The organism is Pseudomonas sp. ME-P-057 (assembly GCF_030208975.1).
Lineage (GTDB): Bacteria > Pseudomonadota > Gammaproteobacteria > Pseudomonadales > Pseudomonadaceae > Aquipseudomonas > Aquipseudomonas lutea.
This window is the reverse complement of record NZ_JARVSX010000040.1, coordinates 56,755-113,514: the sequence shown is the minus strand read 5'-3', so window position 1 is coordinate 113,514 and position 56,760 is coordinate 56,755. Positions and strand designations below refer to the sequence as shown.

52 protein-coding genes and 1 pseudogene are annotated in these 56,760 nt (G+C 59.3%); 33 read left to right on the top strand and 20 right to left on the bottom strand.

Annotated elements, in window-relative coordinates:
- Positions 1-211 precede the first annotated feature (211 nt).
- Positions 212-2,299 (top strand): glycosyl hydrolase family 28-related protein, encoded by a 2,088-nt coding sequence (locus QRN48_RS22060; RefSeq protein WP_285353283.1) that lies wholly within the window; start codon positions 212-214, stop codon positions 2,297-2,299.
- A gap of 1,055 nt (positions 2,300-3,354) precedes the next feature.
- Here the strand turns inward: QRN48_RS22060 and QRN48_RS22055 are convergent.
- Positions 3,355-3,738, bottom strand: coding sequence for a hypothetical protein (locus tag QRN48_RS22055; protein ID WP_285353281.1), 384 nt, complete (start codon positions 3,736-3,738; stop codon positions 3,355-3,357).
- Between the two features lie 1,166 nt (positions 3,739-4,904).
- On the opposite strand from QRN48_RS22055, the gene eprS reads away from it, so the two are divergent.
- The 3 genes from eprS (at position 4,905) to QRN48_RS22040 (ending at position 11,875) form a co-directional block, all read left to right on the top strand.
- Complete coding sequence (gene eprS / locus QRN48_RS22050; RefSeq protein WP_285353279.1) at positions 4,905-7,913, top strand: autotransporter serine peptidase EprS; 3,009 nt, start codon at positions 4,905-4,907, stop codon at positions 7,911-7,913.
- Positions 7,914-8,064: 151 nt separating this feature from the next.
- Positions 8,065-11,175 carry an autotransporter domain-containing protein gene (locus QRN48_RS22045; protein WP_285353277.1) on the top strand — a complete coding sequence of 1,037 codons (3,111 nt, stop codon included), beginning with the start codon at positions 8,065-8,067 and terminating at the stop codon, positions 11,173-11,175.
- 316 nt (positions 11,176-11,491) lie between these two features.
- Positions 11,492-11,875, top strand: a complete 384-nt coding sequence (locus QRN48_RS22040; protein WP_160176702.1) for a response regulator — start codon at positions 11,492-11,494, stop codon at positions 11,873-11,875.
- 237 nt (positions 11,876-12,112) lie between these two features.
- Here QRN48_RS22040 and QRN48_RS22035 read toward each other — a convergent pair whose 3' ends face one another.
- On the bottom strand, positions 12,113-13,117 hold the full coding sequence (locus QRN48_RS22035; RefSeq protein WP_285353275.1) for an NAD(P)-dependent oxidoreductase: 1,005 nt from the start codon (positions 13,115-13,117) through the stop codon (positions 12,113-12,115).
- Between the two features lie 103 nt (positions 13,118-13,220).
- Between QRN48_RS22035 and QRN48_RS22030 the strand changes: the two genes are divergently transcribed.
- Complete coding sequence (locus QRN48_RS22030) at positions 13,221-13,829, top strand: TetR/AcrR family transcriptional regulator (RefSeq protein ID WP_285353273.1); 609 nt, start codon at positions 13,221-13,223, stop codon at positions 13,827-13,829.
- A 51-nt stretch (positions 13,830-13,880) separates the two neighbouring features.
- Here the strand turns inward: QRN48_RS22030 and QRN48_RS22025 are convergent, their stop codons facing one another.
- Complete coding sequence (locus QRN48_RS22025; RefSeq protein ID WP_285353271.1) at positions 13,881-14,243, bottom strand: MerR family transcriptional regulator; 363 nt, start codon at positions 14,241-14,243, stop codon at positions 13,881-13,883.
- A 73-nt stretch (positions 14,244-14,316) separates the two neighbouring features.
- Here QRN48_RS22025 and QRN48_RS22020 point away from each other — a divergent pair, with 73 nt between their 5' ends.
- Positions 14,317-14,766 carry a hypothetical protein gene (locus QRN48_RS22020; protein WP_285353269.1) on the top strand — a complete coding sequence of 150 codons (450 nt, stop codon included), beginning with the start codon at positions 14,317-14,319 and terminating at the stop codon, positions 14,764-14,766.
- Positions 14,767-14,868: 102 nt separating this feature from the next.
- On the opposite strand, the gene QRN48_RS22015 is transcribed toward QRN48_RS22020, so the two are convergent.
- Complete coding sequence (locus QRN48_RS22015) at positions 14,869-15,243, bottom strand: hypothetical protein (RefSeq protein WP_285353267.1); 375 nt, start codon at positions 15,241-15,243, stop codon at positions 14,869-14,871.
- 376 nt (positions 15,244-15,619) lie between these two features.
- Here QRN48_RS22015 and QRN48_RS22010 point away from each other — a divergent pair, with 376 nt between their 5' ends.
- The 3 genes from QRN48_RS22010 (at position 15,620) to QRN48_RS22000 (ending at position 18,865) form a co-directional block, all read left to right on the top strand.
- Positions 15,620-16,612: an AraC family transcriptional regulator gene (locus tag QRN48_RS22010; RefSeq protein WP_285353265.1), complete on the top strand. Its 993-nt coding sequence runs from the start codon at positions 15,620-15,622 to the stop codon at positions 16,610-16,612.
- A 130-nt stretch (positions 16,613-16,742) separates the two neighbouring features.
- The gene (locus tag QRN48_RS22005) at positions 16,743-17,777 is read left to right on the top strand and encodes a histone deacetylase family protein (RefSeq protein ID WP_037009004.1); all 1,035 of its coding nucleotides are present in this window, start codon (positions 16,743-16,745) and stop codon (positions 17,775-17,777) included.
- Positions 17,774-18,865 (top strand): polyamine ABC transporter substrate-binding protein, encoded by a 1,092-nt coding sequence (locus QRN48_RS22000; RefSeq protein ID WP_285353263.1) that lies wholly within the window; start codon positions 17,774-17,776, stop codon positions 18,863-18,865. Before QRN48_RS22005 ends, QRN48_RS22000 begins: the two co-directional genes overlap by 4 nt.
- Positions 18,866-19,034: 169 nt before the next feature.
- Here QRN48_RS22000 and QRN48_RS21995 read toward each other — a convergent pair whose 3' ends face one another.
- Positions 19,035-20,129: a Gfo/Idh/MocA family protein gene (locus QRN48_RS21995; protein WP_285353261.1), complete on the bottom strand. Its 1,095-nt coding sequence runs from the start codon at positions 20,127-20,129 to the stop codon at positions 19,035-19,037.
- Between the two features lie 229 nt (positions 20,130-20,358).
- Here QRN48_RS21995 and QRN48_RS21990 point away from each other — a divergent pair, with 229 nt between their 5' ends.
- Positions 20,359-21,579 carry an MFS transporter gene (locus QRN48_RS21990; RefSeq protein WP_285353259.1) on the top strand — a complete coding sequence of 407 codons (1,221 nt, stop codon included), beginning with the start codon at positions 20,359-20,361 and terminating at the stop codon, positions 21,577-21,579.
- 2 nt (positions 21,580-21,581) lie between these two features.
- Here QRN48_RS21990 and QRN48_RS21985 read toward each other — a convergent pair whose 3' ends face one another.
- Positions 21,582-22,469, bottom strand: coding sequence for a LysR family transcriptional regulator (locus QRN48_RS21985; RefSeq protein WP_191945218.1), 888 nt, complete (start codon positions 22,467-22,469; stop codon positions 21,582-21,584).
- Between the two features lie 381 nt (positions 22,470-22,850).
- Between QRN48_RS21985 and QRN48_RS21980 the strand changes: the two genes are divergently transcribed.
- Positions 22,851-23,957 carry an alkene reductase gene (locus QRN48_RS21980; protein WP_285353257.1) on the top strand — a complete coding sequence of 369 codons (1,107 nt, stop codon included), beginning with the start codon at positions 22,851-22,853 and terminating at the stop codon, positions 23,955-23,957.
- A gap of 151 nt (positions 23,958-24,108) precedes the next feature.
- Entirely contained in the window at positions 24,109-25,041 is a 933-nt protein-coding gene (locus QRN48_RS21975; RefSeq protein WP_285353255.1) for a S66 peptidase family protein, read from the top strand.
- A gap of 340 nt (positions 25,042-25,381) precedes the next feature.
- On the opposite strand, the gene QRN48_RS21970 is transcribed toward QRN48_RS21975, so the two are convergent.
- Complete coding sequence (locus QRN48_RS21970; RefSeq protein ID WP_285353252.1) at positions 25,382-26,569, bottom strand: benzoate/H(+) symporter BenE family transporter; 1,188 nt, start codon at positions 26,567-26,569, stop codon at positions 25,382-25,384.
- 128 nt (positions 26,570-26,697) lie between these two features.
- Positions 26,698-27,141, bottom strand: a complete 444-nt coding sequence (locus QRN48_RS21965; RefSeq protein ID WP_037009020.1) for a MarR family transcriptional regulator — start codon at positions 27,139-27,141, stop codon at positions 26,698-26,700.
- Positions 27,142-27,222: 81 nt separating this feature from the next.
- On the opposite strand from QRN48_RS21965, the gene QRN48_RS21960 reads away from it, so the two are divergent.
- Genes QRN48_RS21960 through QRN48_RS21950 form a run of 3 tightly spaced genes read left to right on the top strand, consistent with a single transcriptional unit; the run spans position 27,223 to position 29,469 of the window.
- Entirely contained in the window at positions 27,223-28,389 is a 1,167-nt protein-coding gene (locus QRN48_RS21960; RefSeq protein ID WP_285353250.1) for an aminotransferase-like domain-containing protein, read from the top strand.
- A 60-nt stretch (positions 28,390-28,449) separates the two neighbouring features.
- Entirely contained in the window at positions 28,450-29,052 is a 603-nt protein-coding gene (locus QRN48_RS21955; RefSeq protein ID WP_191945083.1) for a glutathione S-transferase family protein, read from the top strand.
- 30 nt (positions 29,053-29,082) lie between these two features.
- Positions 29,083-29,469 (top strand): lysozyme inhibitor LprI family protein, encoded by a 387-nt coding sequence (locus QRN48_RS21950; RefSeq protein WP_285353247.1) that lies wholly within the window; start codon positions 29,083-29,085, stop codon positions 29,467-29,469.
- Between the two features lie 114 nt (positions 29,470-29,583).
- Here the strand turns inward: QRN48_RS21950 and QRN48_RS21945 are convergent, their stop codons facing one another.
- The 5 genes from QRN48_RS21945 to QRN48_RS21920 all read right to left on the bottom strand — a co-directional run bounded on the left by QRN48_RS21945 (position 29,584) and on the right by QRN48_RS21920 (position 33,416).
- Positions 29,584-29,949, bottom strand: coding sequence for a glutathione S-transferase N-terminal domain-containing protein (locus QRN48_RS21945; RefSeq protein WP_285353346.1), 366 nt, complete (start codon positions 29,947-29,949; stop codon positions 29,584-29,586).
- A gap of 79 nt (positions 29,950-30,028) precedes the next feature.
- A complete protein-coding gene (folE, locus tag QRN48_RS21940) occupies positions 30,029-30,574 on the bottom strand; it encodes a GTP cyclohydrolase I FolE (RefSeq protein WP_037009028.1) in 546 nt (181 codons plus the stop codon).
- A gap of 991 nt (positions 30,575-31,565) precedes the next feature.
- Positions 31,566-32,126, bottom strand: coding sequence for a Smr/MutS family protein (locus QRN48_RS21930; RefSeq protein WP_037009029.1), 561 nt, complete (start codon positions 32,124-32,126; stop codon positions 31,566-31,568).
- A gap of 88 nt (positions 32,127-32,214) precedes the next feature.
- Positions 32,215-32,535 (bottom strand): hypothetical protein, encoded by a 321-nt coding sequence (locus QRN48_RS21925; protein ID WP_285353244.1) that lies wholly within the window; start codon positions 32,533-32,535, stop codon positions 32,215-32,217.
- Between the two features lie 257 nt (positions 32,536-32,792).
- Positions 32,793-33,416, bottom strand: a complete 624-nt coding sequence (locus tag QRN48_RS21920) for a cysteine hydrolase family protein (protein ID WP_285353242.1) — start codon at positions 33,414-33,416, stop codon at positions 32,793-32,795.
- A 254-nt stretch (positions 33,417-33,670) separates the two neighbouring features.
- Here QRN48_RS21920 and prmB point away from each other — a divergent pair, with 254 nt between their 5' ends.
- Positions 33,671-34,579, top strand: coding sequence for a 50S ribosomal protein L3 N(5)-glutamine methyltransferase (gene prmB, locus QRN48_RS21915; protein ID WP_285353240.1), 909 nt, complete (start codon positions 33,671-33,673; stop codon positions 34,577-34,579).
- Positions 34,580-34,988: 409 nt separating this feature from the next.
- Here prmB and QRN48_RS21910 read toward each other — a convergent pair whose 3' ends face one another.
- Both QRN48_RS21910 and QRN48_RS21905 read right to left on the bottom strand, forming a co-directional pair.
- Complete coding sequence (locus tag QRN48_RS21910) at positions 34,989-35,789, bottom strand: hypothetical protein (protein WP_285353238.1); 801 nt, start codon at positions 35,787-35,789, stop codon at positions 34,989-34,991.
- Positions 35,790-35,891: 102 nt separating this feature from the next.
- Positions 35,892-36,887, bottom strand: coding sequence for an alpha/beta hydrolase (locus tag QRN48_RS21905; protein ID WP_037009041.1), 996 nt, complete (start codon positions 36,885-36,887; stop codon positions 35,892-35,894).
- A 127-nt stretch (positions 36,888-37,014) separates the two neighbouring features.
- Between QRN48_RS21905 and aroC the strand changes: the two genes are divergently transcribed.
- The 6 genes from aroC to QRN48_RS21875 all read left to right on the top strand — a co-directional run bounded on the left by aroC (position 37,015) and on the right by QRN48_RS21875 (position 42,325).
- On the top strand, positions 37,015-38,106 hold the full coding sequence (gene aroC, locus QRN48_RS21900) for a chorismate synthase (protein WP_285353235.1): 1,092 nt from the start codon (positions 37,015-37,017) through the stop codon (positions 38,104-38,106).
- A 31-nt stretch (positions 38,107-38,137) separates the two neighbouring features.
- Complete coding sequence (locus QRN48_RS21895) at positions 38,138-39,292, top strand: MFS transporter (RefSeq protein ID WP_285353233.1); 1,155 nt, start codon at positions 38,138-38,140, stop codon at positions 39,290-39,292.
- Positions 39,289-39,903: a methylthioribulose 1-phosphate dehydratase gene (locus tag QRN48_RS21890; protein WP_285353231.1), complete on the top strand. Its 615-nt coding sequence runs from the start codon at positions 39,289-39,291 to the stop codon at positions 39,901-39,903. Before QRN48_RS21895 ends, QRN48_RS21890 begins: the two co-directional genes overlap by 4 nt.
- A 147-nt stretch (positions 39,904-40,050) precedes the next feature.
- Complete coding sequence (locus QRN48_RS21885; protein ID WP_285353229.1) at positions 40,051-40,596, top strand: 1,2-dihydroxy-3-keto-5-methylthiopentene dioxygenase; 546 nt, start codon at positions 40,051-40,053, stop codon at positions 40,594-40,596.
- A 6-nt stretch (positions 40,597-40,602) separates the two neighbouring features.
- Entirely contained in the window at positions 40,603-41,286 is a 684-nt protein-coding gene (mtnC, locus tag QRN48_RS21880; protein ID WP_285353227.1) for an acireductone synthase, read from the top strand.
- Positions 41,287-41,608: 322 nt separating this feature from the next.
- Positions 41,609-42,325, top strand: a complete 717-nt coding sequence (locus tag QRN48_RS21875; protein WP_037009054.1) for a helix-turn-helix transcriptional regulator — start codon at positions 41,609-41,611, stop codon at positions 42,323-42,325.
- 151 nt (positions 42,326-42,476) lie between these two features.
- Here QRN48_RS21875 and QRN48_RS21870 read toward each other — a convergent pair whose 3' ends face one another.
- Positions 42,477-42,755, bottom strand: coding sequence for a DUF3509 domain-containing protein (locus tag QRN48_RS21870; RefSeq protein WP_037009057.1), 279 nt, complete (start codon positions 42,753-42,755; stop codon positions 42,477-42,479).
- A gap of 464 nt (positions 42,756-43,219) precedes the next feature.
- Here QRN48_RS21870 and QRN48_RS21865 point away from each other — a divergent pair, with 464 nt between their 5' ends.
- The 4 genes and pseudogenes from QRN48_RS21865 to QRN48_RS25460 all read left to right on the top strand — a co-directional run bounded on the left by QRN48_RS21865 (position 43,220) and on the right by QRN48_RS25460 (position 46,108).
- On the top strand, positions 43,220-43,756 hold the full coding sequence (locus QRN48_RS21865) for an ankyrin repeat domain-containing protein (RefSeq protein ID WP_037009060.1): 537 nt from the start codon (positions 43,220-43,222) through the stop codon (positions 43,754-43,756).
- Positions 43,757-43,823: 67 nt separating this feature from the next.
- The gene (locus tag QRN48_RS21860; protein WP_285353224.1) at positions 43,824-44,333 is read left to right on the top strand and encodes a hypothetical protein; all 510 of its coding nucleotides are present in this window, start codon (positions 43,824-43,826) and stop codon (positions 44,331-44,333) included.
- Between the two features lie 161 nt (positions 44,334-44,494).
- Positions 44,495-45,250 (top strand): annotated as a pseudogene (locus tag QRN48_RS25465) (MCP four helix bundle domain-containing protein); the annotation flags it as partial.
- The gene (locus QRN48_RS25460) at positions 45,245-46,108 is read left to right on the top strand and encodes a methyl-accepting chemotaxis protein (RefSeq protein WP_502944661.1); all 864 of its coding nucleotides are present in this window, start codon (positions 45,245-45,247) and stop codon (positions 46,106-46,108) included. The pseudogene QRN48_RS25465 and the gene QRN48_RS25460, both read left to right, overlap by 6 nt.
- A 68-nt stretch (positions 46,109-46,176) precedes the next feature.
- Here the strand turns inward: QRN48_RS25460 and QRN48_RS21850 are convergent, their stop codons facing one another.
- From QRN48_RS21850 to QRN48_RS21835, 4 genes are all read right to left on the bottom strand, one after another.
- The gene (locus QRN48_RS21850; RefSeq protein ID WP_285353220.1) at positions 46,177-46,911 is read right to left on the bottom strand and encodes an NADPH-dependent F420 reductase; all 735 of its coding nucleotides are present in this window, start codon (positions 46,909-46,911) and stop codon (positions 46,177-46,179) included.
- A 155-nt stretch (positions 46,912-47,066) separates the two neighbouring features.
- Complete coding sequence (locus QRN48_RS21845) at positions 47,067-47,498, bottom strand: MarR family winged helix-turn-helix transcriptional regulator (RefSeq protein ID WP_037012702.1); 432 nt, start codon at positions 47,496-47,498, stop codon at positions 47,067-47,069.
- 238 nt (positions 47,499-47,736) lie between these two features.
- On the bottom strand, positions 47,737-49,044 hold the full coding sequence (gene dctA / locus QRN48_RS21840; protein ID WP_285353218.1) for a C4-dicarboxylate transporter DctA: 1,308 nt from the start codon (positions 49,042-49,044) through the stop codon (positions 47,737-47,739).
- Positions 49,045-49,146: 102 nt separating this feature from the next.
- The gene (locus QRN48_RS21835; protein WP_285353216.1) at positions 49,147-50,316 is read right to left on the bottom strand and encodes a mandelate racemase/muconate lactonizing enzyme family protein; all 1,170 of its coding nucleotides are present in this window, start codon (positions 50,314-50,316) and stop codon (positions 49,147-49,149) included.
- Between the two features lie 222 nt (positions 50,317-50,538).
- Here QRN48_RS21835 and QRN48_RS21830 point away from each other — a divergent pair, with 222 nt between their 5' ends.
- From QRN48_RS21830 to QRN48_RS21800, 7 genes are all read left to right on the top strand, one after another.
- Complete coding sequence (locus QRN48_RS21830; RefSeq protein ID WP_037009073.1) at positions 50,539-50,730, top strand: PLDc N-terminal domain-containing protein; 192 nt, start codon at positions 50,539-50,541, stop codon at positions 50,728-50,730.
- Between the two features lie 222 nt (positions 50,731-50,952).
- Positions 50,953-51,813, top strand: a complete 861-nt coding sequence (gene speE, locus QRN48_RS21825) for a polyamine aminopropyltransferase (RefSeq protein WP_037009076.1) — start codon at positions 50,953-50,955, stop codon at positions 51,811-51,813.
- A gap of 127 nt (positions 51,814-51,940) precedes the next feature.
- Positions 51,941-52,192, top strand: coding sequence for a helix-turn-helix domain-containing protein (locus tag QRN48_RS21820; protein WP_037009078.1), 252 nt, complete (start codon positions 51,941-51,943; stop codon positions 52,190-52,192).
- Positions 52,189-53,400 (top strand): type II toxin-antitoxin system HipA family toxin, encoded by a 1,212-nt coding sequence (locus QRN48_RS21815; RefSeq protein WP_285353210.1) that lies wholly within the window; start codon positions 52,189-52,191, stop codon positions 53,398-53,400. The genes QRN48_RS21820 and QRN48_RS21815 overlap by 4 nt, the downstream gene beginning before the upstream one ends.
- A gap of 268 nt (positions 53,401-53,668) precedes the next feature.
- A complete protein-coding gene (locus tag QRN48_RS21810) occupies positions 53,669-55,741 on the top strand; it encodes an LTA synthase family protein (protein WP_285353208.1) in 2,073 nt (690 codons plus the stop codon).
- A 169-nt stretch (positions 55,742-55,910) separates the two neighbouring features.
- Positions 55,911-56,147, top strand: a complete 237-nt coding sequence (locus tag QRN48_RS21805; RefSeq protein ID WP_037009083.1) for a hypothetical protein — start codon at positions 55,911-55,913, stop codon at positions 56,145-56,147.
- Positions 56,148-56,398: 251 nt separating this feature from the next.
- Positions 56,399-56,737 (top strand): ribonuclease E inhibitor RraB, encoded by a 339-nt coding sequence (locus tag QRN48_RS21800; protein ID WP_285353207.1) that lies wholly within the window; start codon positions 56,399-56,401, stop codon positions 56,735-56,737.
- Positions 56,738-56,760: the final 23 nt, after the last annotated feature.

The window sequence follows — 56,760 nt, the reverse complement described above, 5'->3', positions numbered from 1 at the left end:
CCCGACCCATGTGCGCTACACCTTCATACCATTTTTTCGCTTTGATCCCAATTTCGATAGACGGCGGTGAGCGCGCTGGTAAACGCTTGGATTTCAACCACACTGTTGCGCAGTCCAACCCTCATGCAGTCTGTTCGTTGTCCGGGATCGCACCGCCTCATTGGCTCCCTGGTGGATAAGGAGACTCTTCAATCCCCAGCAGAGAGTCATCATGGCAAAATTCAACGTTAAAGATTTCGGCGCGAAGGGTAATGGCAGCAGTGACGATACGCTCGCCATCCAAAAAGCCATCGATGCCGCCGCTGCGGCGGGCGGCGGACAGGTGTACTTGCCCGAGGGCACTTACATGGTCAGCGCAACGACTGGCAGTTGCCTCGCCCTGAAGAGCAATGTTTCACTGGTCGGCCAAGGCATGGGCGTCTCGACACTCAAGCTGGCGAACGACCTGCCTTCCGCTGTCACTGGCATCCTGACGGCCAACGGCACACACGATGTGGGGGCCAGCAAGCTGACGCTTGATGGCAACCTTCAGCACAACACGGGGTATTTTTCAGGCTGGCTGAATGGCAGCGGGACTAATGTCAGGATCGATAGCGTAGAAGCCAAGAACGCAGCCGGCAACGGTTTCGATTTGCAGGGCACCGATGGTTTGGTGCAGGTAGAGCTGAGCAACAGCGTCGCCCATGACAATGACTACGGTGTGCGCGCCTATGCAATGACTGCCAGCCTGTTGCATGACAATGTCGCCTACGCAAACCGGACTGGTTTCAATGTCGGCGGCGATGTTCAGGTAGTGGACAACGACGCTTATAGCAATACCGACTTCGGAATATTCGTGCAAAGCACCGGCACTACCGTCAAGGGCGGCGAAGTCTACGGCAATGGCGATGACGGAATCCACACCGCGTTCGCCCGTCAGTTCAAGATCACGGGCGTTGATATTCATGACAACAAGGGCAGCGGGATATACATCGCAAGCAGCGTAAACGGCGACGTCTTTTCAAACACAATCCACAATAATTCTCTAGGCAGCCCGGCGGCCGAAATTCAGGTATACGGCGTGACCAAGGTCAGTACCTCCAGCGAATCCCACGACATCCGGGTCACCGGGAATATCATCACTGGCAGCGAACAGTCCACTTACGGCATTCGCGAAAGCAATGCCGTGTTTGACAATTCGTACACGCACAACGTCATCAGTCACATCCAAACAGGCGCCATTGCCGCGCTCGCCAGCAGCGAAGTTTCGGACAATACCGACTCTCTCTACACCTACGGTACCCGCTCAAACGACAAGCTCAACGGTGACATCACTCAAGATGTGGTCTACGGCGGCGCAGGCAATGACACCCTCAACGGCAAGGGCAACAACGACACCCTGATCGGTGGCACTGGCGTAGACAAGCTCACCGGTGGCGAGGGGAATGATATTTTCCGCTTCGATATGGTCAGTGAAAGCTATCGCACCGCGACCAAGTCATATGCGGATGTGATCACCGATTTCGACGTGGCCCATGACAAGATCGACGTTGCAGGTGCCGGTATCGGCTTCACCGGGCTGGGGAATGGCCACAACCACACACTCTTGCTGGCTTACAACGAGGCCAAGAACGTCACTTATCTGAAGAATCTGGACGCGGACGTGCTGGGGCAACGGTTCGAGTTGGCCTTGAACGGCAACTTCCTGCATACCTTCACCAATGCCAATCTGCAATCCGTGATCCAGGGCACCGACGGCAGTGACAAGCTCATGGGAACCAGCGCTGCGGAAACCTTACTGGGCGGTGCAGGCAGGGACACGCTTAATGGGGGCGCCGGCGATGATCGACTCGACGGCGGGGCTGGCGGCGATACCCTGACGGGCGGCGCGGGCGCCGATACCTTCGTGTACGGCAACTTTCGAAACAGCCAGCGTTACGACAATGACGGCACCGCACAGCGGGACACGATCACTGACTTCAACGGGAACGAAAACGACGTCATCGATGTGTCTGCTACGGGTTTCCTTGGCTTGGGCAATGGGCACAACGGTACGCTCAAGGTGGTCGTGAACGCCGCCGGCACCCTGACCGCGCTCAAATCACTGGACGCCAGTGACCGGGACGGGGCGCACTTCGAGTTGCTGCTACAGGGCAACCACGTCGCGGATCTGACCCCGGCTCATCTGATATTCAAGGACTTTGACGGGAGTAAAGTTGTGTCCTCCTCGCCGCTACTGAGCACCGTAGACAGCCATACCGACGCGACGGCCATCAGCCTTATCGGCGTGGCAGAGCATGGGGGCGAGCATCTGGGCTGATCGGCAGGCAGATTGGGTTCGCCTCTCTACGGTATTGGTAAGAAAGGCTCATCTGTCTTTGTATAGATGGGCCTTGGCGAATTCAGTCAGCAGGCAAGTGGTGAGCGCAGGAGCTGCCGATCGAAACCTGGATTTGCCAGGTAGAGTTCATCGACGACGGCTGTCTGTGCCTTCAGGGCTGAGCAGCCCCAACTGCAGCGCCTGCGGCACAACATCAATAAACGCGCGCACCTTTGAATTCAACGCAGAGCGCTCGGTTGCGCACGCGTAGATTTCCAACGGCTCTGACTCCACCCTGGCATCAGCGCAGTCGCCCCATTTTGCCAACGGCACCAGGAGACGGCGCTTTACGAGCGCAAGCACGGCCTGTCTGATGTTGGCCGATTGCGAAGGTCGTTACCGTTAGCTGTGGGTCGGAATTCCGTCCTCATGAAAGGCAGCTATCGACCCAAAGCGGTCGCTTGCGCCGCGCATATGCCAGCTTCGCTTGGTGCTAAACTATCGTGATCTGACACCCTATGGAAATCATGTGTGCCAAGTCATACAGCATGGAATCGAATACTAGCGCTGGCAATTGTTAGTGCAATGGCAACTACCATTCTCGGCTTCTACATAAGTTCATATTTAGAAGACCGCGCGAGTCACGCCTTCGAGCAAGTAAATATTGGCGCTACACAGCAGCAAATCGTGGCTCTTCTCGGGGTGCCAGATGCTGTTCGAGCTTGCGGCGATAGTCTTTGGTGGGGAGACGATACAAAACATCGCGGAGAAAATGACGGGCGTTGTGTCACAGAGGCGCGCTACGACAACTTTTTGAGCACTTGGGCCGTAGGGTATTCTCAGGACAGATACGTCGTTTCTAAATACCATTATTCTTCTGATTGACTGCCAGTATGGTTCATCCCTATACCCGCCTTTTGGGGCACTGCACGCTCTGGGGGTCAATGTGCGCTTCGGGTCGAAACCGGCCAGCCACGACCGGCTGCTTTCGGCCAAAAGCGGTATTCGATACCCTGCCGTCCAGCACAAAAGCCAAGCCTCTCCATCTGTGAAAGCTAGCCTCTAAGGGTGCGCATTATTTCCTCGACCACCGGCTTCGTGTATTTATCGCCGGGGTCAGTCTCCGGCGGGTCGTTACTGCGGAACCATTCACCTTGATCGAATGCTTGGCAAAGCGAGAACGCGGGCTGGGGCATGTCGTTAGTCATACCGACTTCAACAACAGCAGTTATTATCCCGTTCATAACCCCGTCGCAGAAATCATAGAGCAGATATCCTTGTAAATAGGCTTCCGCAACCGCAATGGACAGCTCGTTCAGTACATCATGCGGTGCAACGCCGAAGCGTTCGCAGATGGGAATAAGATCACCCAACGTCAAGCCGTACGCTTCCGCTTTCACGGACAGTTCCCTGAGTTCGATTTTCGGTAACACCATCATCCTAAGCTTCTCCGGTCAGGTGTGAAGGTAGCACTTACAGATGGGCTGCACAGCGCTACCACGGGAAGAACTGTCTGAAGGCTTATGTCTATGAGGTTTGGAGAGCGATAGCAGAGGGCAAGGGTGTGCCATCCTCGTAGCGAACCAATTCTTCTCAGGCGTTCAGCACTAGATTTCCGACCGTACGAATGGCAGATCCTCAGCGAATAGCGAAACTTTCAATGTGTTATCAGAATGCCGGCTCAAAACCTCGGCGCATATTTGATGGTGGCGTTAATAAGCTCTAGTCGCGGATCACGTCCGAAGCAATCAGAATCCGATGTTCCATGTCTCATTCTCGTGTTCGAACGTAACCGGCCAGCTAAACGCCGATACGGGTATCGTGCATCTTCTTGCATACCCGATGCAATTACTCGGGATGAGCACATGGGTTGTAGGGCGAGTACAGGTGGAGAGCTCATGCCTCCGACGACCTAAGCCAAGATAGTTCTGTTGGCCTCCGAGGACAAGCTGGTCGCTGCGTTGCCGCAGGGGCTCGCCCGCCAGCCGCAAGTCCAGCGATTATCGACAGCGCTACGGAAAGTTGCGCGAACATAATAACTTCGCCAGCTGATCCTTTAGCGTCCGTGCGTTTAACGCCCATAACCGCTGATAACGTAAGTAGGGGGCATAGCGATACAAGGACGATAGCCCATACAGCAATAATGATCACTCAAAGCACCCCATCGTTTTAGGGGGCCGACATACCTTCCCAAGTACCACGACTGCGCCGTCAGGCTTACTCAGCGCTTCACACTGGCCAAAAATGGTGCTATGGCATGGCTAAGTAGTGGCTCGGCCAGAGTTTCATAATTCATTACCTGAATATCTCCCTGACATGCGTTTCGCTTGGATTGGTAACTGTCTCCGCTGGGCAGGACTCCTGCGCAGGCCAACTACGTCGTTTTTGACGAAGTAACTAAAAGGCCACTATTCCGCAATGCGCTTTAGTTGTGCCGGAAACGTTAGAGATGCCTCACAACAGTGCCCTTTTCCCTGAGATGCCCGGTTTTTGCTGCAGTAAGCTTTGTATCAGTTTTGAAACAAATTAGTTGCCATCCCGTTCCGGGCAGACTATTTTCTTACGGCGCTCAATAGGGAGCTATCAAATAAAAAGGTGTGCAGGGATGCGAAGGTTCAAGCCGTCCAGTGCTGTCCGTTATTCCGTTAAACCCGTAACCACGACCGCACTTTGCGCGTTGTCTTTTACCTTTGGCTGCTCGGCTTACGCCGACTACGCAGAACAGGGGAAGTTGGGCGATGCGGCCAGTTGGCGCTCGCCAGAATTTCAGAGCGACTGGGGATTGGGCCGTATCCAGGCTGAACAGGCATATGCTGCCGGTATCACCGGCAACGGCGTAAAAATCGGCGCAATGGATTCGGGATTCGACCCCTCTCATCCCGAAGCCAGCCCATCCCGCTACCATGCGGTAACGGCCAATGGCACCTATGTGGATGGTTCGCCCTTTAGCGTCACGGGTGCCATCAACCCTAATAACGACACCCACGGCACGCACGTGACCGGGACCATGGGCGCGGCCCGTGATGGCGTTGGCATGCATGGCGTGGCATACAACGCGCAAATCTATGTGGCCAACACTAACCAGAGCGATAGCTTCCTGTTTGGCCCGAGCCCGGACCCCAAGTACTTCAAGGCAGCCTATGGCGCATTGGCTGATGCCGGCGTGCGGGCGATCAACAACAGTTGGGGTAGCCAGCCGCCGGATGTGACCTACGCGACTTTGGGCGGGGTGCAGGCCGCCTACGCCCAGCATTACAACCGGGGCACTTGGCTGGATGAAGCGGCTAACGTGTCACGCAACGGTGTGATCAATGTCTTCAGTGCTGGCAATACCGGCTATGCCAACGCCAGTGTGCGGTCTGCATTGCCGTATTTCGAGCCAGACCTGGAAGGCCACTGGCTGGCAGTCTCTGGGCTGGATAGCGCCAATGCCCAACGCTATAACCAATGCGGCCTTGCCAAATACTGGTGCATCACCACACCGGGAAGGCTGATCAACAGCACCGTGCCTGGCGGCGGTTATGCGCTCAAGTCCGGTACGTCCATGGCTGCGCCGCACGCCACGGGCGCGTTGGCGCTGGTGATGGAGCGCTACCCTTACATGAACAACGAGCAGGCCTTGCAGGTGCTGCTCACCACCGCGACCCAACTCGATGGTTCGGTCACCCAGGCCCCCAATGGCGCTGTGGGCTGGGGTGTCGTCAACCTGGAGCGGGCGATGCGCGGCCCCGGCCAGTTGCTGGGGACCTTCGACGCCACCCTGGGCGCCGGCCAAACCGATGTCTGGAGCAACGATATTTCTGATCGGGCGTTGATTCAGCGTCAGGCCGAGGACACCGCTGAACAGGCTACCTGGCAGCAAACCGTTGTCAGCAGAGGTTGGCAGAACGGCGTGGCCAGCACCGCCAGCCAACAGGACCAAACCGACTACGCCGTGGGCACCGCCCGTGCTGCTGCGGCGGCTCAGCGCCAGTACCAGGGAAGCCTGATCAAGTCCGGCGCGGGGCGGTTGATCCTTGAAGGGAACAACACCTATCGCGGCGATACCCAGGTCAACGGTGGTGTGCTGTCGGTCAATGGCTCCCTCGCGTCTGCCGTGCAGGTCAATGCCGGTGGCACCTTGGGCGGCAATGGCCAGGTTGGTAACCTCACGGCGATGAGCGGCGGGCAGGTTGCGCCGGGTAACTCCATTGGCACCTTGCGGGTGAACGGTAACGTGACCCTCGCGCCAGGCTCAACCTATGCGGTGGAGCTTTCGCCAACGGCCAGTGACCGCATTGTGGCCACCGGCAGTGCCACGGTGTCGGGCGCCAACATGGCCCTGGCCCTGGCGCTGGACCCGACGCCGCCGGCCTTGAACGCCACGCCTGGCCAAACCCTGGTTGGCCGTCAGTACAGCGTGTTGCAAGCCGCCAATGGTGTGAGCGGGCAGTTCGCTGCGGTCACCGCCAACTACGCGTTCCTCGGTGGCCGGCTGGATTACGCCGCTAACAGTATTGCGCTGAATATCGAGCGCACGGCGGCGTTCGACAGCGTGGCGCAAACCCCTAATCAGGCAGCAGTGGCCTCGGCCGCCGAGCAATTGGGGGCGGGTAATGCGGTGTATGAAAACCTGCTGCTCGCGCCAAATGCCGCCTCGGCCCGGGAGAGTTTCCAGCAGCTGTCGGGCGAGATCTACCCGGCCGTCGCGACCCAGTTGATCAACGACAGCCGCTACGTGCGTGATGCCGTTGGCGAGCGTCTGGGGACCAGCGTGTTCGGTGCCGATGCCAATACCTCGGCGCAAGACAACGTGTGGGTCAAGGCCTTGGGCGCCTGGGGCAAAACAGACTCCCGTGGTGATACGGCTGGCTATACCTCGTCCATCAGCGGTGTGCTGGCGGGTGTCGATGGCGACGTAGGTGAATCCACTCGCCTTGGCCTGGTAGGCGGCTACAGTGACAGCTCGGTCAATATGGGCTCGGGTACCCATTCCCGTGCATCGGTAGACAGCTACCATCTGGGTACCTACTTGGGTCATGAGATCGGCGCTTGGCGCTTGACCCTCGGCGGTGCCTACAGCTGGCACAGGATCGATGCCAGACGTGATGTACAGGTCGGTGGCGCCAGTGGTCGGGAGAAAACCAGGCACGATGCGCAAACCGCACAGGTATTCACCGAAGCGGCGTACCGTATTCAGCTGCAGGCCGCTGTGCTTGAGCCCTTCGCCAACCTGGCCTATGTACACCTGGGCACTGACAGCTTCACCGAGAAGGGAGATGCCGCAGCGCTTGCATCCGGCAGCGATACCCGTGAAGCCGCGCTCGGCACGCTGGGTGTACGGGCGCTTAAAACCATCGCAATCACTGATCGTCAAAAGCTGGACCTCTCCGGCAGCCTGGGCTGGCAGCACAACCTGAGCGATATCGACTCGGAGCAGCACATGGCTTTTGCGGCAGGCGGCAGTAGCTTTGGCATCGAGAGCTCGCCCCTGGTGCGTGACGCGGCCCTGGTGGGCGCCCATGCCCGCATGGCTCTGAGCCGTGAGGCCAGCGTTAGCCTGGACTACAACGGCCAATTGGCCAGCCGTGAAAAAAGCCACGGCATCGGCTTGAGTTTTAACTGGCAGTTCTAAACGCAAAGCGGCAGGGCGAACCAGGTTTTCGCCCGCCGATTGCCTGACGCTAAAGGTTCCAATCTACCCATTGTTGGAAAAAGAACCACGCGGATGCCAAGGCGGCGTTCGCGCGGGGTTTCGTGTGCGCTAACTAAGGACAGTTATATTGATGAAAAAGCCATCCACCACTCGACAGGTTGCTGTCAGCTCCATTCGCCACGCTATTAGGCAAGCCAATCGCGTCTCTTGCGGCGCCCTGGCCTGTTACTTGACCACCCTCGGTGTAGCTCAGGCTGCGCCTTACGCCGAAGCCGGTCAGGCCGGGAATGCCGCCAGTTGGCGCAGCGCGGAGTTCACTGCCCAATGGGGGCTGGGCGCGATCAACGCCGACCAGGCTTACGCGGCCGGTTACACCGGCAAGGGCGTAAAGTTGGGGATTTTCGATCAGCCGGTGTACGCACCTCACCCGGAATTTGCCAGCCCGGATAAAGTAATCAACCTGGTAACCAGTGGCATTCGCGAATATACCGACCCCTATATTCCGGTAAAGGCCGGCGACGCCTTTCGTTACGATGGCGCGCCCACCCCTGACTCAAACGGCCGGTTGGGCAACCACGGCACCCACGTAGGTGGCATCGCTGGCGGCAACCGAGACGGCGGACCCATGCACGGCGTGGCCTTCAACGCCCAGATCATCAGCGCCGACAACGGCGACCCAGGCCCGGAAGACGGCATTGTGCTGGGCAACGACGGCGCGGTTTACCAGGCTGGCTGGAACGCCTTGGTCAATAGTGGCGCGCGCGTCATCAATAACAGCTGGGGCATTGGTATTACCGAGCGCTTTGCCCAAGGCGGTCGCGACCCGGCCTTCGCGCACTTTACCGTGCAGGACGCGCAGCTGCAGTTCGATCAGATCCGACAGATCCTCGGCACTCGCCCGGGGGGCGCTTACCAGGGCGCCATCGATGCCGCGCGCAGCGGCGTGGTCACCATTTTCGCCGCAGGCAACGACTACAACCTGAACAACCCGGACGCCATGGCCGGGCTGGGGTATTTCGTGCCAGAGATCGCCCCAAACTGGCTGACCGTTGCTGCGTTGCAGCAAAACCCCAACGCCACGACCGCCGGCGCCACGCCTTACATTTTGAGCACCTTTTCTTCTCGTTGCGGCTACACGGCCAGCTTCTGCGTGTCGGCACCCGGTACGCGGATCTACAGCTCCGTGCTCAACGGCACCAGCTTGCAAGACCTCACCGTGGGCTGGGCCAACAAAAACGGTACCTCCATGGCCGCGCCCCATGTGGCGGGCAGCATGGCGGTACTGATGGAGCGCTTCCCCTACATGACCGGCGCACAGGTGGCCGACGTGTTGAAAACCACCGCCACCGACCTCGGCGCGCCTGGCGTGGACGCGCTCTATGGCTGGGGCATGATCAATCTGGGCAAGGCCGTCAACGGCCCGAGCATGTTCGTCACCGAGGCGGATATTCCTGCCGAGTTTCGTATCAGCGGCGCCTATGGCGACAGCCAGTTCGTCGTCAACCTGCCAGGCATAGGCGCAGTGGTCGATGCGGGTAAACCGACCCAGCGCCTCTGCAGCGGGCCACAATGCGGGCGTGACGTGTGGAGTAATGACATATCCGGGCACGGCGGCTTGACCAAGCTGGGTATCGGGACCTTGGTGCTGACCGGCGCCAACACCTACAGCGGCCCAACCCTGATCAATCAAGGGCGCCTGGCGGTCAATGGTTCGCTGGCCTCGGCGGTGACCGTCAACGACACCGGCATACTGGGCGGCAACGGTCGGGTGGCGTCTCTTACTGCCAACCGTGGCGGTACGGTGGCGCCGGGCAATTCCGTGGGCACCTTAAATGTGGCGGGCGACCTTAACCTGGCGCCCGGCGCTGTGTATGCGGTGGAGTTGTCGCCCACGGGTAGCGACCGCATCATCGCCGGCGGGCAGGCTACGGTGAGCGGCGCGACCATGGCCCTCTCGCTGGAAAACGGCGCCGGCTTCACCACAGGCGAGGTCAACAGCCTGGTGGGCCGACAGTTCAGCGTGCTGCAAGCCGCTGGCGGCGTGCAGGGCCAGTTTGGGGCGGTGCTGGACAACTACGCTTTTCTGGATGGCAGTCTCGCCTACGGCGGTACGGGAGTCGCCTTGGCCCTGGAGCGCAACGCGGACAGCTTCGCCAGCGCCGCGCAAACCGCTAACCAGGCCAACGTAGCGGCTGCTGCCGAGCAACTAGGGAGCGGTAACGCGGTGTATGACGAGCTGCTGCTGAGCCCCGATGCGGCTACGGCTCGGCGGGCCTACACCCAGTTGTCCGGCGAAGTGCATCCGGCCATTGCCACTCAGTTGATCAACGACAGCCGCCAGGTACGCGATGCCGTGGGTGATCGCCTGCGCGTCGAAGGGCTGTACGACCAGCCTGCGGCGGGTGTTGAAGACAACAACTGGTGGGTGAAAGGCCTGGGCGCGTGGGGCAAGAACGCCGGCAGCAGCGACAGCGCCAGTTCTACCTCATCACTGGGCGGTCTGCTCGCCGGTGTCGACGGTTTGGTGGCTGAGCATACCCGGCTGGGCGCCATGGTCGGTTACAGCGATACCTCATTGGGCATGGGCGACGATACCCACTCGCGGGCTTCAGCCGACAGCTACCATTTGGGTGCCTACATCGGCCATGAAGAAGGTGCGTTGCGCCTCACCGCTGGCGCGTCCCATAGCTGGCACCGCATCGACGTCAAGCGTGACCTGCAGTTGGGCAGTTTGGCCGACCGGCAGAAGGTCAAGCGCGATGCGCAATCGACCCAGGTATTCACCGAAGCCGCTTATCGTCTCAACCTGCAACGCCTGGCGTTGGAACCCTTCGCTAACTTGGCTTACGTGCACTTCGATAGCGACAGCTTTACCGAAAAAGGGGGTGCCACGGCGCTCAAGGGGAGCGACGACACCCGCGACACTGTGCTCTCCACCCTTGGCGCACGCGCCGGTAGCCGTTTCAATCTGAACGACACTCAGAAGCTGGATGTGTCCGCTACCTTGGGTTGGCAGCATAACCTGAGCGATACCTCGGCCGAGCAGCATCTGGCCTTTGCCAGCGGGGCGAATACCTTTGCCGTGCAAAGCGTGTCGATGGACCGGGACGTTGCCGTCGTGGGCGCCCGCGCCAGCCTTGCCTTGAGCCGGGATGCGCGGATCAATCTGGACTACAACGGCCTGTTGGGTGCCCGGGATAAAACCCACGGGGTAGGGCTGTCGCTGGATTGGCAGTTCTAACCTCACGCGCCGCCTGAAAGCCTGGGCAGGCTTGGGTGCTATCGCCTAAGCCTGCCCCCAAGGCTGCCAACAACGTGCTGCGGGCCAGCGAAGCAGCAGGCCCGGCGATCTGGGCATGGAAGGATGTCCGCGTCTGGTCGAAAGCAGCGACTCGCAAGCGTGTAGAGCATTGGGGCGCTCAGGCTCGGCACAGAGCTAAACGCCACTCAGGTTGGGCGTCATGACTACGCGACGATGGCTGAGCAACCGCCGTATCGTTAGTGGAACCCGCAGGCAGCGACCCAGTCCAACGTCCATGTCAAACCAGCACGAGCACATGGCAGTGGTATCAACGGTTTTAGTCGTGGAAGATGACTGGCTCATCCGCAGTTTGATACATGAAATTCTGGAGATGGAAGGCTTCGAGGTAGTAACAGCAGAGACAGGCGATGACGCTTGGCACTGGTTGTGCGAGACCTTGGGAGGGGCAGACCTTCTGCTGTCCGACATCCATCTGCCTGGTGGGCTGAACGGAATCGGTTTGGCTAATCGAGTGCAGGCTCATTGGCCGCGCATACCCGTGATCTTGTCCTCCGGTGGAAAAGGGCAACAAATCCTGGAGTCTGGATATGCTCCGCTGTTCATCCCCAAGCCTTGGCATTCTCAAGATATCGGCACAATTTGTCGGCGTGCATTAGCCCTGGCAACACCTCGCCAGTGATCCGGCCGATCCAATGGCTCGTTCACCCAAGCCGATCGCGCGCACAACGTCCCGAACATCAAAACCGAATGCCTTCGTCTCCTTGAGCGGCGCAATGGCCGTTCAAACCGAGGAGCGCCGATACGAAGTTATCGGGAGCCGCGCGATGAGCCAAAACTCAGGTGGGGCACTCACCGTAGCAGGGGCTGCCAATCTGCGGATGACAACACCCGGCTTACCGGCACGGTCGACGTTTATTCACGTGGGTAATTCACAAAGCTCCCCACCATCCTGTGCCAAGCGTTTCAAATATTGATCTGCATCCAGAAGCTGGTAGGGAAAGTAGAGACCGGGGAGCGGGGCAGGCTGGCCATCCAGCCCAAGCAACCGCTCCAGCAGCATTGCCACGCTGAGGCCGGTGAGGGCGGCAGCGCCTCTTGGATGGATAACTGCATGACGCGTGCGCAGGTGTTTCCCGTGCAGATCCTCGCCGGTAAGCTCGATGATGATCTCCGTCGACATTGGCTGACCTCGGCGTCGGGTCGAGCTAACGCCGATGGCGAGATTGAATTGGACATTGGGCGCCCCGGTCGCGGCAGCCAAGCCGGCAACGTCGATAGAGGAGAAGCCGCTGCCTTCGATCGGGGTACCATCCACCGCGTTGAAGGTGACCTTGGCATCCTGTCCGTCGCGCCAGATGTAGGCTTGATCGCGTCTGCTCAGCGCCGCAGGCAACATTTTGCTCAGATGCTCGAAATCCTTCGCGACAGTCGGGCCCCCAGTGTCTTGCTCATCGACTAGCGCGTTGATCACGATGTCTTGAACGCGGCTGAAAGCGTTGGCGATGCTAAGCGTCGCCACTGTTGTCGCGCCGACCATCCACTCGTAACCGAGCACAATGGGCGCGATGTCAGGCTTGTGCATGTAGGTTGCGATTTGCGGCGCTATCTCGAAAACCCCGGAGGAGATACTCAGATGCGGCACGCCACGTTTTTGGGCGTAACGCAGGCCGGCAAGGGAATGATCCATGTAAAGGACCACCACGGCGCTAACCTGGCGATCGCCGAGGCCCAAATCATCGGCTGCCGGGTCAATCACTATCCCCTGCGCCCCGCCGAGTTGCTCTGCCGCTTGCTGGGCCTTGGCAAGATCGCGGCCGCCGATCAGCAGTGAAATCCCGGGATGAGCAGTGCGTAACGCTTGAGCGGTGCGGTGGCCTATTGCGCCTGAACCGCCCATGAAAAGTATCGGATGCAATGACATCGTGTGTTCTCCTTTCGGTTAACCTACTGTTGGTAGGAAACCTAACACGAGTGTTCTTTTCCGTAACCTACCATCGGTAGCTTTCCTGTCTTTGAGGATCAACGTGGAAAAAGTCAGCACCCCTCCGGCAAGCGGCACAGGCTCGCGTCGGCTGTCAAAAGCCGAGCGCAGGCGACAATTGCTCCAGACCGCACTGCTGATCGTGCGCGAGGAAAACGCCGACAGGCTGACCCTGGGCCATTTGGCGGTCCGCGCCGGCGTCTCAAAACCGGTGGTATACGACCATTTCAGCACCCGCTCGGCGCTCTTGATTGAGCTCTACCGATGGATCGATACCGAGCGGGTTGATGCCTTCCGCAATGCCATGGCGAGCAGTCCGCAGACTTTGGAGGAGACCGCGCAGGTGCTCGCCAGCGCCTATATCCATTGTGCGGCGGACCATACCGACGAATTTCACGTCGTGGGAGCTGCGCTGGCAGGCAGCAGCGATAAAGCGGCAGTGTTCCAAGAGTTGCTGGACAACTGCGTGCGCATGTTTATAGCTGTGCTGGAGCCCCATGCAGGGCTGTCATCTGAAGAAATGGAGCGTGTCTGCACCGCCCTGGTGGGAGCAGGCGAAGCGCTCTCGGGGGCAACAGTGCGAGGACGTCACACCGTCGATGAGGCGATAGACACTCTTTCGTCGCTAATCCGGGGTGCGTTTCGACGGTAGTGTTGTTCGGCAAAGATGAGTCAGAGCGAAAATGCCGTCCGCCCTCATCATTCAATCGCCGATACCGGCCAGGGGACATACCTGAGCTGCTCGTTCAGCCAGCAGACTACGCAGTTTGTGCATTTCGCTGATTCTTGCGTCCAGTAAAGCGATTTTCTCTTCAAACAACTGGGCGATGTGGGCCCTTGATGTCCCCTCGCTGTTCCATAAAAGTGGCAAGTTTTCACCGATCTCTCTAAGTGAAAACCCGAGGTGCTGAGCTAATTTGATGTACCCGACGATTTGCAGCGTTTGCTCTGAATAGAACCTGTAGCCGTTCGCCGCTCGATGCGGCTTGATCAGACCCTTCTCTTCATAAAATCGTAGCGCATCGACTGATACCCCCGTGTGCGCAGCCACTTCCCCGATTTTCATCGATCAATTCTCTGGTTGACTCTGGACCTAACACGAGGCTTTAGCCTGCGGGCTCGAACTGTGAGGGTTGACGATGATCAGCGTAAATAAAAATCTGCAAATTGTTCGGGCCAGCGCCATTTACGACCTGATCGTTACGGCAGGATTCATGACACCCTGGACGGCATCCTTGATGTTTACAGGATTCTCGGCGCTGTCGGATGCATTGGCGTTAAACCGGGCAGTATCGACACCGGACATTACTGCCATGCTCTTCACGAATCTTCTGGGCTCTGTAGTGGTTATCTGGTCGGCCTGGCGCTTGATGCAACCCAGCCGCACTGTTGGCTTATATGACGCGGTGGCACGAATGCTATTTGCGATCTGGCAGCTCCTCGCGGTGGCTAAAGGAGCCAGCTTCCTTATTCTGGGTTTTACCTGCTTCGAGATAATATTTGCCATCGCGCAGATCCTCCCAGTGACCCACCAACGCGGGGCCAGAGAGAAGGCAATTCCACAGCGTCCACAGCCCGATCCGCGGTAGCTGATCATGCGGTTGGCTTTAACGGCAGGGGGCTTGCGACCCCTGTCAAACACCCACCCCACGGATGACAGATCAGCCTCCGCTAGCGGCAGCTTCGCCGACCTAAGCGTCAGGCTCCTTGTTTGCGAGCCTGATGGCCGTCGTCACGTGTGGAACCGCGTAAGCCCTGTACCAATGAGTCATCCCTTCAATCGCTTTCTTGGCGGGTGCCGTGTCGGCTGCTCCAACCAGTTCCGCGCAGGCCTGAGCCATTGAGACGAGAATGCGGGCGGCTTCAGGAACGTAGGGGAGGTCATTTCCAGCTTCGTGACGCTCACGAATGATCTGATAGCGAATGTTCTCCGGGAGCGTCCAGGCACTGATCAGAAACTCCTGAACGGAGTAATCGACGCCTTTGATCTGGACCGTCGCGCAACGATGGTCTTCGCTGAACCCCGCTGTTTCGATCTGCTCGCAGCTGTCGATGACAGTGTTCATCATTTCTCGAATTTGTTGCCAGTCAGTTCTCATTGGATCTTCTCTCAAACCGTCATTTTTGAAGAATTGGTTGGGCTGGCTCTTTCAGACAGGTGAGGGGCGCCCTCTGAAGACATGACTTCGGTTCGCTCACGCACCCAGAATAAGGCGCCTGAGCGTTGCGTTAGAGCGTGCGCATCGGAGCGTATATGTCCTCATGCTAAACAAAGTTCATCTCGGCCGCATGCTTCCCGCACGTCAACTGTCGCTGCAGACGCGGTGCGTTGTTTGAGCCGTATGTAGTTTGGCTAATGGCGCAGCACAGGGGCAAACTAACCAGACAGTATCCCGGCACATAACTTGCTCTTCTTGTCCTCATCGCCTGGCGGAACTCCCCATGCTTCATTCCCACCTCACTACCCTTAACGCGGTCTCCTTGGTCCTGAGCACTTTCACGGCGCAGGGATGGTCCGCCGAGGCGCTGCTGGCCGGCAGTGGTATCTGCGCAACGGATTTGAGCCGCGCCGACACACGTATCGCCACGCATCAGGAGATGCAGGTGTGCGCCAATGCTGTCGCTTTGCGGCGCGATATAGGCCTGATCGTGGGCTTGCGCATGCATGTATCGTCTTACGGCATGCTCGGTTATGCATTGCTCACCAGTGCCACTTTCGGTGACGCGTTACGTCTGGCCCTGCGTTATCCCGCTCTCTTGGGAACGCTCTTTGAGCTGAGCCTGGAGGAGGAGGGTGAGTGTGTCTGGTTCACCGCCAGCGATTACCGTGAGAATCCGGCTCTGACCGCTTTCAACGTTGAGCTGTGCCTGGGTTCACTGAAAGTCATTTGCGATGACCTGCTCGGCCACTCGTTGCCTTTGCTGGGCGCTCGTTTTGAGCACACTGCGCCAGATTACCAAGCGCGCTACGCCGAGTGTTTTGACTGTCCGTTACAGTTTCAGGCAACCGCCAATGCGTTTGCCTTTGATAAACGCTGGCTGGCCCAGCCCTTGCCACTGGCCGACACGGTGACCCACCAGGCCATGGTCGAGCGCTGTCGCAAACAGAATACGGAATTCACTGGGCGTGAGGCCTGGCTTGGGCGGATCCGTCAGTTACTGGCTGCTCAACTGCATGCTGCGCCCGGGCTGGAAGGGCTGGCTCAACAAATGAACTGTTCGGCGCGCTCTCTGCGTCGTCATTTGCATGGCATGGGCTGCAGCTATCAGGAGCTGCTCGACGAACTTCGTTTCGAACGCGCCAAACAGTTGCTGGCGCAGGACCGGTGGCCCGTCCACCGGATCGCCGAGGCGCTGGGCTTCAGTGAAACTGCAAGTTTCAGGCACGCTTTTGTGCGCTGGAGTGGGGTGGCGCCGAGTCAGTTTCGAACATGATGCCTCGTTGAGGGGCGATTTACGGACAGAAAGTCTGGCCATATTTGTCCCCTTTTGGCCGCGTCTGCCGTTCTCCTAAACTGCGGCTGCCGCAAGACTGCATCACCGATACAGTCTGCGGAGAACACCAATGCTGACGATCTACTCTGATGATCATCATCTGCACCATGGACGCTGTGAACTAATGGACGGGCAGTTGATGCCCTGCTTCGAAATGCCTTCTCGGGCCGACCATGTGTTGCAACGGGTCGAGGACCGTCAGCTGGGCCCGGTCCTGGCGCCGCAGGATTTTGGACTGGAGCCGCTGCAGCGAATCCACAGCCGCGACTATCTGGAATTCTTCCAGGGTGCGTGGACGCGTTGGGCCGAGTTCGGGCAGGACGGTGACTTGCTGCCCTACACTTGGCCGGCACGCACGTTGCGCCGGGTATTGCCCTCCAGCCTGCATGGGCAGCTGGGTTACTACAGCTTCGATGGCGGCGCACCGATTACCGCCGGGACCTGGCAGGCAGCGTACTCGGCGGCGCAGGTTGCGCTTACCGCTCAACAGGCGATCCAGCAAGGCGCCCGCAGTGCTTTCGCTTTGTGCCGTCCGCCGGGACACCACGCAGCCAGCGATTTGATGGGCGGTTATTGCTACCTCAACAACGCCGCCATTGCCGCCCAGGCCTTTCTTGATCAGGGCCACAAAAAAGTCGCGATTCTGGATGTGGACTACCACCACGGCAATGGTACCCAGTCGATTTTCTACGCACGCAGCGACGTGCTGTTTACCTCGATCCACGGTCACCCTGAAGCGGAGTTTCCGTTTTTCCTGGGCTACGCCGACGAGCTGGGTGAAGGCGCAGGCGTAGGCTTTAACTTCAACTACCCTCTGGCCGCCGGTGCTGACTGGGCAGCCTGGAGCGCAGCGCTTGAGCAAGCCTGCACAGAAATCGATCGCTACGGCGCCGAAATCATCGTCGTATCCCTGGGCGTGGACACCTTCAAGGACGACCCGATCTCGCAATTCAAACTCGACAGTCCCGATTACCTGGCGATGGGCGCACGCATTGCCCGCTTGGGCAAAGCCACGCTCTTCGTGATGGAGGGCGGCTACGCGGTGGAAGAAATCGGCATCAATGCCGTCAACGTTCTCGAAGGTTTTGAGGGGATTGCTCAATGAAGATGCTCAAGTCGATCTTGCTATGCGCGGCCTTTGTCAGTGGGGTGGCCCACGCCGAAGAGAAAACCCTGCGGGTCTACAACTGGTTTGACTACATCACGCCCAAGGCGCTTGAAGACTTCAAGTCGCAGCACCCCGACATCAAACTGGTGTACGACATCTTTGACACCAACGAAGCCTTGGAAGCCAAGCTACTTACCGGCAATTCCGGGTATGACGTGGTGGTGCCTTCCAATGTGTTCCTGGCCAAGCAGATCGAAGCCGGGGTGTTTCAGCCGCTGGACCGTAGCCAGTTGCCGAATTGGAACCACCTGGACCCCAAGTTGATGAAGCTGATCGAAGCCAATGACCCGGGCAACAAGTTCGCAGTGCCCTACATGTACGGCACCATCCTGATTGGCTTTAACCCGAGCAAGGTCAAGGCTGCGCTTGGCGACAATGCCCCGGTGGACAGCTGGGACCTGATTTTCAAGGAAGAGAACATCAGCAAGCTTAAACAGTGTGGCGTCGCGCTGCTCGACTCGCCGTCCGAGATCCTGCCGTTGGCCTTGCAGCACTTGGGGCTGGACCCAAACAGTGAAAATCCCAAGGACTATGCCAAAGCCGAAGCGCTGTTGATGAAAATCCGTCCCTATGTCACCTACTTTCACTCCTCCAAATACATGGCCGATATTGCCAACGGAGACATTTGTGTAGCGGTCGGGTACTCCGGCAGTTTTTCCCAGGCCGCCAACCGCGCCAAAGAAGCGAATAACGGGGTAACGGTGGACATGCGCCTGCCCAGGGAGGGAGCACCGATCTGGTTCGACATGCTCGCCATCCCTAAAGGTGCCAGCAATCCGCAGGACGCTTACACATTCATCAACTACTTGTTGCAGCCCGGTGTGATCGCGCCGATCAGCGATTTCGTTGGCTACCCGAACCCGAACAAGGACGCAACGGACCAAGTTGACCCTTCGATCCGCAACAACCCCAATCTGTACCCGACCGAGGCGGCGATGACCACGCTGTACACACTCAAACCTCTGGGGCGTGATGCGGAACGCGCCAGGACACGGGCATGGACCAAGATCAAGTCAGGCACTTGATGATTTGCCGATGGGAGCTGGATGATCAGGCTTTCACCCAAATCCTGCACACTGATGGTGGTTTGATCGTCGGCCGCTGAGCCCAGGGGGAGCGCGTCATGCGCTTCCCTCATCCCGGCGTTACCGATGCCAATCGCAAACATCCTGGTTACGCGAGAGGGTCGTGCTCTCATTTGAGGGGCGATTGAACTCCGCCCTTTGCCGCATCCAGCAACTGATGCAGGCGTAAAGCATCGCTGAACGTCGCCGCTGCGTCGGTGCCCTCCGCAACGTCCTGCGCATAGGCGTGATAGAGCTCTGCAAGTTCAAGCACGGCAGAGGGCAACGCCGAGACAGGCAGGCGCTGGTACTGCTCAGGCACCGGCAACACTTCTAGCGTCAGGTTATCGCCATGTGCGCCCTCGATGACATAGTCATCGCCAACATCGCCAAACGCCGAGCGGTTGGTGATTTTGAGGTCGCCCTGATCGCCAGTGATATCAATCTGCACACCGGAGCCATTCCTCTTGCCGCCTTCAATGTGAATAGAGACCACGCCCCCATCCTCTAACATGCCGCTTAGCACTAATTGGTCAGGCGCAGTACTCGGCAGCACCTCTGCGGTCTCCTTGATGGTCACCTGCGCAAACTGGCTGACCATCAGGCCTGACACGCTGAGCGGCCAGCCAGTCGCGGTGAAGAGCATGTCGAGAAAATGACCGGCATAGATCGCAATCACACTGGAGAAGTTTTCCTCGGCTGCGGTCCAGCGAAGCGCATTGGGTCGCACGGCCTGGAAGTAATTCATGCTGACGTGCATGCGCACGGACCGTACTTTGCCGACATACCCTTGCCGCAGCAGATCCTGCAAGTAACGATTGTGCGGCGCGTGGCGGCGTTGCAGCCCGACGATGTGTCGTACGCCCGCCTTGTGAGCCAGTTGCAGCAAGTTCTGAGAATCAGCAGTGGTGGTCGTTAATGGCCATTCGCAATAAACATCCTTGCCCGCAGCAATGGCGGCTTGTACGGTTCTTTCATGCTGGGGCGCAGTGTTGAGCACCACTATCAGATCGACTTCAGGGTTGTTGACCAATGCTTCGACTGACCCCGCAATGTCGGGTATGGAATATTCGTCGGCCGCCGCTTCAGCCCGCTCACGCCGTTCACTGTAGACCGCCTGCAAGTGGTATTGGGGCAACAGATCAAGTATGCGCAGGTGACCATGGCGAGCCCAGTTGCCTACGCCAATGATGCCGACGCGAATCGGTGATTGCCTGGATGTCATGGGAAAGCCCTCGCAAGGTAATGGTTGTCGAGGCGGAGTGTATGGAGCGAGCGCCTGGGGAAAAACCGGCCGGAAGGCAGAACACTCCGGACACCGATGGCGCTAATGCAGGGGCTATACCTCGTTCGATTGTGGAACTATTGATCCGCAGTGACTGGAGCCCTGCACTGTTTTTCGCTGCCTGGTCGATACCTAACATGGCGCCACTTATTCCTTGTGGAGCTGGCCCATGAACGATTGCAAAGCACTACCTGCTGCCTCAGCGCAACCTCTGGAAAACGTTCCTTCCTCACGCGACTGGTTGTCGGTGTATTCCGTTGCCCTTGGCGCTTTTGCTTTCGTCACGACTGAATATCTCCCGGTAGGGGTGCTACCGCAGATTGCCGACAGCCTCAGCGTCAGCGAAGGGGTTGCAGGGCTGATGGTCACCGTGCCGGGTGTTGTCGCCGCGTTGTCAGCACCGGCAGTCATGCTTGGCGCGGGGCGTATGAACAGACGTCACTTGCTGCTGCTATTGACGCTCCTGCTGGTGGCCTCCAATGCGGTGTCTGCATTGGCCCCGTCCCTGGCGATCATGTTGCTGGGGCGCGGGCTGCTGGGTATTGCGCTGGGGGGATTTTGGGCGGTGGCCATTGCGGCGGCGGGGCGGCTGGTCAATCAGTCGAAGGCAGGAAAAGCCACCGCGTTAATCTTCGCTGGCATCACATTGGCTACGGTATTGGGGGTGCCGTTCGGGACGTTCGTCAGCACGCTTTTTTCTTGGCGCATGTCCTTTGCCGCTACAGCAGGGCTCGCCTTGCTGGCGCTGATTGCTCAAGGCCTGACGTTACCGTCATTGCCTTCAACCGAAGGCCTGAACTGGCGCGCGCTCGTGGCATTCGTGTCGCGCAGCAATGCGCGTCGGAGCATGTGGCTGCTGGGCACTGTGGTAGCCGCTCATTTCACCGCATACACCTTCATCGCTCCCTTCCTTGGTCATGACGCTGGCTTTTCACCAACGGCCATCACTGCGATCCTGTTGGGTTTCGGCCTGGCCGGCATGCTTGCCAACTTCGCGATGGCCGGGACCATCACGACCCATTTGCGTGCCTCGTTGGGCGCCGTGGTATTGCTGATGGTATTAGCCCAGCTCGCCTTGCCTGAGTTGCAAGGGATGGCCGTTTCGCTGGCGGTCCTGGTCTGGGGAGTCGCATACGGTGCGATCCCTCTGGGCGTGAGTAGCTGGATGCAGCTGACATCGCCCCACTTGCCAGAGGCGAGTTCGGCAATGTTGGTGACGACCTTCCAGATTGCCATTGCTTCAGGTTCCCTTTTCGGCGGTGTGATGGTCGATCATGCCGGTGTGCCGTCGGCGCTGTGGCTGGGCGCGGCGATCGGTTTGCTTGGGTTGGGGGTGATGCTCAGTTTTGGCATCAAAAAAACGCCCATCGCCGAATCGCTGTTGCGGTGAATTCAAGTTTTTAGAATGTTGTCTTTGAAATAGTCGATCAACACTCGCAGCCTCGGAGCTGTCTGCTTCGAGGCAGGCCAGAGCATCCACAGGTTGCCGGTGTGGTCGGTGTAATCCTCCAGTACCACCTTCAGCCTGCCGTCTGCCAACGGTTCATGGATCGAAAAATCCGGCAAGCAGGCTATACCCACCCCATCTATCGCCAGGTAAGTGAGGGGGTCCATCGTCGTGCACGTTAACGCCCGCGCCAGATTCGGCTCTATGTGCGTGTCGTGGACGCGCAACGGCCAGCGCTCGACCAACCCGGTGGCCGGAAACTTGTGCAGCAGGCAGGTGTGACTGATGAGGTCATCGGGATGCGCAGGGGTGCCGTTGCGCTCCAGGTACGCGGGCGAGGCCACCAATTGGAGTCGGTAGCCTCCGAGCTTGCGTGCCATCAGCCGCGAGTCTTGAGGCGCCCCGGTTCGGATAACCGCATCGAAGCCTTCCTCAATCACATCCACCATCCGGTCGGACATGTCTACTTCCAGCTCGATGTCAGGGTAGGTGCGCATAAACCCGGCAAGGACGGGCATGATCAGCACGTTCTGAATCGGCACACTTATACGCACCTTTCCCCGGGGTGTAGCGGACAACTCGAGCAGCTCCATTTCTGCGGCTTCGACCTCGCTGAGGATACGCTTGCAGCGGTCGAGGAAGAGCTCGCCTTCGGTGGTCAGGGTGACACTGCGCGTGCTGCGATGGAACAACCGGACACCGAGGCGCTCTTCCATGCGCGCCACGCTTTTGCCCACAGCAGATGAGGAGATTTCCAGAAGTCGCCCGGCTGCGGTAAAGCTGCGGGTTTCGGCCACATTGATGAAGGCTGTGATGCCGCTGAGGCTGTCCATCATTTCAAGTGTGCTCGGTACGGAAGGAGGGCTGATGGAGAGTAAAGGCGGGCGAGGAAATAGGACAGAAAAGAAGATGAAATCAGGAATGGGTGTCGGTCGCGGTTTCCATACGGGCGGTTAAACGCAGAACTACGACCATAAACTGTGCCGCCAGGTCGTCAGTGGTAGCTACCGGTTGGACCCAGGTCGCGCACCCCGGCTGTTTTATGGGCGCCAGCATTACGGCCAAAAAGTCCGAAGTGTTGGGAATCCCAGCCCATTTATTCCCTGCGGATAATCGCATTAACTGATGCCAAGCGCCCCGGACCGGAAAGGCCAGACGGCTACGACCCGGGCAGATATCCAAAGACTCTTCTTGCTTTTCACATCGAGGCAATCATGTCCAAACTTCATTCATCCGTTAATGTAGGGCCGTTCACCTTTACCCACCGCGTTGTATTGGCACCGCTTACCCGCATGCGCGCCGAAAAAGGCGCTCGTCCTGGTGCGCTGATGGCCGAGTATTATGCTCAACGCGCTTCCGAAGGCGGTTTTCTGATCGGTGAAGCCACCATCGCCGTGCCAAACGGTAACGGCTATCTCGGCGCGCCGGGTCTGTTCGACGACAACCAGATCGCGGGCTGGAAACAGATCACCGACGTCGTGCACGCCAAAGGGGGCAAAATTTTTCTGCAGCTTTATCATGCGGGTCGCCAGTCCCATGTCGACGTGCAGCCTGCGGGCAGTATTCCTGTTGGCCCATCGGAAATCCTGCACGGCGGCGTGGCGTATACCGCTGATGGATGGGTACCCAATACCCCGAACCGCGCGCTGACACTCGTCGAAATCGCGGGCTTGGTAGAAGACTTCAGGACCGCTGCCGAACGCGGTGTGAAAGCCGGTTTTGACGGGGTAGAACTGCACGGCGCCAATGGTTATCTGGTCGACCAGTTCCTGCAGGACAACAGCAACCAGCGCACTGATATTTACGGGGGATCGTTCGAAAACCGGGCGCGCTTCCTGTTGGAGGTGACTCAGGCGCTGATATCCGTGTGGGGCAGTGATCGTGTAGCGGTCCGTGTTGGGCCAAGCGGCACTTGGGGTGATATGGGCGACAGCGATCCGGAAGGCCTGTTCTCCTACGTTGCACAACAATTGGCGCCGCTGAACCTTGCCTACCTGCACCTGATAGAGCCGCGCATCCTTGGCAATATCGAAGACGAGAACGCCGACCCGACGCCGGTCGCTGCCAAATTGATGCGCAAACACTACAAAGGCGTAATCATTGCTGCCGGTGGCTTTAACGGCGAGTCCGCCGAGGCCATCATCCAGGAGGGCAACGCAGACCTGGTTGCTTTCGGTCGTCACTTCATCGCCAACCCGGATTTGCCAGAGCGCCTGCGGCACAATCTGCCGCTCAACGCTTATGACCGTCCAACCTTCTTTGGCGGTACCGAGGTGGGTTACACGGATTACGAGTTCTATAGCGAAGAGGTGACTGCGTAATGCCTTGCGCCACGGGAGGCTACTCCCTTGGCCTTCGGCCATTTGCGGGCGCGCGGCCAGTTCACCGACCCGCGCCTGCGTGCCCCGCTGGATTCAAGCCCGTCAGTGCTCTACATTGCTCTGCATTGCCATCCGTCGAGCCATCCCGAAAATGCCTGCCTCCCGCCCAACCCTCTACCCTCAAGCCCTCCGCGCTGGCGACGCCGTAGCGCTGTTGTCCCCAGCCGGCCCGGTCGCAGAAGCCCGGGTGGAAGCAGCCGTGCGGGAACTCACCTCTTGGGGATTACGCCCTCGCGTCTACCCCCACGCACTGGACAACATCGGATTCCTGGCCGGCAACGACGCTGATCGCATCTCTGACCTTAACGACGCCCTGGCCGACCCCGAAATTCGCGCAGTGCTTTGTAACAGGGGCGGCTACGGCGTTCAACGCATCCTCGGGCAACTCGATTACGAAGCCGTGCTTCGCGACCCTAAACTGGTCGTCGGTTTCTCGGACATCACTGCCTTGCACGCTGCACTCTGGACCCACACCGGCCTCGCCACGGTTCACGGTCCGGTGGCAGCGCAGCTTGAGAAGGGCGGCATTATTGCCAGCACGCTCAAGCAGGCGTTGATGAGCACCGAGCCCTCCATCATTCATGCCGATCCATCCGAGCCCACCTTCAGCGTGCGCACATCCGGCGTGGTCGAGGGCGTGTTGCTCGGCGGTAACTTGAGCATGCTGAGCACCTGCGTCGGCACGCCGTTCATGCCTGATCTGGAAGGCGTAATCCTGCTGCTCGAAGACGTCGGCGAGCTGGCGTATCGGGTTGACCGCAATATCACCCATCTGCACAACTGCGGCATTCTGCAGCGCCTCGGTGGTATCGCGTTGGGTCAGTTCAGCGAACCGGGCCACGGCAATAACCCGATCCGGCCACCCGATGTCTTGATCGAGCGCTTGGGCGATCTGGGCATTCCGGTGCTTGGCGGCCTGTCCATCGGCCACGGTGAGCGCAATCTGGCAGTCGCGTTGGGCAGTCATGCGGTTCTGGATACCGGGGCGGGCACGCTGACGGTGGCTTCAGCCACTCGCCAATAACCCATCCACCACGGTTCAGCTGTCGCCGCGTTTTACCGGCGAGCACCAGCCTTGGGCAAAGCGTGTAAGAGCGAGCTTGCCCGCGAAAGCATCCGGTCACAAACCACAACAGCGACTGACCCACCGCATTCGCGGGCAAGCGCGCTCCTACAAGGGGACCGCGGTTACCGCGTTCAGGCGGCGAGTAACCAGAGTGCGGCGGCTATCGCGTTCCTGCGGGGAGTAACCAGAGGGCGGCGGCTATCGCGTTCAGGCGGCGAGTAACCAGGGGGCGGCGGCTATCGCGTTCAGGCGGCGAGTAACCAGAGGGCGGCGGTGATCGCACTCATGCCGCGAGCGTTCATTTGCGATAGTTGAGAATCACCAGCGTCAGCACCCCCGCGACAATCCCCCAGAACGCCGAACCGATGGAAAACAGCGTCAGCCCCGATGCGGTGACCATGAAGGTGATCAGCGCGGCTTCGCGTTCCTTGGGCTCGTGCATGGCCACGGTCAGGCCGTTGATGATCGAGCCGAACAGCGCCAGGGCGGCAATCGATAACACCAGCTCCTTGGGAAATGCCGCAAACAGCGCAGCCAGCGTGGCGCCGAACACGCCTGCGATGGCGTAGAAAATCCCGCACCAGATAGCCGCCGTGTAGCGTTTGTTGTGGTCTTCGTGGGCGTGCGGGCCGGTACAGATGGCCGCGCTGATGGCGGCGAGGTTGATGCCGTGGGCGCCAAACGGCGCGGTAATCAGCGAGATGATGCCGGTGGCGGTGATCAGTGGCGAGGCGGGCACGTGATAACCGTCCGCGCGCAATACCGCCACGCCCGGCATGTTTTGCGAAGTCATGGCAACAACGAACAGCGGGATGCCGATGCTGACGGTTGCGGCGATGGAAAACGATGGCGTGGTCCAGACGGGCAGGGCCACTTCCAGAGCGAAACCGCTGAAATTCAGCAGGCCGAGCATCGCTGACAGCGCGACGCCCACCAGCAACGTCACTAGCACCGCGTAGCGCGGTGAATAGCGTTTGACGATCAGATAGGTGAAAAACATGCCCAGCACCAGGCCGGTGCGGTGTTGCGCAGCGACGAAGATTTCACTGCCGATCTTGAACAGAATGCCCGCCAGCAATGCCGCCGCCAGCGAGGTGGGCAAGCGTTTCACCAGGCGCTCGAAGCTGCCGGTCACGCCGCAAATGATCACCAGCACGGCACAGGTGATAAATGCACCGATCGCTTCGGGATAAGCCACGCCGCCGAGACTGGTAATCAGCAACGCCGCACCGGGTGTCGACCACGCGACGGTGATCGGCGAGCGATAGCGCAGCGACAAGCCGATGCTGCACACCGCCATGCCCATGAACAACGCCCAGATCCACGAAGAAATCTGCGCCGGGGTCAGGCCCGCGGCTTGTCCGGCCTGAAACATCAGCACCAGCGAACTGGTGACGCCGGTCATCATGGCGATGAAGCCCGCAACGACGGCGGACAGCGACGTGTCAGCCATGGGCCGCAACGGGGCGAGGGGCAGGTCAGTCATGCGGTTCGATCCTTGGCACACCGGTTGAACAGAGCTGCAAGCCTATACGCAGTGGCCGCATGGCGTTGCGGTACAGCCGTCAGCGCAATAGTCGGCACAGTTGGCCAAATCGACCGGAGCCCGACAGGTCAGCCGCGCGTCATCGTCTTGCCCAACGCCTGATTCACCGCCAGCCAGCCATCCACTGCCTCGCGGCCAGCGTCGGCAAACACCCGCTGCAGCAGCTTGACCTGCTCACGGCGCAGGGACTCTTCAAACTTGCGGCCCTCGGCGGTCAACTCCAGCAGGCGCTTACGCTTGTCATCCTCGGGCGCGACGCTGAGGACCAGTTCCATCTCGATCAATTGCCGAAGCGGGGTATTGAGCGCCTGCTTGCTCACTCCCAGCACGCCGAGCAGTTCCTTGACGCTCAGGCCTGGGTAACGGGCGATGAAAAACACGATGCGTTGGTGGACGCGACTCAGGCCGCGGCGGTCGAGCATTTCATCCGCCTTGGCAGTGAACGCTTGATAGCCGAAAAAAAACGCCTCCATGGCGATTTGTTGCGTCGATGAATTTTTAAGGTCAAGCATATTGACGTATCCGTGCGCGGCATCGTAATTTCGGTCAAGCAGTTTGACGTATTTTCATTTCTTTGCGCCAGCGGTGATCCGATGCCATTTTCCGAACGCGTTACCCGTTTGAAGAGTTCACTGATTCGCGAAATCCTCGCTGCGGCGCAGCGCCCGGAGATGATGTCATTCGCTGGCGGGCTGCCAGCAGAAGCCATGTTGCCGAAAAGCGAATGGTCCGACATGCCCCGCAGCATCGGCCAGTACGGCATGAGCGAGGGCGAGCCGCAGCTTCGCGAAGCGATCGCAGCACAGGCACGAGGTCTGGGGATCGACTGCGACGCCAGTCAGGTGATGATCGTCAGCGGTTCTCAGCAAACGCTGGACCTGGCCGCCAAGCTGTACATCGACAAGGGCACCGAGATCCTGCTCGAGGCACCGACTTACCTGGCCGCGCTGCAGATCTTCCAATTGTTCGGCGCTGATTGCCTGACCGTCCCGCTGCTGAGCGGTGGCCCGGACCTCGAAGCGCTGCGTCAGCGGCTGGAGCAGCACTCGCCGTCGTTCGCGTACCTGATTCCCACGTTTCAGAACCCGTCGGCTGTGCGTTACAGCGAGAACGCGCGGGATGCCGTCGCGGCCTTGCTGGACGAGTTCGGCGTTACGCTGATCGAAGACGAGCCGTACCGCGAACTGACGTTCGATGGCGCCAGTGCCCGACCCATCGCCGGTCGCCTGAAAAAAGCCAGCTGGATCTACACCGGCACGGTATCGAAAACCCTGATGCCGGGATTGCGCGTGGGTTATTTGATCGCCACGCCCGATTTGTTTCCGCATCTGCTCAAACTCAAACAGTCGGCCGACTTGCACACCAATCGGGTCGGTCAGTGGCAGGCGCTGCAGTGGATTGGCAGCGAGCGCTATGAACAGCATCTGCTGGAGTTACGCAGCTTCTATCGTACCCGCCGCGATGCGTTCGAAGCCGCGCTGCAGCGGCACTTCGCTGACCTGGCCGAGTGGAACAGCCCACAGGGCGGGTTGTTTTTCTGGCTCACACTCAAAGACAAGCTCGACACGCGCCGACTGCTTGACCGCGCATTGGCACAGAACGTCGCGTTCATGCCAGGTGAGCCATTCTTCGCTGATCCCGATGCCAACCCGGGTTATCTGCGGCTGAACTTCAGCCACATCGATCCCGAGCGCCTGGACGAAGGCTTGAAACGACTCGCTGCCGTGATCCGCGAAACGCAGCTTTCACAGGCGGCCTGATAGATTAGGCTCAAACATGGTCGGCGCGACCGTCCGTACACGATTGATGGGAGAGGGTGGATGTACAAGGTTTACGGCGATTACAACTCGGGCAACTGCTACAAGATCAAGCTGATGCTCAACCTGCTCGGTGCAGAATATGAGTGGGTGCCGGTGGATATCCTCAAGGGCGAGACCGAAACCGAGGCGTTTCTGGCGAAGAACCCCAACGGCAAGATTCCGGTGCTTGAACTGGAAGACGGTACTTGCCTGTGGGAGTCCAACGCGATTCTCAATTTCCTTGCCGAAGGCACGCCTTATTTGCTGACCGAGCCACGCTTGCGCACGCAAATGTTGCAGTGGCAGTTTTTCGAGCAGTACAGCCACGAGCCGACCCTCGCCGTGGCGCGTTTCATCCAGTTTTATCTGGGGTTACCAGAAGAGCGGATGGAGGAGTATCACTCGCTGCACAGACGAGGCAACAAGGCGCTAAAAGTCATGGAGCAGCAACTGCAGCGCACGCCGTTTCTGGTGGGCGAACACTTCTCCATCGCCGACATTGCGCTGTATGCCTACACCCACGTCGCCCATGAAGGCGGCTTCGAGCTGGCGCAGTTCCCGGCGATCCAGGCTTGGCTGGTCCGGGTTCAACAGCAAACGGGCTATGTCGGCATGCTGGGCTGACCTCGGCCTTTTTAATTAGGGAGATAAGACATGCAATGCAGGATGATCGCGGTCGGCATGCTGATGGCACTGGGCATCGGCTGCTCGGCACAAGCCCAGGACTGTGATGCCAACCAGGGGTCCATGAATCAGTGCGCGAGCAAAGAGTACGCGGCGCTGGATGCCGAACTGAACACGCAGTACAACGCGCAGATGGGTTATCTGAAAACGCCGGCACGCAAGAAGGCGTTGCAGGACGCGCAGAAGAAGTGGATCGCCTTTCGTGATGCCGATTGCCAGTATCAGGCTGGCAAGCGGGAGGAGGGCGGTAGCCTGTGGCCGCTCGCTCAGGCGCAATGCCTGTCGGCGCAGACCAAAGTAAGGGTCGAGCAGTTGAAGGCTTACACAGCCTGTCGCCAGGAAGGCTGCCCGAAGTAGCGGCACTACCTGCAGGAGCGCGCTTGCCCGCAAAGGGGCCGGCGCATCCGCTGGATCTCCGGAGTTCGTACTACCGCCGCCGCGGCCAAGCTGACCATTACGACGGATAGCGATTCACGCCGCCGAGAATCGCTTTTCCAGGTAATCGATGATCACCTTCGATTCATACATCCACACCGTCTGACCTTCTTCCTCAATCCGCAGGCACGGCACCTTGATTCGGCCGCCGCCGCTTAGCAGCGCCTGACGATCCGGCTCGTTGTTCTTGGCATCGCGAAGAGCCACAGGCACGTTTAAACGACGCATTGCGCGACGGGTTTTCACGCAGAACGGGCACGCGTGAAACTGGTACAGCGTCAGCGCTTTGGCCGACGCATCGACGGCAGCCTGAGCTTCGGGGGTACGCTTCTTCTTGCTCGGCCGGGTCAGGAAGTCGCCCGCGATCACGAGCTGGCCGAGGCCGACCCTCACTGCTTTCATCAACACGATAAAACCTCACTCGGCGGCAACAACCGCCAGACTGCCGCAGCCTGATGCTGCGGCATTCAGGACGCCACGATCATTTGATCAGGCTGAGAAACTCGGTACGTGTGGCGGCGTTTTCGCGGAATTCGCCCAGCATGACCGAGGTGATCATGGAAGAATTCTGCTTCTCTACGCCGCGCATCATCATGCACATGTGCTTGGCTTCGATAACCACGGCCACACCCAGTGCGCCGGTGACCTGCTGAATGGCTTCGGCGATCTGGCGGCTGAGGTTTTCCTGGATCTGCAGGCGGCGGGCGTACATGTCGACGATGCGCGCGACCTTCGACAGGCCGAGCACTTTGCCGCTCGGGATGTAGGCCACGTGGGCCTTGCCTATGAAGGGCAGCAGATGGTGTTCGCAGAGCGAATACAGCTCGATGTCCTTGACCACCACCATCTCGCTGTTGTCGGAGCTGAACAGCGCACCGTTGGTGACGTCTTCAAGGGTTTGTTCATAGCCGCGGCAAAGGTACTGCATGGCTTTGGCGGCCCGTTTAGGGGTGTCGCGCAGGCCTTCGCGGGAGACGTCCTCGCCGAGTTGACCAAGGATGGCGGTGTAGTTCTGTTCCAGAGTCACAGGGGTGTGTTCCGTGCGGGTTCAAGAAACGCAGGTTGCGGGCCTGCAAAGGCGCACATAGTAGCGTAGCTGGGCGCGCAGGGGTACGGCAGCCGCCCCCGGAGCCTGCGGCATGGCGCCGCTTCGTTGGAGCAAGCCGTCCTTTACCCAACCTTTACCGAGCCTTTACGTCGAAATGTGTCGGGTCGGTGTCTTAAGTAACGGGTGACAGATGCCCGGATGAAGAGAGTGCTTATCATGCTTGGCCGAATCGCGAAAATCGCACTGGTGATTGCTCTGGCGTCGTCTGTTTCGGGATGCTTTTTTGGACCGGGTTGGGGTCGTCATGGCGGCTGGCACGAACATCGTTATTACGATGGTGGGCCCTACGACGGTGGGCGCGGCGGGTATGGCCCGGGCCCCGGTTACTACCGCCGCTGATCACTGCAGTGAACGCCGCATCAGGCCGCGACAGGAACGTGCTTCCATCGCGGCCTCTTTGTTTGCAGTGGCCTTGCGTATCAACACTGACACGCGGTGGGTACCAAACCGCGACGCAGTTCAAGCGGCCTCTGATGTCAGACGCAGCAGGTGATGAATGCCTTGAATCAGAATCGCTTGGAGTGAGAACCACAATGTTGAGTCGTATCGCTAAAGTCGCGATGGTCATCGCGGTAATGTCAGCAATGTCCGGGTGCTGGCCTTTTTGGGGGCCGGGCGGAGGAGGCCATGGCGGTCATGGTGGCGGTGGCGGGCATTATGAGGGCGGCGGTCCAGGCGGCGGTGGTGGCGGCCAAGGCCCGCGCTGACGCCTCGGCTTGAATCGATTGGGCTGCCGATCAAACAACCGCCACATAATTTGTAGGAGCCGGCTTGCTGGTGAACTCGGTGTATCAGCGGCTGAAATGTAGACGGACCCACCCCCTTCGCCAGCAAGCCGGCTCCTACAAGTGATGCCTTGACCAAGTACCGCCACAGCCGAATACGTAGGACCACAAGAACGCAGCCTGCCTTACTCGTCCCGCCCTTCCATCATGGTCCGCTTGAGGATCACGTACACCGCACCGGCGCCGCCATGCTTGGCGACGCATGAGGCAAAACCCAGTACCTGCTGATGTTGACGCAGCCAGGTGTTGACGTGGCTTTTGATCATCGGCCGCTTGCCGTCCAGCCGCACGGCTTTGCCATGGGTGATCCGCACACAGCGCACTTCGAGCTTTGCCGCTTCTGCGAGGAACTCCCACATGGTTTCACGCGCCATTTCGACGCTCATGCCGTGCAGATCCAGGCTTCCCTCGAAGCTGATCTGACCCAGCTTGAGCTTGCGCATCTGGCCTTCCTGAACCCCGTCACGCGCCCAGTACAGCATGTCTTCAGGGCCGACATCGATCACGAACTGATCTGACAGACCGTCAACCGTAATCGTCGCATCCGAGCGCACGGTCGCGGCCTGACGCAGTTTGGCCAGATTCTTACGGTCGGTTTTGGGTTTTCCTACGTCCGCATGTTCAGTCTTGATCGGCTTGACGCCGCGAATCTCGCTTCTGAACAGGGAAAAATCGTCGTCTTGCATGATGGTCTCCGCGAAGGGGGCCAGTTTAACCACGTCACGCCAGATCGGCGCGACTATCGGTGATCAAATGGCAGCGGATGACCGAGGTTCAGTCGTGTTTCTTCATCAGATGGGGCGACATGTTGAGCTCGCCTGCGCGACGACGGCGGCGACGGCTGCGGCGCCAGAACCACACACCCACGTACAGCATGAGCAGACCCACGACGACCGTAACCACGGCGCCTGCGGGACTGGCGTTGAGCTCACCCAATGCCACAGGATTGCCGATCAGGCTGGCAACACCGGCCATTGCCAGCAACACGCCGGCGGTGGCCAGAATGGCCGAAAAGGCAGCGACAAAGCGCATCCGCCAACTGCCCTGGCCTTTGGGACGCAGGCGGCGGGCATCAAAACCATCGGATATCTTCATTCCGATTTCCTCTATGGGTATCGGCGCTCTGACCCGCTCAGGGTGGGGTGGTTCCCGTCTGGCAGGGTTTCAAGGGCATCGCGTGTTCGATAACGGATAAGCGGTCAGGTGCGCTGGACCACACCGCAGACGACTGCATTTGTACGCCCTTTCTTCAGGAACTGCCGGAAAATGATCTGCTAAACCTACAGGCCTGCAGTCAGCTCAGTCGGAACAGTTCCTGTGAGGCGCGTGAACGGATAAGGGTGAGAGGGCGATCAAATCAGGTTCGCGGTCAGCGCCAGTTTGGCGAAGTTGTCATTCATGATTGCCATTTCCGCCTGTTGCACCAGTTCGGCCTTGATGACGCCGCTCGGGGTCGGGAGGTCGCGGGTGGCGCAGGCATCTTCGACCAGCGTGCAGCGAAAGCCGTAATCCTTGGCCGCGCGCACGGTGGTGCTGACGCTGGAGTGACTCATGAAACCGCAGACGACCAGGTCGAGTCGGCCCCGGCTTTCGAGCAGGCTGTGCAACGTCGTGCGGTCGTCGGTGGAGACCGTGCCGTTCAGGGCGTTGGGCAGGCGTTTTTCGATAATGATCTCATCGTCCTGGGGCTGCAGCTCGGGGACAAACTGCCCGCGCTCACCCTGTGGATCGAACATGCCGCCCACCGTGCCCAGATGACGCACGTGGATAATGGGCGATTTTGCGGCGCGCGCGGCGGCCACCAGCTTGACGATGTTGTCGATCGCCGCCTGAACACAGGTCAGGGCGAGCGGGCCGCTGAGGTATTCCTTCTGCGCATCAATGATGATCAGCGTGGCATTACTCAAAGTGGCCGCTGCGTATTCACGGCCACTGAGTTGAAACATGGTCTTGGGACCAGTGTTTGAAACAGACATCGGGGGGCTCCTTCGAGTGGGGCTTTTGCCACATTGTCCACTGGCAGAGCGATTCTGTGAATCGCCATGCTCACAGGTCTCGCTTTTTGCCGGGCTTCAAGCCGTCGAGCAGGTCGCGGTTGCTGTCATAGTGCCTGCAAAACGAGACAAACACTTGCGGAAAGTTTCAAGCGCAACGCCCGGGCCCTGTGCAGGCATCGTTTGTTGCGTGGATGGCTGCTAGAATCGCCCGTCGTTTTTTCAAGGAGTCTGCCGTGATCACTTCCCGCCTGCGCACCCTGCGCGACCATATCCGCTGGGCTGTCAGCCGTTTCCACGGCGAGGACCTGTTCTTCGGCCATGGTACCGACAACGCGTGGGACGAAGCTCGCCAACTGGTGCTCGGCGCCCTGCATCTGCCGTGGGAAATCGCCGACAGTTATCTGGACTGCAACCTTGAAGACGAAGAGCTGGTTGCCGTTCAACACCTGATCAAGCGCCGAATCGAGGAACGCGTACCCACGGCGTATCTGCTGGGCGAAGCGTGGTTCTGCGGGATGTCGTTCATCGTCGATGAGCGTGTGCTCATTCCACGCTCGCCCATTGGTGAACTCATCGAACAGCGCTTCGAACCCTGGCTGGGCACTGACCCGGCGCGGATTCTCGACCTGTGCACCGGCTCCGGCTGTATCGGCATTGCCTGCGCCGAAGTGTTTCCCCACGCCGAAGTGGCCTTGGCCGACCTCTCGTTCGAGGCGCTGGAAGTGGCGAATCAGAATATCGAGCGGCATGGCCTGGATGAGCGCGTTTATACGGTGCAGGGGGATGGTTTTGACGGCCTGCCGGGCCAGCGTTTCGATCTGATCGTCTCCAATCCGCCGTATGTCGATGCCGAGGACTTTGCCGACATGCCCGACGAGTACCAGCATGAGCCCGAGCTGGCGCTTGCCTGCGGTGATGACGGTTTGAATCTGGTGCGACGCATGCTGGCGCAGGCTGCCGATCATCTGAACGAGAAGGGCTTGTTGATCGTGGAAGTCGGCAACAGCCAGGTTCACGTCGAAGCGCTGTACCCGGAAGTGGATTTCGCCTGGCTGGAATTCGAGCGTGGCGGCCACGGCGTGTTCATGCTGACCGCCGAGCAGTGCCGCAACCATCAGGACCTGTTTGCAGCGCGGGTCTGACCAGACTACCTGTAGGCCTCTTCCCGGCTAAAGCCGGTCCCACAAACGGCCTGCAACCTGCAGGATCGGCTAAAGCCATTCCCACTGACAGCATGCAACCTGTGGGACCGGCTTCAGCCGGGAAGGCGTCGGTGTTTACAGCACACTTCTGATGGCGAGCACACTGGCCTCTTCCCGGCTAAAGCCGGTCCTACTGACGGCATGCAACCTGTGGGACCGGCTTCAGCCGGGAAGGCGTCGGTGTTTACAGCACACTTCTGATGGCGAGCACACTGGCCTCTTCCCGGCTAAAGCCGGTCCTACTGACAGCATGCAACCTGTGGGACCGGCTTCAGCCGGGAAGGCGTCGGTATTCACAGCACACATCTGATGGCAAGCACACCGGCTTACTTCGCAGCTTACTGTCGGCTCACCGATGCGTTGCAATCCAGATCAGCAGGCCGGCCTGGAACACCGCAAACGTGACCAGGCAAGCGATGGTAAAACGCAAGCCGCTGTCGTCCCGGCGGTACTTGCTGACCTTCTCCTCGGTTTTCTTGATCGTGACGTCCTGTTCCTGAATCCTCTGTTCGGCCTGTTGCAGCATTTGCGCGGCGTCGAGAATCTGCACGATCTGGATTTTATCGGCATTCCACGTGTTGTTGAGGTTGCCGACCTTGGCATCCTTGATCGTGCCCTTGAGGTGCTGGGCATCGGCGTAGACCACCTCAAAACCCTGGGTTTTCAGGAAGTGATCGCGACGCAGGCGAGTGTCTTCGTTGAGCGCATCCTTGTTGGCCAGCGCAATGCCTTCGATCTTGTACTCGGCACAGCGCTTCTGCGCCCAAGTGATGCCCTGAGCCAGCATGAAACGGCCCAGACCGCGGTTCCACGGATCAATCTGCAAGCCGGATGCAGGGCCAACGCGGACGCTCCGGTTGGCGTGGTCCACCCAGATATCCAGCTGATTCTGCTCTTTGCGGGTTTTTTGGCCGGGCAACTGGTAGCTCATGCGCAGCAGGCTGAACGCCGGGCTGTGGCGCTCGGCCTTGCCGAATTCGACGAAGCGCAGGGGCCGGGCGCCGGTTGCGCGATCGGTAGGAAGAGGGGCGAGGCGCAGCATCGAAAAATGCTCTGCATGCACCTCTTCCCACAACACAGGGGCGACGACCTCGCCTTCGTTGGCATCGGTCGGCTCGACCGCGTCGGTTTGCTTGGTTTCTTCTGTCATCACGGCGATCCTGTTATCGACATTGCCCGGCATACAATGCCAGCAGACAACTATCGGCCGTTATCGACGAAGCTTAAGGCCATGCATCCAGGCAGCGCAGCTTCAGGTGGCCGGTACCGAATCCAGGAATTTCAATATGCGATCAGTGACTTCGCTGGCCAACGGGAGCTGCGGATCCTTATAGGACGCCAGTTGCCGCTTGATGTCCATTGGCACAATGCGCAGCACGTGGTTCATGCCGTCGATGATCGCCAGCTGCGAGTCGGGCTTGGCTTTATGCAGCAATTCGGCGTCGCCCACCCCGACCTGCATGTCGTTGCGGCCCTGAATGATCAGCGTAGGGATTTTCAGCTGCCCGAATGCGGCCGTGGGGTTCTGTCGGAACAAGGAGATCAGATACGGCTGTACGCTCGGACGGAACACAACCTGCAAGGGCTCGGGGACGTTGTCGTCAGTCTTGCCTGCTTTGATCTCTTCAATCAGTTGTTCGCTGCGCGCCAGCAGTTCGGGAGGAAGGCGGTCCTGCAGTTGCTCGCGCACCACCTGATCGACGGGGCGACCGGTGCCCGCGACGGAAATCAATGCGACCGCTCCGGCGCGTTCGGCCGCCAGAGTAGCAACCAGCGCGCCCTCGCTGTGGCCCATCAAAATCAGCTGGCCAAGACGCGGGTCGGCCTTGAGCCTGGCGCTCCAGGCCACGGCGTCGTCGACGTACTTTTCGATGCTCAGGTCGCGCTCATCCGGCGTTGCAGGACGACTGGCGGCAACGCCACGCTTGTCGTAACGCACGCTGGCAATGTTGTGCTTGGCGAGGATCAAGGCCAGGCGCTTCATGCTGTCGTTGCGTCCGCCATCAGAATTGTTGCCGTCACGGTCTGTCGGCCCCGAGCCAGCAATGATCAGCACCACCGGCACCGGCTTTGGGGATTTGGGCAGCAGCAGGGTCCCGAACAATTCGCCGCTGCCGGTATCGAGGCTGATGGGGCGTTGCAGCACGACAGGCGTGCCGGCATGGGCGATGGACGACAGAAGGGTCAGGCTCAAGATGATCGCTCGCAGCGGCCAGAAGCCGCGAATCAGGGGTAAGGCGCTTAGCATTGCAGGACCATCATCAATAAAGTGTCAATTGGACGCGGCCAAATGAATAAGGTTCGAGGATGAACTGCGTCATAAGCCTGCGTATACTGGCGCGCTTGAGTTTTTGAACATCCTCGGAGCCTCCCGCATGTCCGGCAATACCTACGGCAAGCTGTTCACTGTCACCACTGCCGGCGAAAGCCACGGCCCGGCACTGGTTGCCATCGTTGACGGCTGTCCGCCCGGCATCGAGCTGTCGCTGCAGGACCTGCAGCGTGACCTGGACCGCCGCAAGCCGGGGACCAGCCGTCATACCACCCAGCGTCAGGAGCCTGACGAGGTCGAGATCCTCTCCGGGGTGTTTGAAGGCAAGACCACTGGCGCCGCGATCGGCTTGCTGATCCGCAACACCGACCAGAAGTCCAAAGACTATTCCGCAATCAAAGACCTGTTCAGGCCGGCCCACGCCGATTACACCTACCACCACAAATATGGCGTCCGCGATTACCGTGGCGGCGGTCGCAGCTCCGCCCGCGAGACCGCCATGCGCGTGGCTGCCGGCGCCATCGCCAAAAAGTTTCTCGCCACTCAGGGCATCACCGTGCGCGGCTACATGAGCCAGCTGGGGCCTATCGAAATCCCGTTCCAGACCTGGGATTCAGTGGAAGAGAATGCGTTTTTCAGTGCCGACCCGAGCAAGGTGCCGGAGCTTGAAGCCTACATGGATCAGCTTCGTCGCGATCAGGACTCGGTGGGGGCCAAGATCACCGTCGTTGCCGAAGGCGTGATGCCCGGCCTGGGCGAGCCGATTTTCGACCGGCTGGACGCTGAACTTGCCCATGCGTTGATGAGCATCAATGCGGTCAAGGGCGTCGAAATCGGCGCCGGTTTTGCCTGCGTCGCCCAGCGCGGCACCGAACACCGCGACGAGATGAGCCCCGAAGGCTTTCTGTCCAACAACGCTGGCGGCATTCTGGGCGGGATTTCCTCCGGCCAGCCCATCGTCGCGCATCTGGCGCTCAAGCCGACCTCCAGCATCACCACGCCAGGGCACTCGATCGATGTCGATGGCAATTCGGTCGAAGTCATCACCAAGGGTCGCCATGACCCGTGTGTGGGCATTCGTGCAACGCCCATTGCGGAAGCGATGATGGCCATCGTGCTGGTTGACCACCTGCTGCGCCACCGCGGCCAGAATAATGACGTGAACGTGTCTACGCCGATTCTGGGTCAGCTGTAATGCCCGAGCCGCGTATCGCCGCTGCGGTCGCTTGAGCGTGGCGGCGCTTCCTTACTGGCGGCTCGCCAGCTTCTACCTGTTCTACTTCGCCTTGCTGGGCGCCACCGCGCCGTACATGGCGCTTTACTTCAGCCACTTGGGATTTTCCGCGGCGCGAATAGGCGAGCTGGTGGCCATTCCGATGCTGATGCGCTGCATTGCTCCCAACGTCTGGGGATGGCTGGGCGATTACACCGGCCGGCGCCTGGTTATCGTACGCTTCGGCGCCCTCTGTGGGCTGGCATGTTTCAGCCTGATTCTGGTCGACAAGTCCTACGCCTGGCTGGCCATGGTCATGGCGCTGCATGCGTTTTTCTGGCACGCGGTGCTGCCTCAGTTTGAAGTCATCACCCTGACGCATCTGCAGGGGCAGACGTCCCGCTACAGCCAGATACGGCTATGGGGGTCGATCGGCTTCATCCTTTCGGTGGTCATGCTTGGCCGAATGCTGGAGTGGTTCAGCCTGGACCTCTATCCGCAACTGCTGCTGGTGATACTGGTGGGTATCGTCGCAAGCAGCTGGTGGGTGCCAAATGCACAGCCGGTCGTTGCCGGCGCTCGGGTGGCCGGGGATGGCTTTCTCAAGCAACTGATCCGGCCGGGAGTACTGGCGTTTTACGTCAGCGTCGCCCTTATACAACTGAGCCACGGCCCGTATTACACCTTCCTCACGCTGCACCTCGAACACCTTGGCTACACCCGCGGCCTGATTGGCATGCTGTGGGCGCTGGGGGTGGTCGCCGAAGTGTTGATGTTCATGGCCATGAGCCGGGTGTTGCAGCGTTTCAGCGTGCGTCAGGTACTGGTGGCAAGCTTTGCGATAGCGGCGTTGCGCTGGCTTTTACTGGGTCACCTGGCCGATCATCTGGCGATTCTGATCGTCGCCCAGTTGATGCACGCGGCCACTTTTGGCAGCTTTCACGCGGCAGCCGTGCATTATGTCCAACGCAGTTTCGGGCCGCGTCAGCAAGGCCAGGGCCAGGCGTTGTACGCTGCCCTTTCCGGCACCGGCGGCGCGATGGGTGCGTTGTATTCCGGGTACAGCTGGAACGCGCTTGGCGCCGGCTGGACCTTTGCCATTGCGAGTCTGGCGGCAATGGCCGCTGCCGTCCTGACCGCCACATGTATGAAAGAGGAGCGCGTATGAGTCGCGAAGCACTGGCTCGGGAAATCATTGAAGCCGGGCAGTTTCTGTATGCCCGGGGCTGGTCGCCCGCCACCAGCAGCAATTACTCCGTTCGCCTCTCGGCCAGCGAAGCGTTGTTGACGGTCTCCGGCAAGCACAAGGGGCAGTTGGGCATCGGCGACGTCCTGGCGACCGATCTAGCAGGCAACAGTCTGGAACCGGGCAAAAAACCGTCCGCAGAAACCCTGCTCCACACCCAGCTTTATCGCTGCCGGCCAGAAGTGGGCGCCGTGTTGCACACCCACTCGGTCAACGCGACTGTACTCTCCAGGCTGACCGCCGCTGATCATCTGGTTTTTGAAGACTACGAACTGCAAAAAGCGTTCAGTGGTGTGTCAACCCACGAGTCGCAGGTTCAGGTGCCGATCTTCGACAACGATCAGGACATTGCCCGCCTCGCCGGCAAGGTTCAACCCTGGCTTGATCAACACCCGGACTGCGCGGGCTATCTGATTCGTGGCCACGGCCTGTACACCTGGGGCGCGAAAATGACGGATGCCTTGCGCCAGATCGAAGCCTTTGAATTTCTGTTCGAGTGCGAGCTTAAAATGCTGTCGGTGCTCAACCGCTGATCGCTGATCGCTGATCGCTGATCGCTGATCGCTGATCGCTGATCGCCGAGCCAAGCCAAGCCAAGCAGCCTTGGCGCTCCCACAGCCTGAATCAACACGCCACCTCCACCTCAGCGTCGAGGGGCGCGGAACGAATCGAGGAACACCATGAGCAGTCTGTCCGTTTACCACGTGTCATCCCCCGAACTGCCGAACAAAGTGCTGACCCACTTCGAGGATATTGCCTCGACCCTGGCCGAGCACGGCGTGGCATTTGACCGCTGGCAGGCGGCAACCCCCATCACCCCCGGCGTCAGCCAGGAGGAAGTCATCGCGGCGTACCGCACCCAGATCGACAGGCTGATGACCGAGCGTGGATACGTGACCGTGGATGTGATCAGCCTCAACAGCGACCATCCGCAAAAAGCCGAACTGCGCGCCAGGTTTCTCGAAGAGCACCAGCATGGCGAGGATGAAGTGCGTTTCTTCGTGGCGGGGCGCGGCCTGTTTACCTTGCACATCGACGATTTTGTCTACGCCGTGCTGTGCGAAAAGAACGACCTGATCTCGGTACCGGCCGGCACGCGCCACTGGTTCGACATGGGCGAACATCCCCACTTCATCGCGATTCGCCTGTTCAACAACCCCGAAGGTTGGGTGGCGAAATTCACCGGCGAGAGCATCGCAAGCCAATTCCCGCGTCTGGAGGACTGACCTCTCATGGCCATCAAAGCGATTCTGACCGACATCGAAGGCACCACCAGCGCCGTGAGCTTCGTCTTTGACGTGCTTTTCCCGTACGCGCGGGAGCATCTGCCTGCCTTTGTCCGACAGCACGCCGCTGACCCGGCTGTCGCTGCGCAACTGCAGGCGGTCCGCAACGACAGCGGTGAGCAGGGTGCGGACATCGATCGCGTCATTGCCATCCTGCTGCAATGGATCGCCGAAGACCGCAAGGCCACGCCGCTCAAAGCTCTGCAGGGCATGGTCTGGGAGCAGGGGTATAGGGCCGGCCAGCTAAAGGGACATGTTTACGAAGATGCCGTTATAGCGTTGAAACAGTGGCATCAGGCCGGCTACGCGCTTTACGTTTACTCGTCGGGTTCGATCCAGGCGCAAAGGCTGATCTTCGGCTGTTCGGAGGCGGGCGATCTGTCCGCGCTGTTCAGCGGCTATTTCGATACCACCTCAGGCCCCAAACGCGAGGAGGCGTCCTACCGATCCATCGCGTCAAGCATCGGACAGCCGCCCGAGTCCATCCTGTTCCTGTCCGACATCGTCGAAGAGCTCGACGCTGCACAGCGGTCCGGCATGTGCACCTGCGCATTGGTGCGCGACGGTGGCACGTTGGTCGGGCATCTGAATGTCAGCAGCTTCGCATCGATCGACCCTGGCGCTTTCTGACCTTCAAGGTGTGTCGAAAACAGGCGGCCAATGTCCATGACATTGGCCGTTTTTGTATCCAAATGCGAAAAAATGTAAGCAGGTTTTTGTTCGTTTGTGGGAAGTTGCTGGTTTCACGGTCAGGCATGCCTGTTTGTTTTCCCCCCTGTGTTTAACCCTTCTGGACTGTGTAACCCTTCGCCTGTCGGACCCTGACAGCGAGTCACTGCAGCCGGCGTCTTTGTCTTCATGACGAGACCCGGCGCGCTGTTGCAGCTGCCATGCATAAAAAAATCCAAGGGTTATCAGGGCCGCGTTTTTGATGGTTTTAACGGGAGGGAAGATGAAAAACGCACAGCCAGGGACGCTGAGTCCATTGATACAACAGATGGTCAGCAGCATCACTGAACAGGATGGCGATGCGGCGATCGCCAACGCGCTCGACTGGCTTCGGGCCGAGTGCCGCAGCGAGCGGGCGATGCTTTACCAGTATCGCAACGGCGTACTGCTCAGCTGCATCACATCCAATGTCGACAGCTATTGGAAGGACCTGTATTGCCAGGGACGGTTGATGATCGAAGACCCGGTCATTCGCTGCTACCGCCACACCCTCGGTTTTCTGCACTGGGAGGAGGCTTTCAAGACGTATCCGCCCTCATCCGCCTTCATGGCGGCGGTGCAAGACTGCGAGTTGCTGCCGGCGTGCTCCTATGGGTACAGCAGCCAGAGCCGCGCCAATCAGGATGTCATCACCATCTGCACGCTCAACGGCATGGAACGTCCGCTGACCCACAATGACCGTTATTTGCTGACGAGCCTGGTGCCGATGCTACACGTGGCAGGGAAGGGCCGCCAGTTGCAGACCCGGGCGCTGTCGCCCAAGGAGCTCGAAATTCTGAAATGGGCGCGCGAAGGCAAGACTGCCTGGGAAATCGGCCTGATCAAGGAAGTGTCGGAAGCCACCGTCAAACATCACTTCAAGAGCATTTACGCCAAGCTAGGTGTCACCAACCGGGCGCAGGCGGTTGGCGAGGCGTTGTGTCGAGGCATCATTCAGTAGTAAAGGATGCACTAACGCTGGCGCCTCAAGGGTCAGATAAAAGGCAAAAAAAACCGCGATAGCAATAACTATCGCGGAAATCTACAAGGGATGCTTCGAGAGAGAGTGGAACGAATAACCACCGGGCCTGCACAGCGCCCGGTTTGAACAATTAGCGAGTGTGGTAGGTCGGCAGATCGAAACGGTGTTGGCTCTGTAGCATCGAGATGGCCGGCAGTTCACTGGCTTGCGCAGCCAGGTCGCGGCGAATCGCGCTGATCACCCATTCCAGTTGGACAGGGGTGTGCAGCTGGGCGTAGGAGACGCAGCGACGGATATTTGTGCCTTCATCGTTACGCAGGGTCAACAGAACGCCGCCGTCCGGACGAGGTTGGGTAGTGACTTCGAAATCGGAAAATACGGATGCGAATTTTTCTTGGATGAAAGTCATGTCTAGAGGCTCCATTGCTCATGGGATAACAAGCTTGGAATTACTAGTGCAGCGACTGTGCCAATTTCAATGAGGGTAAAAAAACCAATAAAATCAAGGGATTAAATTTATTCGTGAAATAGTGCGCCGTGCAATTTGCATGAAAGGCCGTCGGGCATCCTGCAATTTACCGGAGATGAGGGGGATGAGGGAGGTACGAGAGGGCGTCCAGCAAGTGGCAGCTAATGGTGAGACAGCGTTATCCGGGATTTATTTCGCGAAACACTGAAATTTTTCGTAAAAACCGGCTTTTTGCTATCACGATGATTTAAACAGCTGATTTGGCGCCGCCATGCCTGGCTGGCATTGTCGCCTCCATTCAGCTATCAGGCCCAAGTGGAACTAGCGGTACTGCGCGTTGCTCATAGGTTGCCTGGCCCCCTTCGATTATTGGCGCGATCAATATCGCGTTACTGGAGTTAAAAATGTCTGACACCACCCCGACCCCCGGTTCCGCTACCCGCATGACGGACGAAGAGGCGCTGGAATTCGCCGAGCAGGTGTTCGACCGCGCCCGTGCAGGCGACGCCCCCATGCTGGACCGCCTGCTGGAAAACGGCTTGACGCCCAATCTTCGTAATCACAAGGGCGACACGCTGCTGATGCTTGCCAGCTACCACGGTCACCAGGACGCGGTGAAGGTTCTGCTCAAGCACAAGGCTGATCCCGAACTCCGCAATGACAATGGTCAAAGCCCCATCGCGGGCGCGGCGTTCAAGGGCGATCTTGAGACCGTCAAAATTCTCGTAGAGGGCGGCGCGGACGTCGAAGGCGCTTCGGCGGACGGGCGTACGGCCTTGATGATGGCGGCAATGTTCAACCGCACCGCTATCGTTGATTACCTGATATCAAAAGGTGCCAACCCGCACATCAAGGACGCCAAGGGCGTTACCCCGCTGATGGCGGCGCAGACGATGGGTGCCACCGAGACGGCCGAACAGCTCACGCGTTTAGGCGCCTGAGCGATAGAGGCGCGCGGCATTTCCGGCTATCCTGCGCGCCTGTTTTTCAGCCCCCGGACGATCCGCCATGAAAGCTTCACTCATCGAATTCATCAGCAAGATCAGCTCCGGCTGCATGAGCGATGAAGGAATCGAAATGGTCGCCGAAGAGGCGGCGCAGGCTTACGCTGACCCTGAAGCCTTCCTGGCAGCCAATCCCGACATCAACTTTGACGAAACCTTCCCCATCCCGCTGGGCGAGTGGGTCGTCGTCGGCAGCCTTCCCGATACCGTCCTGTTCCAGGCAGACACTTACGCCGAGTTGCTTGGAGAGATCATGGCGTCGTTCGGGCCGAACGTGGCGTTTAACATCAAGCCCAAACAACTGGCCAAAGCCGAACCGCTGGCGGCCCTCAACCGAATCCAGATCCAGCTGTCCAGCATGAACAAGGACGTGGGCGGGTACGTGCTGATGAACTTCAGCGAGCCGCTGGACCACGCGTTGCAGGCGGTTTTGGTCTATGGAGCCGACGTGCAGCAGGTCATGGCCCTGGGCGTAGAGCTCGGCCTGTTCATAGAGCCTGCGCTGCCCGCCTGATTGCTGTGTCTTGAGCCACTGCCTCTTACCGAGGACTTTGCGCCAATCACCCGAGAAGTTTCCCGAAAAGAGTCTTAAATATCCGCGACGGTGCGTCGATATGCTTTGTATAAGAGCAGTCCGTAGCTCGCGTTATTCATTGACCGCAGGGGAGCTTCAGGATGTCGATCAAACTTCGTTTGTTTTTGTTGGTGGGGACGGGTGCCCTGGCCGTCCTGATTGTCAGTGTGGTGAGTTATCTGGGCAACGCACGCATGGCTTCGGCCATGATCGACAACGAAGTCAGCCTGACGGCGCTGGGCAATCATCTGCAGGCCGACATGATGCATGACGCCCTGCGGGCGGACGTGCTCTCGGCCATGCTGGTCGGGTTGGGCAAGAGCGAGACAACCCGTGGCGAAGTGCTCGATGGCCTCAAGGAACATGCTGCCCAGTTTCGCAAGGCCGTTGGCGATAATCTCACGCTGCCCATCAATGCCACCCTCAAGGCCGAACTCGGCAAACTGAAACCCAGCCTGGATGGCTATATCGACGCCGGCGAACGCATTGTTGGCCTGGCGCTGGCCAGTCCCGAAAAAGCCCAGCAGGAACTGGGCACCTTTTCGGCGGCCTTTACTGACCTCGAAGGCCGGATGTCAGCCCTCAGCGACTTGATCGAAGACAACTCGAAAACCAGCGCCGAGACCACCCGCAATGCCATTCGTGTCGCCAACCTCACCCTTGCAACTGTGCTCATCGCCAGCCTGTTGCTGCTGCTCACCCAGGGACGCTGGGTCACCCGCAGCATCATGCTTCCCCTGCAATCGGCCAGTCGGATCGCTGACAGCATTGCCCATGGCAACCTCAGCGAACCCATTACCGAGCCCGCCAGCCGCGACGAAGCGAGCCTGTTGATTCGCAGCCTTGCCGTCATGCAGCGGGACCTGCGCGGCATGATTGAAGCGGTGCGTGGCAATGCCAACGGCGTGACGCGCATGAGTGCGCAACTCAGCACCGGCTGCCATCACGTGGCCGGCAGCAGTCAGCAACAAAGCGCTGCTGCGGCAACCATGTCTGCGGCCGCGACCGAGATGACCGCCAGTATCGAGGAGATCACCCGGCACGCCGAGCAGGCGCGCGAAATGGCCAGTCAGGCCGAGGCACTCGCCAAGAATGGCGGGCGGGTCATCCATCAAGTGGTCAGCGACATGGACGGCATCGCCCGATCGGCGCAACAGTCCGCCCAGGTCATACGCACCCTGGACAAGGACTCCGAGGCCATCTTCAACATCATCCAGGTGATCAAGAGCATTGCCGACCAGACCAACCTGCTGGCGCTGAACGCTGCCATTGAGGCAGCGCGCGCCGGTGAGCAGGGCCGGGGTTTTGCGGTAGTAGCCGATGAAGTGCGCAGCCTGGCGGGACGTACCAGCGCCTCGACCCAGGAAATCACCGCCATGGTTGCCCGCATCCAGCACAGCACCCGCGAGGCGGTGACCAGCATGGAGGCAGGTGTTGCACAGGTCGATAAGGGTATGGCGGTGACGGCCGAAGTCGAGCAAAGCATTCGGGACATTCTTGATGCAACGCTCAACACGACTCATCTGGTCAACGACATCACCCGGACCATCGGCGAGCAGAGCCTGGCCAGCAACGAGATCGCCCATCAGGTGGAAACGATTGCGCGCATGTCCGAGAGCAACAGCCAGATCATCGGCACGACGGCGACCACCACCGATCAGCTGTCTGCCATGGCCGACCAGCTGTCGCGGTCGGTGGACCGGTTCCGGCTCTGACGTTCGGCTAGGAGGGGCTGTGAATATGACGGTTGCCAGAGTCGAGGCACTCGGCCCCTGATAGCGGGTCAGGCCGTCATGGTCCGGTTCAACGCGACGATTTGCTCATGGGTGAATTGGCTCTCGGAGGCCATGAACCTGGCGAAGAGCGCGTCACGATTTTCAGGTGCCCGGGCCTTGTCAGCGGCATTGAGTGCAAGCTTCAGCTCAGTCAGCGTCAGTTCAGTGCAGTACGCAGGTGTGCCCGGCTGCTGACGCCACGAGTCTCCCAGAGTGCCCGCGGCGAGTGCAGCGAAACCTGTGTCTTCAACAAGGCTCTGCGCCACCGATTCAGCGTCTACGTCGGCGCCAGCCACAGGTAGAGCCAGGCGTTTCGGAGATCCGTCCGGCTGGCCTTTTTCAGCGAGGGTCGCCGCCAGCACAGCATTCCATGCCTTGATGACGGGGCGTCCAAGCTGCGCACTGACCCACAGACTTTCGGGCAATCCGTCATCGACTTCCTTTATCGACCCGTCCCGCGCCGGATAGTAGTTGGAGGTGTCTATGACGACGGTCTCGTGCGGCACATGGCTCAACGTTTCATGCAGATCAGGGTAGCGGGCGAAGGGGATGGAAAGGATAACGACCTCTACCTCGCGAACCGCTTCTTCTTTGGTGACGGCAGAGGCGCCTATCTGATCAGCAAGGTTCCGGATGCTTTGCGGACCTCTCGAGTTGGCCAGCTTTACCTTATGACCAGAGGCCACCAGTTTGCGGGCAAGTGTGGCGCCGATATTACCGGCTCCAATAATTCCAATTTTCATGGGCTCAATCCTTAATGGTTAGAAAACAGTAATTGTTGCGCGCTGACCACTGTTGCCATCGTCGGCGCAAACGTTGTGCCGTGAAGCGATGAACGTCTGCGCCGAAAATCACATTCGCCCCATTCAGGGTTCAAACCCACAGGTCGCTGCAGCACTTATTCAACGGAAGGGCGGGCCAGGGCGTCGAGCGTATGACGGAGCGCGTCCAGCTCTTGAGTTGAGAGTTCGCATGCCGTTCGGATCTTATCGGTGACGCTGCGCAACTCACTTTCCATTGCACGACTGAGGTTCGTCAGATCAATCAGCACACGGCGCTCATCCGAGGCATCCCGTGTACGGGTAATCACGCCGGCGGCTTCCAGACGCTTGAGGAGCGGCGTAAGCGTGCCGGTCTCCATGTCCAGCCGCTCACATAGCTCGCTCACGGTCCGAGGCGATCCGTTGAGCAGCTCAAGGGTGACCAGATACTGAGAGAAGGTAAGGCCTAGCGGCTCGAGGAATGGCTTGTGCAAACGAATCATCCGGTTCGCAGCGGCGTTGAGTGCGAAGGAGAGTTCAGTGGCAACGCTGGGTGATGTCTGCTTCATATCGTCTACTATAATGTAGTGTGCTACATAAAGTAGATGGCCTGCCTTGGCCTGTCAACGACCGAACAGCTGGGGGGTTTATCGGATGAGCTTTGGAGAGCGGGACCTGCGAAGCATCCCTGCGTGCTCGCGCTCGGCGGTCTGAATCAGTGAGGCGGGGCATGGGTGACTGAGCGCATCGCGCTAAACGGTTTCAAGTACTGGGCCGGCCATCAATCGTACCGGCCCTTGTCGCCGACTATTTCTGATCCAGCAAGCCCTTCCTCGCCGATTTGTCCTGCTTCATCAGCGCCAGTTCCCGCTCACACGCCCCGACATCGAACGAGTTGTCCCATTTTGCGATTGCGATGGTGCCGATCCCGTTGCCGATCAAGTTGGTCACCGCCCGCGCCTCGTTCAGAAACCGATCGATGCCCAGAAGCAGTACCAGCCCTACCAGCGGGATGGAGTGGATGGTTGTGAGCGTGGCGGCCAGGGTTACAAAGCCCGCGCCTGCCACGCCCGCCGATCCCTTGGACGTCAGCAGAAAGACAGCCAGCAGCACCATCTGGTCCGCAAACGTCAGGGGCGTATTGGTGGCCTGGGCGATGAAGATCGCCGCCATGGTGAGGTAGATGCAGGTGCCGTCCGCATTGAAGGTGTAGCCCGTCGGCAGCACCATGCCTACTACCGATTTCCTGCAGCCGAGTTTCTCGAGTTTGACCATCATTCTTGGCAGCACGGCCTCGGTGGAGCAGGTGCCCAGGGTGATGAGAATTTCGTCCTTGAAATACCGAAGGAACTGCATGAGCGGCATCCCTGACCATCGCGCCACCGTGCCCAGCACCACCACGATGAAAATCAGGGTGGTGAGGTAGAGCGCGACCAGCAACTGACCCAGAGACAGCAGTGTGCCGATGCCGTATTTGCCGATGGTAAAAGCCATGCCGGCACCCGCACCAATTGGCGCCAGGCGCATCACCATGGCGACGATCCTGAACAGCCCTTGCAGGAACAGGTCGATGGTGTTGATTAACGGTTTGCTGGTCTCGCCCATTTGAACCAGGGCAATGCCCATCAAAACCGAAAGCAGAATGACCTGAAGCATAACGCCGTTGGAGAAGGCACCCATGAAGGTGTGGGGAATGATGTTGAGGAAGAACTCAATGGTGCCGCCCTGTTCGCTGGCAGCCTGGCTGTACTTGTTGATGGCACTTGCGTCGAGCGCGTTGACATTGATGTTCATGCCCACGCCAGGTTTGACGACATTGACAACAATAAGCCCGATGACCAACGCTATTGTGGACAGGATTTCAAAATACAGCAGGGCTTTCACGCCGATGCGCCCCACCTCTTTGATACTGCCCATCTTGGCAATACCGACGACGACCGTACCAAAAATGATGGGCGCCAGCAGCATCTTGATCAGCTTGATAAAGCCGTCGGCGAACGGTTGAAGTTTGGCGCCTATGTCAGGCAGGAAGTAACCGATGGCCGCGCCGATGATGATGCCGATCAGCACTTGCACATACAGCTGGCCGTACCAGCGAGATTTCGAGATTTCCACGAGAGCACCTCATTTTATTGTTGTGATGGGCGTGTGGCTTGGCATCCGCGAAGGACGCGAGCGTCTGCGGCCTCGTTTCTCAAGGCCGCAGACCGAGGTTGATCAGCCTTCGCCCAGCTCACGCATGACGGCATACAGCGCGGACTTGGCCTCGAAGCCAACCCCCGGGATGTCCGGCAGACCGACGTAGCCGTTTTCCACCTTAATGCCGTCGGCAAACCCGCCGAAGGGCTGGAACACGTCCGGATAAGATTCGTTGCCGCCAAAGTGCAGGCCCGCTGCGATGTTCAGAGACATCTGATGGCCACCGTGCGGAACCACTCGACGAGAGGACCAGCCCATCTCCTCCATGACCTTCAGGGTGCGCATGTACTCCACCAGTCCGTAGGAGAGGGCGCAGTCGAATTGCAGGTAGTCGCGGTCGGGACGCATGCCGCCATGGCGCAGCAGATTGCGCGCGTCCTGATGAGAGAACAGGTTTTCGCCGGTCGCCATGGGCAACGCGTAGTGATTGGCCAGCTCTGCCTGGAGTGCGTAGTCCAGCGGGTCGCCGACTTCCTCGTACCAGAACAGGTTGTATTTCTTGATGGCTTCGGCGTAAGCAATCCCGGTCTGCAGATCGAAACGGCCATTGGCGTCGACGGCCAGTCGCTGACCGTCCCCAACCACTTCGAGTACGGCTTCGATGCGGCGGATATCGTCGTCCAGAGGCACCGCACCGATCTTCATTTTGACGACGTCGTAACCGCGGTCCAGATAGCTTTGCATTTCTGCCTTGAGCTTGGTCTGGTCCTTGCCGGGGTAGTAGTAACCGCCCGCTGCATAGACCCAGACCTTGTCGTCGGCGACGCCGTTGCGGTAACGGTCAGCCAGCAGGCGATACAGCGGCTTGCCCTCGATCTTGGCCACGGCATCCCACACCGCCATGTCGATGGTGCCGACGGCGACAGAGCGCTCGCCGTGGCCACCCGGCTTTTCGTTGGTCATCAACGCTTTCCAGATGGCAAATGGGTCCAGGTTGTTGTTCTCATGGTCTATCAGGGACTCAGGATCGGCCTCGCTGATGCGGGCCAGAAACCGATCGCGCATCAACGCCCCCTGACCGTAGCGACCATTGGAATTGAACCCGTAGCCAATAACAGGCTTGCCGTCGCGGATCACATCAGTGATGACCGCGACGACCGAGCAGGTCATCTTGGAAAAGTCGATGTAGGCGTTGGCAATCGGGGAGGCAATCGATACGGTTTTTTCACGGATCTCAACAATGCGCATGGCGGGTTCCTCTTGTTGTCAGTGGCCCCACGTTATGCGGCGCATCGCCCCGCGCCCAATGCTGTTAATGCCGCACCCTATGCACAAGATGCATGGCGGCTGCCTCGCCTGGCGCCTGTCAGCTTGAACGCATAATTATTAGCCGCTCGTCGCGGCGCCAACGGAACCCTCGTCGCAGGCCGCTACTCCTAAGTGGGCAAGCCTTCAATAAGGAGCAACACCATGGGTTCTACCTTCAACGGTCTGATTGGCCTGATCATTCTGGCCTTGGATATCTGGGCCATCATCAACGTGCTGAAAAGCGGTGCGGAAACCGGGAAGAAAATTCTCTGGATCTTGCTGATCGTCATCTTGCCGGTACTCGGCCTGATCATCTGGGCAATCGCCGGCCCGCGTGGCAACGTTCGCATCTAGTGCGACGACAAGGCTGCAGAACAAATAACGCCTGACGGGCTTGGCCGGTCAGGCGTTTTTCGTTGCCTGTCTCTTTGCCGCTGTCCGTTGAGGTCGTCGTTGCACCGAGGGTTTGCGCAGCCCTGCACGACATTCGACCTGTCATGCTCCGCGACGTAGAATGCGCGCCTTCTTGTGGGCGGCCTGCCGTCCTGTCATCAGTCATTATCGGGGACTCCATCCATGAGCGATTATCAAGAGACGTTGTACGAAGGCTACGGCCAGCGCTTTCGCATGGAAAAACTGCTTCATGAGGTGCGCACCGAACACCAGCACCTGGTGATCTTCCAGAACCCGCGCATGGGCCGCGTGATGGCGCTGGACGGCGTGATCCAGACCACCGAAGCCGACGAATTCATCTACCACGAAATGCTCACCCACGTGCCGATCCTGGCCCATGGCCGGGCCAAGCGGGTGCTGATCATTGGCGGTGGCGATGGTGGCATGCTGCGTGAAGTGGCCAAACACGCCACGGTCGAGCACATCACCATGGTCGAGATCGACGGCACTGTGGTCGAGATGTGCAAAGAGTATCTGCCGAACCACTCCAGGGGCGCTTTCGACGATTCGCGTCTGAACCTGGTCATTGATGACGGCATGCGCTTCGTCGCGACCACGGAAGAGAAATTCGACGTCATCATTTCCGACTCAACGGACCCGATCGGGCCGGGCGAAGTGCTGTTTTCGGAGAACTTCTACCAAGCCTGCCATCGTTGCCTCAACGAAGGCGGCATCTTGGTCACGCAAAACGGCACGCCGTTCATGCAGCTGAACGGTGTGCAGACCACGGCAGGCCGGATGACGGGTCTGTTCGCTGACTGGCACTTCTATCAGGCGGCAGTGCCGACTTACATCGGCGGCGCGATGACGTTCGCTTGGGGATCCACAGACGCCCAGCACCGCAAAATTCCCCTGGAAACATTGCGCCAGCGGTTCGCCGGCAGCGGCATCGTCACCCGCTACTACAACCCGGAAATCCACCTTGGCGCATTCGCGCTGCCGCAATATGTTCTGCAAGCCATCAGCAAACCGAGCAACGACTGATCTTTCACTTTGTTACGCAAACATGACATCGATGCTCGCATGTCATGTTTGCGTAACTTCCGCTTGCGCGTCCCGGCATGCCACGTATACATTCCATTCAATCAATAATGTTATGTAGGCGTGACAGATGGACGCGAGTTTATTGCTGGAGAGACTGGGTAGGCAGATTGAGGAGATGCGCAAATCCCGCGGTCTGACTCAGGTTCAGCTGGCGGCCCTGTGTGGACTGACAAGGCAAAAGCTTGCGGAAGTCGAAAAGGGCAGCCCGACAGTCGCAGTGAATTTCTATGCGAAGGTTCTGGCGACGTTAAACGCCGAGATTAAAGTCGTGCCCGCCCGACGTCCCACGTTTGAAGAGCTGCGTGAGGTGTTCCGGTGAAGCCACTGGACCGTGTGCGAATTCTCACCCCGGAGGGTGAGAGTGGAGAACTTTCCGCATCGGAGTCGGGTGATTACCTGTTTCGCTATGGGCTGGATGCAGATCCGAACTCGCAGATCAGCCTGACCATGGGCGTTCGCGACGCGGCGTACCTTTCGCGCAGTCTGCATCCGGTGTTTCAGATGAATTTGCCCGAAGGTTTTGTCCTTGAGCAATTGCGCAACCGCCTGGCCAAAACCACGCCGATCAACCCCATGCTGTTGATGGCCCTCACGGGGAGCGGATCGCCCGCTGGCCGTGTGGCAGTGGCCTCGTCCGTGATTGACCAACTGCTCGGCTCTGCCAACCCTGGCGACGGCCGAAGTCTGAGCCAGATACTCAGTTGGGACGGCACACAGGACCTGTTTGCCGAATTGGTCGATCAGTACATTTTGCGCACAGGGATCTCGGGCGTTCAGCCCAAAGTCATCGTCCCGGATTCGGATTTCGTGGTGGATCCCAAAGCCACACTGTTGATGCCGGAGCTGATCGTCAAGTCGGGGAGGGCAGACTTCCCCGGTCTTGCTGTAAACGAATACCTCTGCATGGACGCCGCGCGCCGTGCCGGTATGCCGGTCCCGGACTTTTATCTGTCGGATAACCGACAACTGTTCGTGATGCGCCGCTTTGACCGCGACGCTGACCAGCGCGCCATCGGGTTTGAGGACATGGCCGTGCTCATGGGCCTGGGCACGGAACAGAAGTACGACTCCAGCTATGAAAATATTGCCAAGGCCATCCGGCTGTTCTGCGCCCCTGATCATGTACGCGGTTCACTGGATCGTTTTTTCGACATCGTCGCGCTCAGTTGCATGGTCGGTAACGGTGACGCCCACCTGAAGAACTTCGGGGTGCTTTATCGTGAGCCGTCGGGAGCGGACGCGCAGTTGGCGCCGGCGTACGACATCGTCAACACCACCGCCTATATAAAGGACGATGCGCTCGCCCTGCGTCTGGACGGCTCCAAGAGCCTGTTTGGTTCGAGGCTGGGGATTCTGAGCCTGGCCTCGACCTGCGACATTCACAAACCGCACCTGCGCATCGCTCGGCTGATCGCTGCAGTGCATGAGTCGCTGCAGGCAAACGCACCGCTGAGGGTGCATGCACCGCATGTCTTCGAGGCCGTAGAGCAAGCAGTTGATCCGTATGCACAGACCTTCAAGGCATAGAGGCGATTCAAGCCTTTGTAAGAAAGTGTGAGACGCGCTGTCATTCAACGGAATTTTCACCGGTGGCTGGTGAATATTCGCGCCGTCACAGAGCTGCCCACCGATTGACGTGAGTTTTTACCCCAACTCGTCATGAAGAATGCGCCGGATCGGTGGTAAACCGCAGAGGTTCACGTAGTATTTGCCACCCAAAGCCCGGCCTGACATGCGAACGTCGTCGGCGCACAGCTTTTGAACCCAACCTGAAATCCAACGGATCCCACAACACATGGCCAAAACGGACGCCCCGGCGCGCGCGCCGCAACCTACCGTCAAATCGCACCTGGCCTACACGCTCCTGAGCGGCCTGGTGCTGATGGTCCTGTACACCCTTTTGCGCATTGCATTGCTGGTCTATAACCGCGAAGGCATCGGTGCGACGCCGGCCTCGACGTTTGTCGAAGCATTCGGCAATGGCCTGCGATTCGATTTGCGGCTGGTCGTGTACATCCTGATTCCTTTGCTGCTGTCCCTGTTCAGCGCACGCATGATGGCCGCCCGTGGCGTGTTCCGCTTCTGGCTGACGCTGGTCGCGAGCCTGACCGCGTTCTTCGGCCTCATGGAAATGGATTTCTATCGCGAATTCCACCAGCGCTTGAATGGTCTGGTTTTCCAGTACGTGAAGGAAGACCCTAAAACCGTTCTGAGCATGATCTGGTACGGCTATCCGGTGGTTCGCTATCTGTTGGCGTGGGCACTGGTGACCTGGCTGCTGAGCCTGGTCTTCAAAGGCGTGGATCGCGTGACCCGGCCGCGAGGCGGTTTCAACGTCGCCAGCGCTGACAATCGCGTGGTGGCGCCGTTGTACAAACGCGCTGTGGTGTTCCTGCTGTGTCTGGTGGTGGCCGTTATTGCCGCCCGTGGCACGCTGCGCCAGGGCCCGCCATTGCGTTGGGGCGATGCATATACCACCGACTCCAACTTCGCCAATACCCTGGGCCTCAATGGCACGCTGACCCTGATCGCTGCCGCGAAAAGCCGGATGTCCGAAGACCGCGACAACATCTGGAAGGCGACACTGCCGCAAGCCGAGGCCCAGCAGATTGTGCGTGACATGCTGCTGACCCCCAACGACAAGCTGGTCGACCCTGAAAAGGCGGCGGTGCGCCGGGACTTTACCCCGCCGCAAGCCAACACCCTGCCGATCAAGAACGTTGTCGTGATCTTGATGGAAAGCTTCGCCGGTCACTCGGTGGGCGCATTGGGCGATGAGTCCAACATCACGCCGTACTTTGACAAGCTGTCGCAGGAGGGCCTGCTCTTTGATCGCTTCTTCTCCAACGGCACGCACACCCATCAGGGCATGTTTGCGACAATGGCGTGTTTCCCTAACCTGCCGGGCTTCGAATACCTGATGCAGACCCCGGAAGGCAGCCACAAGCTGTCCGGCTTGCCGCAACTGCTCAGCGCACGCAAGTACGACGACGTGTATGTGTACAACGGTGACTTCGCCTGGGATAACCAGTCGGGCTTCTTCAGCAACCAGGGCATGACCAACTTCATTGGCCGCAATGACTTCGTCAATCCGGTGTTCTCGGACCCTACCTGGGGTGTGTCCGATCAGGACATGTTCGACCGTGGCGCCGAGGAATTGAAAGCCCGAGAAGCCAAAGGCAAGCCGTTCTATGCCTTGCTGCAGACCCTGTCCAACCACACGCCGTACGCGTTGCCGGCCAACTTGCCGGTCGAGCGCGTGACCGGGCATGGCACGCTGGATGAACACCTCACCGCCATGCGCTATTCGGACTGGGCGCTGGGGCAGTTCTTCGAGAAAGCCAAGAAAGAGCCGTACTACAAGGACACCCTGTTTGTGGTCGTCGGTGACCATGGTTTCGGCAACAACGAGCAGATCACCGAGATGGACTTGGGTCGCTTCAATGTCCCGATGCTGATGATCGCGCCGGGCCTGCAGGACAAATTCGGCAAGCGCAGCAGCATTGTCGGCACGCAAATCGACATCGTGCCGACCATCATGGGTCGACTGGGTGGCGAGACCGTGCATCAGTGCTGGGGTCGCGATTTGCTGAACCTGCCGTCTGGCGATCTGGGCTTTGGCGTGATCAAGCCTTCGGGGAGCGAGCAGACCGTTGCGCTGGTCACCGGCGACCGTATCCTGATCGAACCCAAGGAAATGGAGGCGAAGGTCTACCGCTATGAGTTGGGCAACAAGCCCCACGCCGAGCTGGTGCCCAACGCACCGGATGCTGCAGAGTTGCGCAATAAACTCGACAGCTTCCTGCAGACGGCGACCAAGAGCCTGCTCGACAACACCGCTGGCGTAAAAGACGCCAAGCCTCAATGACTGCAGCTTGACAAAAAACGCCCCGAGTCCGGGGCGTTTTTTTTGCCGGGCAAAAGCCCGCATACGGCCGCGTGGCCAGCCCAAGCGCTGACAACGCGGGTTGAACGTCGTTGCGCTGCAAGGGTCAAGATCATTAGGCCGTTGTCAGGCCTTTACTAAGGAGACATTGATGAAAGTGTGGACTATTTCGTTTCTGGACAAAGACGGTGTACAGCAGAGCCTCGATCTTGACTCCGATCACCGTCCCAGTGAAGAAGAGGCTGCGCAGAAAATCCGTCCGATTCTGTTTCCGGTGGCCAGTGATCTTGATCTCAATGACCTCGATGGACGCACCGCCGAGCCCACCGTGAAGACACTCAAAGAGCAGAATGCGGTACAGATCATCTCCATCGTCGAAGCTTCGTAAAACACCTGCTTTTTCCTGCAATCCTGCCAATTGGCAACGCCCCTCCAATGGGCGTACTCTGCCAGTGAGGTCGGTGATGCATCCACCTGAGTTCGCTCACGTGCGCATGCCTGTTTTGTAATAACGCACTGGCCTTATCAGCGACATGCTTGAGTTCCGGGCGGCAGATGACCTGCCGCTTCACGCCCCGCCATCGTGGCGTGTTTCGGAATTGTTGAAACTCTATCTATCGTTGCATAGGAGGACGTTTCATGAGCACAGCCTATCAGGAAGACATCAGCAGCCATGTACTGCGCTGCATGAAAGAAGGCGGTTTCGACTTCGCACGCATCCACCCCATCGAGTTCTACGCCACGTTTCCGGACGAGGAGCGCGCGCGTCAGGCCGCTGATAAATTCCGTGGGGAATCCGTCAATGTCCAACTCAATGCACGGGAGGACGGTGCCTGGCACCTGGAGCTGAGCAAGGTGATGTACGCGACTTACGACGGGATCGGGGACTTCGAGCAGGATTTCCAGACGGCCATTCTGGGTCTGGACGGGGAAGTGGAAGGGTGGGGCGTCAAACAGGAACTCAAGCGTCTGCATTGATATTGGAAGGCACGCCGTCCAGA

Excerpts from the sequence above, each read along its gene's own strand:
- QRN48_RS22060 (WP_285353283.1), top strand. The coding sequence starts at position 212 with ATGGCAAAATTCAACGTTAAAGATTTCGGCGCGAAGGGTAATGGCAGC.
- QRN48_RS22055 (WP_285353281.1), bottom strand. The coding sequence starts at position 3,738 with ATGATGGTGTTACCGAAAATCGAACTCAGGGAACTGTCCGTGAAAGCG.
- eprS (WP_285353279.1), top strand. The coding sequence starts at position 4,905 with ATGCGAAGGTTCAAGCCGTCCAGTGCTGTCCGTTATTCCGTTAAACCC.
- QRN48_RS22045 (WP_285353277.1), top strand. The coding sequence starts at position 8,065 with ATGAAAAAGCCATCCACCACTCGACAGGTTGCTGTCAGCTCCATTCGC.
- QRN48_RS22040 (WP_160176702.1), top strand. The coding sequence starts at position 11,492 with ATGGCAGTGGTATCAACGGTTTTAGTCGTGGAAGATGACTGGCTCATC.
- QRN48_RS22035 (WP_285353275.1), bottom strand. The coding sequence starts at position 13,117 with ATGTCATTGCATCCGATACTTTTCATGGGCGGTTCAGGCGCAATAGGC.
- QRN48_RS22025 (WP_285353271.1), bottom strand. The coding sequence starts at position 14,243 with ATGAAAATCGGGGAAGTGGCTGCGCACACGGGGGTATCAGTCGATGCG.
- QRN48_RS22020 (WP_285353269.1), top strand. The coding sequence starts at position 14,317 with ATGATCAGCGTAAATAAAAATCTGCAAATTGTTCGGGCCAGCGCCATT.
- QRN48_RS22015 (WP_285353267.1), bottom strand. The coding sequence starts at position 15,243 with ATGAACACTGTCATCGACAGCTGCGAGCAGATCGAAACAGCGGGGTTC.
- QRN48_RS22010 (WP_285353265.1), top strand. The coding sequence starts at position 15,620 with ATGCTTCATTCCCACCTCACTACCCTTAACGCGGTCTCCTTGGTCCTG.
- QRN48_RS22005 (WP_037009004.1), top strand. The coding sequence starts at position 16,743 with ATGCTGACGATCTACTCTGATGATCATCATCTGCACCATGGACGCTGT.
- QRN48_RS22000 (WP_285353263.1), top strand. The coding sequence starts at position 17,774 with ATGAAGATGCTCAAGTCGATCTTGCTATGCGCGGCCTTTGTCAGTGGG.
- QRN48_RS21995 (WP_285353261.1), bottom strand. The coding sequence starts at position 20,129 with ATGACATCCAGGCAATCACCGATTCGCGTCGGCATCATTGGCGTAGGC.
- QRN48_RS21990 (WP_285353259.1), top strand. The coding sequence starts at position 20,359 with ATGAACGATTGCAAAGCACTACCTGCTGCCTCAGCGCAACCTCTGGAA.
- QRN48_RS21985 (WP_191945218.1), bottom strand. The coding sequence starts at position 22,469 with ATGGACAGCCTCAGCGGCATCACAGCCTTCATCAATGTGGCCGAAACC.
- QRN48_RS21980 (WP_285353257.1), top strand. The coding sequence starts at position 22,851 with ATGTCCAAACTTCATTCATCCGTTAATGTAGGGCCGTTCACCTTTACC.
- QRN48_RS21975 (WP_285353255.1), top strand. The coding sequence starts at position 24,109 with ATGCCTGCCTCCCGCCCAACCCTCTACCCTCAAGCCCTCCGCGCTGGC.
- QRN48_RS21970 (WP_285353252.1), bottom strand. The coding sequence starts at position 26,569 with ATGACTGACCTGCCCCTCGCCCCGTTGCGGCCCATGGCTGACACGTCG.
- QRN48_RS21965 (WP_037009020.1), bottom strand. The coding sequence starts at position 27,141 with ATGCTTGACCTTAAAAATTCATCGACGCAACAAATCGCCATGGAGGCG.
- QRN48_RS21960 (WP_285353250.1), top strand. The coding sequence starts at position 27,223 with ATGCCATTTTCCGAACGCGTTACCCGTTTGAAGAGTTCACTGATTCGC.
- QRN48_RS21955 (WP_191945083.1), top strand. The coding sequence starts at position 28,450 with ATGTACAAGGTTTACGGCGATTACAACTCGGGCAACTGCTACAAGATC.
- QRN48_RS21950 (WP_285353247.1), top strand. The coding sequence starts at position 29,083 with ATGCAATGCAGGATGATCGCGGTCGGCATGCTGATGGCACTGGGCATC.
- QRN48_RS21945 (WP_285353346.1), bottom strand. The coding sequence starts at position 29,949 with ATGAAAGCAGTGAGGGTCGGCCTCGGCCAGCTCGTGATCGCGGGCGAC.
- QRN48_RS21930 (WP_037009029.1), bottom strand. The coding sequence starts at position 32,126 with ATGCAAGACGACGATTTTTCCCTGTTCAGAAGCGAGATTCGCGGCGTC.
- QRN48_RS21925 (WP_285353244.1), bottom strand. The coding sequence starts at position 32,535 with ATGAAGATATCCGATGGTTTTGATGCCCGCCGCCTGCGTCCCAAAGGC.
- QRN48_RS21920 (WP_285353242.1), bottom strand. The coding sequence starts at position 33,416 with ATGTCTGTTTCAAACACTGGTCCCAAGACCATGTTTCAACTCAGTGGC.
- QRN48_RS21910 (WP_285353238.1), bottom strand. The coding sequence starts at position 35,789 with ATGACAGAAGAAACCAAGCAAACCGACGCGGTCGAGCCGACCGATGCC.
- QRN48_RS21905 (WP_037009041.1), bottom strand. The coding sequence starts at position 36,887 with ATGCTAAGCGCCTTACCCCTGATTCGCGGCTTCTGGCCGCTGCGAGCG.
- aroC (WP_285353235.1), top strand. The coding sequence starts at position 37,015 with ATGTCCGGCAATACCTACGGCAAGCTGTTCACTGTCACCACTGCCGGC.
- QRN48_RS21890 (WP_285353231.1), top strand. The coding sequence starts at position 39,289 with ATGAGTCGCGAAGCACTGGCTCGGGAAATCATTGAAGCCGGGCAGTTT.
- QRN48_RS21885 (WP_285353229.1), top strand. The coding sequence starts at position 40,051 with ATGAGCAGTCTGTCCGTTTACCACGTGTCATCCCCCGAACTGCCGAAC.
- mtnC (WP_285353227.1), top strand. The coding sequence starts at position 40,603 with ATGGCCATCAAAGCGATTCTGACCGACATCGAAGGCACCACCAGCGCC.
- QRN48_RS21875 (WP_037009054.1), top strand. The coding sequence starts at position 41,609 with ATGAAAAACGCACAGCCAGGGACGCTGAGTCCATTGATACAACAGATG.
- QRN48_RS21870 (WP_037009057.1), bottom strand. The coding sequence starts at position 42,755 with ATGACTTTCATCCAAGAAAAATTCGCATCCGTATTTTCCGATTTCGAA.
- QRN48_RS21865 (WP_037009060.1), top strand. The coding sequence starts at position 43,220 with ATGTCTGACACCACCCCGACCCCCGGTTCCGCTACCCGCATGACGGAC.
- QRN48_RS21860 (WP_285353224.1), top strand. The coding sequence starts at position 43,824 with ATGAAAGCTTCACTCATCGAATTCATCAGCAAGATCAGCTCCGGCTGC.
- QRN48_RS25460 (WP_502944661.1), top strand. The coding sequence starts at position 45,245 with ATGCAGCGGGACCTGCGCGGCATGATTGAAGCGGTGCGTGGCAATGCC.
- QRN48_RS21850 (WP_285353220.1), bottom strand. The coding sequence starts at position 46,911 with ATGAAAATTGGAATTATTGGAGCCGGTAATATCGGCGCCACACTTGCC.
- QRN48_RS21845 (WP_037012702.1), bottom strand. The coding sequence starts at position 47,498 with ATGAAGCAGACATCACCCAGCGTTGCCACTGAACTCTCCTTCGCACTC.
- QRN48_RS21835 (WP_285353216.1), bottom strand. The coding sequence starts at position 50,316 with ATGCGCATTGTTGAGATCCGTGAAAAAACCGTATCGATTGCCTCCCCG.
- QRN48_RS21830 (WP_037009073.1), top strand. The coding sequence starts at position 50,539 with ATGGGTTCTACCTTCAACGGTCTGATTGGCCTGATCATTCTGGCCTTG.
- speE (WP_037009076.1), top strand. The coding sequence starts at position 50,953 with ATGAGCGATTATCAAGAGACGTTGTACGAAGGCTACGGCCAGCGCTTT.
- QRN48_RS21820 (WP_037009078.1), top strand. The coding sequence starts at position 51,941 with ATGGACGCGAGTTTATTGCTGGAGAGACTGGGTAGGCAGATTGAGGAG.
- QRN48_RS21810 (WP_285353208.1), top strand. The coding sequence starts at position 53,669 with ATGGCCAAAACGGACGCCCCGGCGCGCGCGCCGCAACCTACCGTCAAA.
- QRN48_RS21805 (WP_037009083.1), top strand. The coding sequence starts at position 55,911 with ATGAAAGTGTGGACTATTTCGTTTCTGGACAAAGACGGTGTACAGCAG.
- QRN48_RS21800 (WP_285353207.1), top strand. The coding sequence starts at position 56,399 with ATGAGCACAGCCTATCAGGAAGACATCAGCAGCCATGTACTGCGCTGC.